Genomic DNA, 55,538 nt, shown 5'->3' with positions numbered 1-55,538 from the left:
AGTACGGTAGTCTTATCGAACAATTGTGACTGGTACCTCAACCCGTTTGACGACTATTTCTGCCGTGCTCCCAATTTGTGGGGCTGGTACTCCGCCTCGACCACGACTCCCGAGTACCACCTGGTCGATATCGTTGTCGTCGACGTAGGCGACAATCGACTGTGCAGGTGAGCCTACCGACGTCGCCGTCGCTACCGAGTGCGACTCGAGTGTATATTGTCGGTTCGCCGACGTACCGGTTGTCGATTCTTCACTCCCCTCGTTGCTCGATTCATCATCACCGAGCTCAGGGTCCGATTTCCGGACGACGTCCACAGGTAAATCCGCAATCGCCGCCTCGAAAAGATCGGCTGCGCGAGCGTGCTGGACCTCGAGCCACCTATCTGTTAGCGGCGTTCGTTCGTCGGTGGCGTGTGGCAAGTCAAACGGGTCGATAGCGTGAAAAAGGACGAGGTCGGCTCCGGGGAACGTCTCGATGGCGTACTCGAATGCCGCCTGCGCCGGATCCGATCCGTCGTGTGGGACAAGTATCGTCAACGTGCCTGTGTCGCGACTGGACATACGCGAGTATTCTCGAGGAACATACAAAGTGTTCCCCCACGAGCGTCGGTCCCCCGCGGAGATCACAAGAGTCGCTACTCGTTCGGACGAAAAATGCTCGAAACCGTTCGCTCGAGGGGAGCTTCACTGGGGAAATCAGGATGGCTACTGGGAAAATCGTCGTTCAATCGGCGTTTGCCATAGATGCCGCACTGGCCTGTTGACTTCGCCAGACCCCCTGCAGATACGCGCCAACGAACATCCCCGCGAGCGCCCAGAGGATGGTCAGGTTACCGATACCGAGACTGGCGTAGGCGGCCCCAGGGCAGATACCCGAGAGGCCCCACCCAACCCCGAAGATCGAGCCACCGATCAGGACGTTCTTGTCGAATGACTTGAGTCGACGACCGTACGTGTCGCCAGTGAGGGGCGCCCGGCCTCGAAGGCGCGGGACGATGGCGAACGCCAGTCCCGTGACGATGGCAGCCCCGAACATGACGAACAGCAGGCCGAAGTCCGTGAACTGCAGGAACTCGAGGACGACCTCGGGTCTGGCCATGTGGCTGAAACCGAGGCCGAACCCGAAGATCAGGCCGCCCACGAAGATAAGCGGCATGAACGCGGGATGGCGTCCCCCTGGCTCGCCGCTCATGGTGACACCCCCAGCGCCACGACGATCTGAGCCGTACCGATCGCGACGGCGAGGAACGTCATCACGCCGACGATCGATGTCTTTGAGGCCGAGCCAACGCCACACACGCCGTGTCCAGAGGTACAGCCCTTCCCGATTCGCGTGCCGATCCCGACGAGGATCCCGCCCAGGAACAGCCGCCAAGGCTGGACGTCGGTGAGCCAGAAGGTGAACCCACCGAGTTCGAACACTTCGCCAGTCGATCCAGGCTGGTAGAGCGAACTCGACAGCACACCCGACTGGAAGGTGAGTGCGTAGACCATCGCCCCCATGATGATGCCGAGAGTGAAGACGATCCGCCAGTCACGAGATGAGCGATAGCGCTGAAATCGGGACTGATCGGAGACGTACGAGAGCGTGGACTCGAGGAACGTGCTTGCCCCGGCGGCGATGCCCGTCCCGACGTAGATGACGACGGCCCCGAGACCGACCAGCAGTCCACCGACAGCATATCTGGAGATGCCGTTCGGGAACAGCTCGGCAGTCAGTAGCGGAATCGTTGATTCAGTAATCACGGTTACGTTGGTTAGTCATCAGCCAACGAGCCCTGACTTGCGGCACAGTTGTTCGGGCCGAGCTCGAGTTCGAATGCTTCGTCGTCGTCGGCCTCCTGCTGGCCGAGGTTGGTCTCGATGATGTCCACGTAGTTGGCCGGACGTGGTGGCATATCCGAGAGGATCAATTCGACGAAGTCGTCTTCTTCCATCGTGAGTGCAGCCATGTTCGAGCGGAGCTCACCAATCGTGGCCGTGTAGGTGCCGTCGTCGGCCGGCACGGCCGAGTCGCTGAAGTGTGCGCCGCCGATGAGGGTCTCTTCGGGCAACGTCAGCACTCGCTCCTGGAGCGATTCGTAGAGCTGGCTCGCGGCCTCGGGTGCGCCGTCGTCGCCTTCTTCGAGGTCCGGTCGGGCAACGCTCTCGATGAACAGCCCGTCACCGGTCGCGAGCAGCGAGTCGTCGATCAGGTACGAGGTCATCCCGGAGGTGTGCCCTGGGGTGTAGACCGTCTCGATGGTTGCGTCACCGACCGCGAACTCGTCTCCGTCTGCCGCCAGCGACATCTCGTCGGCGTAAGTGACACCACGGTCGACGGCGGCGTCAGGAATCACGCCCTCCACACCTTCCTCAGCGAGCGCGCGAACGCCCGAGATGTGATCGGCGTGGATGTGCGTGTCGATGGCGTACTGCAGTTCGACACCGAGGTCGTTGGCGTCCTCGAGGTACCGGTCCGTGAAGGCACGGAGCGGATCGATGACGGCAGCTTCGTCACCGTCGTAGACGAAGTAGCCGAGGCAGCCCGAGGAGGGCCGCTGGTACTGAATAAGCGTGCCCGCGCCGTCGTAGCGTTCGACCTCGACAGCTTCGTAGATTCGCGCCCAACCGTTCATGCCCTCCTCGAGGTGGTTGACGTCGTAGCCACGCTCTTTGAGTCGACCGGCGACGTACTCGCTTGCACCTCCCTTCGCACAGAGGACCGTCACTTCGCGGTCGTCCGGGATCGGCTCGATGATGTCATCGTCGAGTTCATCGTCGAGGAAGTGGAAGTACGGAACGTTGATCGATTCGACGCTGTCGCCCTCGATCTTCCATTCCTCGTAATCACTTCCCATCCGCGCATCGAGCAGGGTGACCGCGTTGCCGGCGTCGATGTCCGCTTTCAGGTCTGCAGGGGTGATTGATTCGATCGGCACATCAGGAGTTGGGAAATCCATCTCGTCCATTGTACATCAACCAGTATTGGCCCCGGATACATAAACATTTGCATAGTAGTTCCCCTAAAGCACAATACTACTCCCGGTAGATTTTCCCAGAGTATATTTCTTTACGCCTGTGGGCGCCAGTAGAGCGAAATATTCACTCGCTGTTGTTCGAGTCTGGTGCAATAATCGATATACTTTTATGTCCAGGGTCGGTATTGTGTTCCAAGTCCAATACGGACCAACTGATACCAATGAGTTCAGAATACAACGTGACCGAGACGCTCGACGTGAAAGGACTGTCATGCCCAATGCCCATCGTCAAAACGAAACAGGCGATTGACGATGTCGAGGCTGGCGGCGTGCTTGAAGTGGTTTCGACCGACTCCGGCTCGATGAGCGACATTCAGGGCTGGGCAGAAGGAACCGACGGCGTCGAACTCCTCGACCAGGTCGAAGGCGACGAACTGTACACCCACTACGTGAAAAAGACTGCATAAAATGAGTGCCGATAACGCCCCACAGCCAGGTGACGGAGAGTTCGACGCTGCCGAGTTAGCAGCGCTACGCGACCGCGTGAACGAACTCGAGGATACCGTCGCAGCGATGGAAACCGACCAGAAGAAGATGACCATCGTCGCTACGCAGGGGAGCTTCGACATGGCGTACCCGCCGTTAATCCTCGCGAGCACGGCCGCGGCCTTCGGCTGGGAGGTCGTCGTCTTCCACACGTTCTGGGGCCTCGATATTCTCCACGAGGAGAAATCCCAGGACCTCAAACTGAGTGCCGTTGGCAACCCGAACATGCCGATGCCGAACGCGCTCGCCGCGCTCCCCGGAATGGACGCGATGGCGACGAAGATGATGGAGAAGAAAATCGACGAGAACGGGACAGCAACCATCGAGGAACTGATCGACCTCTCGCTCGACCAGGGCGTCGACTTGCAGGCCTGCCAGATGACCATCGAACTGATGGGCTACGACGAAGGCGACTTCTACGACGGCGTGACGACCGGTGTCGGCGCGGCAACCGCGATTCAGCACATGGCCGAATCCGACGTCCAATTGCTCGTCTAGACGCGAATCGTGTGCCTCGAGCGATAACGGGTTCACACGAGTGATTCGACACACATCACACCCCCGGAATACACCCACACCAGTCGCTACTGACACAAAACCAGTCCATGCTGACGTTCTCGTTTAGTATACTGTACACCGAACGGTGAAAGCCGTATTTTTATCTCCAGGTCGTCGACATACCCATGCAGTCACTCCGCTGGGTGCAACTCCCTCGAGACGAGATCGACTCGGTCCTGGGGACGGGGGGCGTCGGCGTCCTCTCGTTCGCGACGGATGCAGGGAAGCCACCGTTTTCGATCCCGGTTTCCTACGGATTTTACCCCGAAGATGACAGTTTCTACTTCCACCTCGCCTTCCCACAGGACGACAGTACCAAAGCGGAATTGCTCACCAATCCAGTGACCTTCGTCGTGTACACCCACCCCGAGGAAGGATGGCGAAGCGTCGTCGCAAGCGGTACGCTCGAGGAAATCGACGAGGCTCCCTACGAGTCGATGGCAGTTCAGGCCATGTGGGGCGTCGAAATCCCCGAAGTCGAAGTGTTCGAACGACCTCGTGACGAAATCACATTCCGTGATTTCCGGCTGGTTCCCGATAGGCTAACCGGCCGGAAAGAAATCGAAACCGAAGGCTGAGTGGTTCCCCGCGCCTGAACGGGTGAGCCAACCCGATGGCTTCGGTTCCCTTCTCGACGTTTGAGAGAACTCTAAACGAGAGTGTTGATGTCACGTGCCGGCTCTCACCCCGAGTCGGCACTCGGCGGGAGAGTAGTGGACGATTCTTTCTGCGGACAGCACTGGACGGTACATCTCCGGGCTGAGAGTTGCACACTGACTGTCCAAAAGCGTATCACCCAGCCCGATGATATGAACGTATGTTCGAGACGATTTTACTTCCAACTGACGGCAGCGAGGATGCCGAATCGGCCGCCGACGCTGGCCTCGAGTTAGCGCAGATACACGACGCGGAGGTCCACGTCCTCTGTGTCGCCGAAACCGGCCTCCTCGGGCACGTCCGATTGCCCGGCGATGCCGACAGTGCCGAACACGCCATGCACAGACAGGCCGAAACCTTCGTTTCTCGAGTGGCCGACCGGGCCGGTGATCTGCCCGTCACGACTGCGGTCCGGACCGGGCCACCAGAAACCGAACTGCTCGAGTACGCAAACGAAATCGACGCCGACTTGATCGTGATGGGGACTCGAGGCCGAGGTGGCGTCCACAAACTCGCTATCGGGAGCGTCACCGACCACGTCATTCGGTTCGGCGATATCGACGTGTACGTCCCATCACTCGAGTGACGGTCCCCATAGTAGCCATTGAAAGTCATTTTTCACACTATTACAAGACGGCGTCGTGATAGGTGTGTAAATCGCACAATGGCTCGTGTCAACAACCTCGACCTCAAGGGTCGAGGTTCTCGTCCTGCACCGCCTATAGAACCCTCCCAAACCACGAGTACAGACTCCGAGTACGGACAGTGCCGAATCTCATACGGTCTACTGAAATCGCTTTCAGTGGTCTCCGAACCGGTATGGAATACCACTGACAAAATTATAACAGACCGTACCGAGCGCACCACATGAAGCTTTGCACGGACTTTGAAAACGATCAATACAGGTGGTACACGTATCACTCAGTGCATAATTCGTCTCACTACGACCTCTCCACGTCTCGAGTTGGGTTAACTAGACTGTGCTGGTTCCCACTGACTATCGGTTACGGGATGAGAGAGATGAGTGACTTTTTTACCAGCCTTCGTCCATCTTCCGTCAGTTCGCCCTTTGTTTTTCCGTTCATGATTGAGCCCGGCGCGATCGTGTAGAGTGCCCACGGCATCAGGTACGATGTATCGTTGAATGAGATGCCGGTGAGATGTTCGTCTTTGAGTTCAGGGGTCGTTTGTTGGTACTTTCCGGCACTTGTCCCGATACACATCACGGTACAATCAGTGGCACTAAACGGGTGTGTATCGTGAGGTGAACTACTCCTGCCTACTCAGCCGCTTTCACGGCTTCCTTGAGGCAGGAGCTTCCTGTTTCAACGACACGACTTGCAGACACAGAACGAGCGTCCACAGCGTCCACGAGAACTCCGTTCTCGTGTGGCCCATCAGAACCGACGGTTCTGAGGACAGTCGCAGTCTTCACAGGCGTACCTTTGGAGTGAACCACTCCTAGTTTCTCCAGACCACGCGATTTCACGTTCAATGCGGCGTTCCAATCTCTATCCAACTCGAACCCACACGATGGGCACGAGTGTTCGCGAACCCACAGCGGCTTCGCAGTCTCTACCCCACAACACGCACACTCTTTAGTCGTGCCGCGAGCAGTCACTTCCACGTAGTGTGTGCCGTGCTTGTCACAGTGGTGTTCAAGAATCGAACGGAAATCGCTCCATCCGACCTCGGATTTGTTCCGAGCGTTCCCCTCGGATTCGAGCATCGACTGCACGTCGAGGTTCTCAACGAACACAGCGTCGTACGCTGTCGCGTAGAAGTGCGCGAGCTTGTGCTTGTAATCGCGCTTTTTGTTCGACATCCGAGCGTGAACCTCGGCCACTCGACGGCGTTGTTTCTCCCAGTTGTTCGACTCATATTGCTTGCGAGAGAGCGAGCGTTGCTCGCGTTCGAGTCGCTCTCGCTCATCTGATAAGTCGAGTCGCCCAATGGAAAGCCCGTCAGAATCGTGAACGAAGTTGAGCACACCGAGGTCGAGACCAACCGTGTCCTCTGCATCGATGGCTTCTGGGTCTGGTTTCTCTGGTTCATCGGTGCTGATGCAGAACGAGGCATACCACGCTCCTGTCGGCTCTTTCTTCACCGTGACCTCTTTGATAGCGTCGTGCTCTGGCAGGTTTCGGTGGAGTCGGATTGGAATTTCGAGGGTTTCACCGCGAACCTTTTTGAGTCGCAGAATTGCTCGGTCTCTCGGGCCACTCTTCGTGTCGAGTTCGAAGCCCGATTGCCGATACGTGAAACTCCGGTACTCACGCGGTTTCTTCCAGTTCAACGAGCCAACGCTGTATCCCTTGGCTTTCAGTTTGCCGAGGTTGTTGATGTTGGTTCGGATGCGTTCGACGGCTTTCTGTAACACGGTGGAGTAGACTTGTTTCAGGTCGCTCCACTGTTGTTTGAGTCTGGGGAGGTCGTCTCGGACTTGCCAGACGCGCTGTCGAAGCGTGCCGTCGTCTTCTGGTAGCTTGTTGAATTCGTGGAGTGCGTGGTTGTACACTTGTCGCACGGTGTTACGAGTCCAGTCGAGTCTCTCCCGCTGTTCGCTCGTCGGGAAGAGTCGGTATTTTGGACTGTACACCATGTGACTTGCTTTCGTCTTTGGATTATAGTTAGTTAACTGCTCTGATTAGAGTGGTTGTGAGTCGGGCGGGCACTGTATCCCCTCCCTGCTCACTCGCCTTCGGCTCGTTCCCTGAGGAAGGGGGCTTAGCGCCCTCTACTTCAGCTAAGACAACAATTGGTCTCTGAGGATGAGCACCTGTTGGGTCTTGTGCCCAGCAAACATCACCTGCTGATAGTTTACTCATTTAACTCGTCTTCCAACTCTGCGAGTTCTGCATCGAGTTCCTCGTCAGTGCGACCCTCACCAATTTGTTTCTCGGGTTCTTCGGGAGTGGCGTCCGCATCGCGGTGGTGACCGAACATCATATCTACTTGGTTGAGACTAGAGACGTACCGTCGGATGTCTTCCCGTTCGCTCAGAGCGTAGTAGTAGCCGTCGTCCGTTTTCCCGATATAGCCGTCGTCGTAGAGACGTTTGAGTGTGGTTGTAGCGGTTCCTCGGGGGATGTCGAGGGCTTCCTTGAGATCCTGTGGGGAGTATCCCCACTCAGGATTTTGGTACAGGTACGCCACAATGTCTGACTTCGTGGTTCCTGGCCGAAGGGTAAGTTCGGAGTCGTGGTCTTTGAGGAGTACCGGCATAGTGTACCCAGATGTAGTCGGTTGTATCGTAAAGGTATTTCGGTCAGTTCGCAGCTCTATGGATCGTGGTGAACGATCCTAGGACACGCTAGACCGTATCAGGAATCCTCGCTCGAGGCAACGGCCCGATTTATCGCCACCGTTCGCTCACCGACAGACCAGCCGATGAGCGCCAAGCCCACGTAAACACCGACTGCGAACGGAAGATGTCCGACGGGGACGGCGGACAACGAAAATCCAAGCGTATCCAGAAAGAGGCTGCCGAGAATCGAGAGGACGAACAGCCCGGCACCGTAATCGGTCGCTCCCAGTCGAGGCATCGGATCGGGGTTCGAGAAGAGACGCCCGAGGCTATAGAAAACGAGCGTGAAGCCGATCCAGCCAGCAAAGAGGTACACAGAAGCGACGAACAGTTCCTCGGGGAACACTCGAGGAAGAAACACAAGATGGACGAGACCCGTTACCAGTATCGAACCGACCAGTACCACGAGCAGAACCGGGCTCCGCTGATCAGCGTTCATCGCTCGAGAATACACACACGGACGACATATACCTACTGTCGATTGACCGTTCAATTGGTCTGTTTTCAGTAGCAATTTAATATTGTTTTTGGATCAAGTGCTATTGAACTACAATCATCAGAGTGGAGCCAGGCGAACGTCCTTCCGAGCAATTCTTTGTGAGGACACGGCGCCTCGATCAGCTTTCGTCTCCGATTACCTCGAGTGACACCCGTCACAGACACTTCCACGAGTCTCCGTTCGACTAGCTGCCGTTTTACCGGGAATGGACTCAACGCTGTCCCGGCGGCACCAGCAACACGTTCCCGTTCGCACGGACGATGATGTCCTCGGAGACACTGCCGAGCAAAAGTCGGCGCAGGCGGCTATGCCCTCGAGAGCCGACCAGCGTCGTCGTCGGTTCGAACTCGGCTTCGGCGGCCAGGATTTCGTCCGACGGGTCACCCGACCGCACTTCGTATGTCGTTTCGATACCCCAGTCCTCGAGGGTACCAGCGAGGGTTGCGAGTTCCGCTTCGGGATCTTCATCCTCGGGCAGGCCGGGGTCTTTGGGCGTCTGGACGTGTACCAGGTGCGCCTCCTTGGTCGCATGCCGCAATTGTGTAAACCACTCGAAAGCCTGTTCGGCGTTGTCCGAAAAGTCCGTGGCAAAGAGCATTCGCTGGAACAGATGCTGTCGGAGAACGTCCGGATCCTCGGCTTCGCGTTCGATTCGGTTGACGAGTAACGGTTTCGTCGTCGACCGCGACAGGTTTCGCGCCGTCGAGCCGATCACACGGTTCTCGAGCGGACTCTTCCCGCGTGAGCCGATAATCGTGAGACTCGCTCCAATCGTTTCGGCGATGCCGTTGATTCGTCGGTGTGGGGTGCCGCGCACGACGTGGGTTTCGACGTCGAACCCGTGGTCGGTGATAACCTTCTTGTACCGTTTGAGTGCGCGCTTGCGACGTTTTTCGAAATCGATTCCGGGCATACCCGCATAGACGTTCGAGGGAATAACTGTCACGAGGTGTATCTCCTCGATGCCGATTCGACCGAGACACTGGAGGCAGGTCTCGCTCTCGATGGTCGCCTCACTCGCAGCCGACAGGTCAGTGGCACAGACCGCTTTCATAGTGCATCTACGAACTGGAGCTATAATATTGTTTGGTTTATCCAATACACACCCGTTGCCGTAGGTGCATCTTCTTCGGTTATCATCAGTGAATCACGCATGAGAGCACCTCCATGAGCGCGAAAATATACTAATGGGACGAAACTCATCTTCATCCTCGCTTGTGAAACGTTCTCACGACCAGTTGCGCGCCAGATATACTGTATTCGATGTACAGCACCTCTATATTCAAATAACGTATGGGAATATTTCTATAGGATACCAATCCCATACTCTGCAGTAATATTGTGCTCCAGTCCCAAAAGCGTTATACGTATGCTCGGAGTATCCAGTAGTGAGTAAGAAACCATGATCCGTACACTACTGCGAACCGTGGAGGTGGGATGTCGATGATCGATGTTATCTCAGTCCCTCCCGTCGTGCAAGCCGCACTCCTCGTCGTAATCGTCCTCGTAGAGGCCGTAGGCCTCTACGCTGGGTACGGTGCCCTCGAGCGAGTGGTCGGACCGTCGATTATCGAGACAGTGGAGAACGTCTAAGCAATGGTTGTACTCGGGCTCACGATCGAGCTACTGATCCTGTTCGTCGCCTTCGGCTTCATGGTCGGAGTCTTCTTCGGGTTCTTCGGGATGGGCGGGTCCTTTTTGGTCACGCCAGCCTTGCTCATTCTCGGATACCCTGCTCCCGTCGCTATCGGCAGTTCGATGGCATTCGTCTTCGGGACGGCCATTATCGCCACGATGAAACACCACGACGTCGGTCAAGTCGATTACAAACTCGGCGCGCTGATGTTCGTCGGGATCGCTCTCGGCATCGAAGCCGGAAAGATGGGCGTCTACTTCCTCGAGACACTCGGCCAGGCAGAAATCGTCGTCGGCACCGCGTACGTGTTGTTACTGGGTGCCATCGGTGCGCTGTTCCTTCGCAGTGCACTCGCCGCTGAAGATAACGACGATGACGAGCCAAAAGACGAGGACGATATCCCCGAAATCGCGAAAACGATTAAATCGTACAACATCCCGCCGATGGTGACGCTCACCGACGGCTCGAAGGCCTCGATGTGGACCATTTCCGGCGTCGGTGGCGGCGTCGGTGTCGTCTCAGGATTCCTCGGCGTTGGTGGCGGATTCCTTCGCATGCCCGCGATTTACTACCTGATCGGTGTGCCCCTCGCGGCAGCCGTCGGGACCAGTCTCTTCGGTGCACTCATGTCCGGTGCTGTCGGGTCGTTCACGTACGGTCTCGACGGTGTCGTCGACCTTGGCATCGTGACGGCATTACTCGCCGGGAGCGCACTCGGGGCACGAATTGGCTCCGCCTCGACAGCCTACGTCGATGAGGACGATGTGACGATCTACTTCGGTATCATGCTCATATTGGCCAGTATCGGTGTCGCGTTCGGCGAACTGTCGAACTGGCTCAACATGCCGGTGCTGAATCGAGTCAGCTTCGTCCTCCTTGTCGGCTCCTCAGCGTTCGTCACGGTCGTGATTTTCTACTACGCGATCAAGTCCGTTCGAACGAACGAACACCGTGCAGCCGCGCCTGCGGGAGGGGGCGAGTGACGACCTGCTCTCTCCACCCAGTGACCGAACGCCAGGGTGAGTATCGATGATGCTGATCGCCGTCGTTGCCCTCATCCTGGCGCTCGGTGTCGCTTCTCGAGTGATCGCTGACCGCGTTGGCATCCCCAGCGTGTTGTTCCTGATCATCGCCGGCATCGCAATCGGACCCGAAGTCCTCGGTATCGTCACTCGAGATACCTTCGGCGGCGGCCTCTCCGCGATGGTCGGTGTCAGCGTGGCGATCATCCTGTTCGAAGGTGGGTATCACCTCCACCGCCACAAGCTTCGAGATAGCCCAACAGCTCTCTTGCGGCTGACGACGATCGGGGCACTGATCACCTGGCTCGGAACAGCAGTCGCCGTCGTTTACTTCCTCGAGACCTCCCTCGAGGTCGGCTTGCTCGTTGGCGCACTTCTCATCGCGACGGGACCAACGGTGATCGGCCCAATCTTGCAGGTCGTAACCGTCCGCGATCACGTTGCAGCGGTTCTCGAGGGCGAAGGTGTGATCAACGACGTAACGGCTGCCATCCTCGTTGTCGTCGTGTTCGAGGTACTCATCGTCGGCAGTGGCGGTGTCTTCGCTCTATTTGGGGACTTCGCCATACGTCTAGCTATCGGCCTGGGTGTGGGACTCCTCGTCGCTGCCGCCGTCTGGCTAGTACTCACTCGCGGTCGACTCGCCCCCGGTGACGCACCACTTCACTCGCGACTCATCGTCCTTGCGGCAGTCGTCGTCGCCTACGGTGGCGCAGAACTCGTCGCGAGCGAAACGGGAATCGCCGCTGCCGCGATGGCCGGGTTCGCACTCGGTAACGTCGATCTGCCCCACCACGAGGACGTCATCGACTTCCTCGATGACCTGTCGGTCGTCGTCCTGTCGTTCGTCTTCGTCGCGCTCGCTGCCCTGATCGACTTTTCGGACATCCTCGCACTCGGTGTCGCCGGCGTCGCAATCGTGATCGCAATCACCCTCATCCTTCGGCCGGCGGTCATCTACCTCTCGACGACCCACGAACGATTCACGCGAAACGAGCGCCTCTTCCTGAGCGCGGTCGGCCCGCGGGGCATCATCCCCGCAAGCGTCGCCACGCTGTTTGCCGTCGAACTCCAGGCGCTCGGTCGCCAACAGGAAGCCCAGTTGCTGGCCGGAACCGTCTTCCTCATCATCTTCGCGACGGTTATCCTCCAGGCCGGCCTGGCACCACAGATTGCACGAGCCCTCAACGTTTCACCCATGCGCACACTCATCATTGGCGCGGGACGGGTTGGCCTGTCCCTCGCCGAACGACTCGAAGCAGATGGAGAGAACGTCCTGCTCGTCGATTCGGACCCCGACGCCGTTCACGCGGCTCGAAAGCGGGGTTTCAGAGTCGTCGAAGGGGACGGATCAACCGCCGCGACGCTCAAAGAAGCCGGTATCGAGAACACCAAAACGGTCATCGCCACGACGCCCGACGACGACGTCAACTTGCTCGTCTGTCAGCTCGCCCAAACCACGTTCGATACGGAAACGGTCGCCTCGAGGGTCAACCACCCGGATAATATGGACGCGTTCGAAGCGCTCGGTGTCCAGGCCATCGACCTCTCGATGGCGACCGCCTGGTCGCTCGAGAACGTCCTCGAGCGGCCCTCGCTGTCGGCCTGGATGAACGAACTGGGCCGAACCGGCGACGTTCAAGAAATCGAGGTAACGGCGACGGACCTCGTCGGCCACTCGATTGCCGAGGTCAATGCCGAAATTCCTGACGGCTGTATCGTCGGGTTGTTGACCCACAAGGAGGGCGATACGGAGGTCCCCACGGGCGATCACGAACTGCGCCCCGGCGACCGCGTTACCTTCCTGGGCCAGTCCGGGGCTGTCGACCAGGCTATCAAGCGCTTCCATCCCCACGACTAATCCGAGTATTTGACCCTTTCTCTAGCCAGTGTGTATTTGTATCCAGCCACAAAGCTCGAGAGGCATCTCTCGATTGAGATATTGGACGATGTGGCTCTGTTGAGATCCTCAATGGCTGATAGAATTCGGCTGCTGCATACAGAGCGTGTATGCAGCACGCGCCGATTTGAATCTCTCTACTGACTGCTTCTTAACATTCTCAAGGGCAAGTTTATTAAAACGAACAAGATAACACTACATAAGACAATATGACCTTTTCATTTGACACCACTTACAAAAATTTGGACGCAACCCTCTATTCGAGAGTAACGCCGAAAAGTATCGCTAACCCAGAAATTTTGATTCGTAATCACGGGCTCTGTGCTGACCTTGGATTGGATCCAGCGGAACTCAATGCTACCGTTCTAGCAGGCCAAGACCTCTTAGAAGAACCAATCGCCCAGGCATATGCAGGCCACCAGTATGGGAGTTTTACCGTCCTGGGCGACGGCAGAGCGATGATACTCGGCGAACATGTACACGAGGGTCGTAGATACGATATTCAACTGAAAGGTTCCGGTCGAACGCCGTACTCGGGGAGAGGCGACGGCAACGCAACTGTCAGCTCGATGCTTAGAGAGTATCTGTATTCGTATGCGATGCAGAATCTACAGATCAAAACATCGAGGAGTCTAGCGGTCGTCGAAACTGACGAAGCGATCCGACGACGACGGACGGAACCTGGAGCCATTCTCGTCCGGGTGATGAACAGCCACATTCGATACGGGACCTTCCAGTACGTTGCAGGCCGAGCAGCCGATGAGCTACAGCGATTCACTGACTACGTTATTGACAGACACTACCCACAGCTAACTGCAACGGATCGTCCGTACATCGATTTCTTTGATGCTGTCATGCAGTCGTCGATCGAGATGGTTGTCGACTGGCTGCGTGTCGGATTCGTCCATGGCGTAATGAATACGGACAACATGAGTATCGATGGAGAAACACTTGATTACGGACCCTGTGCGTTCATGAATTACTATGATGATGAGGCGGTCTTCAGCTCGATCGACAAGCACGGGCGATATGCGTTCGGCAATCAGCGACCCATTTTGCGGTGGAATCTCGAACGCCTCGCAGAGGCGCTCCAACCGCTGTGTACACGAACGGCGCTCACGTATGATGAGATCGAAGGTAAACTGGACGAATTTGACGATCGATTCGATGCCCAATACTACACGATGATGCGAAAGAAGCTGGGTATCACCTCGGATGACGGGGAAACGCTCGTCGATGAATTCCTGGAGTGGCTCCGCAAGTCGAACGCAGACTATACCAATACGTTCCTCGAATTAGAGACGCCCGGTACGTTTGATGACCCAGCGTTTGCAACTGCAGAATTCGAACAACTCAGGGATGAACTGGCTGCTGTCGGCCTAGATGAGGAGTTGATGCAGGAAGCCAATCCGCGGTACATTCCCCGCAACTACCTGGTTGAAGAGGCACTGGACGAGTATCTCGAAACTGGGACGCTATCAAAATTCGAACGGTTATTGACCGTGTTGGAAAATCCCTATACATCGAAGGATATCGGTTCACAATTCCAGCAACCACCGCCACGAGAATTCGATACGGAGTATACAACGTACTGTAATACGTGAGCCAATAGTACCAAAGTAGGTATACTCATCAACTCGCCATTGCTCAGACGAGGACCCTATCATCGGGCAAACAGTAGTTACTGTTGATGAACTGCTGGGCATCGCCAATCGAGAGAGCAGTATTCAAAATGCAAGACTCGCGCCTTGTATCTTGCACGCCTCGCTCAACCTATGCCCCAAGTGTCACAACTGGCGTGCAACATCCAGAGCATGTATGTATCACTGGTCTCCGCGCGAGCGAAGCGAGCGCGGTTCCCGGGCAGCGAGGCCGAAGGCCGAGCTGTCCGCCTTTTTCATCGAAGTTTTTGCACCGAGTGGTTCGCCTGTGGCGAACCCGAGGTGGAAAAAGTTCGCGCTGTGTATTCATCACGACTCCTAAAACCTATCACCAACAAAGGGTTTCAACGGAGCCGCCGATTTTAAATTCGACGGTTTCGCAAAAGTAGTCAATGGAACAACAGAGCTGAATGACATAGAGGGGAACCAATATATGATTTCGATATAAAACCTCGAGTATCCCGTGGAGACCGTCTTACTTCTGGCTGTCTGGTTGTTTATCCTAACCCATCTTGATGCGTTACTCGTTATGGGGGCATTTTGTGCGGACAACGATTACCAGATCTGGGAGGTGTTCATCGGGCACTACGTGAGTTTCAGTATCGGCCTGGTCGCTGCGGTCATCGGAGCTATCGTCGCTGCCGAATTCCTCAGGGAGTGGACGTTCATATTGGGAGTCATACCCCTCGGTATCGGCCTCTGGGGACTCATCCGTCGACCGCCAGAGACGAGTGTCGAGCACATCCAGGCCGTGCCGAACACCGTTGGGCGTATCAGTGTAGTGACCATCACCGGAATCGGTCTGACGGGTGAAAACCTCGCGGTGTTTATTCCGTTTTTCGCCGACCTCTCCTCGAGGGAGTTGCTGGCGGTCGTTGGCGTCTACTTGGTAGGTGGATTACTCCTGTTTCTCACCGCTGCCTTGCTCGTCTATCGCGTTGCATTCGACGGGATTTCTGACCGGGTCGACCGTTGGCTCGTTCCCACTGTGCTCGTCTGTGTTGGTGGGTATGTCGTCGTGAGTGGATTGTACATTACGTGAACCGCCTCGGGGTCAAGTGGTTCGAAAGGCCTCGGGCCTTTCGTCATCAAGCGAAACCATCGGTTTCGCGGACATCGCGAAGCTTTGCTTCGCTCAGTCACGGAAGATCGAAGATATTCCGAACGATCCCGAGGCACTCGGCCTGCTTTTTTGTAGAGTACGACGGATGAGGTGACCCGAAATATTTCGTTTTCGAACTTGGAGTCTCTGTCGAGGAGCGCAGTTATGGCCTATAACTCCTCAGTCGGGTCGTAGATCCCACTTTCATCGCTCTCCTCGCCGGTCCATCGGTAGTCGTGAGGTCCTCAACGATATTCGACGTCGCCGGCGATCACCGCCTCGACGTCCGACAGCCGTCGATAGATGTCCTCCTTACTCCCCGTCTTCGGACAGCTGAACCACGAGTACGGGAACGTCGCTCGTGCGCACGATCCGCTCCGTCACACTCCCGATGAGATAACGCGACAGACCGCTGCGCCCGTGTGTCCCCATCACGATCAGATCGGCGGCGGCGTCCTCGGCGTATTCCAGTATCTCCTCGTAGGGCGTTCCTTGGCGGACGACCGTGACGATGTCGACGCCCTCGCGTCGTGCCCGTTCTTCGATCGCCTCGACGGCGCGTTTCGCCTCGTCTTCGAGCGGTTCGATCGTCTCCTCGAAGTCTGCGCTGTCACCCCCGAGATACCCGATCTCGAGTAGTTCGGCGACGTCTATCACGTACAACGCGTGGACGGTCGCGTCGTACTTCCGGGCGATGTCGAGCCCGTTGCCGATCGCGGGGTCCGTCCCTTCGCTTCCATCCGTCGGAATGAGAATTGTTTCGTACATCGGTGCGCGCCCAAACGGCAAGACAGACGGTCCACGAGTGTATAGCTTTTCGCTCGATCCTCCGATCCGCTACGACGGACGAGACGACCACGTGGACGAAAGGATCACCACCGTCCGTATCAATAGTCGGATACCAAATCGTAATCGCGCCCGACGTAGACAGATAGTTGTTGCGCGAGCATCCGGACCTCTATTTCAGTCGCCAATCGGAGCTCGCCGTCCAGACTGAACGGGATGGGGTCGGATTGACGGGCGGCGATCGTAAGCGCCGATCCTTCGCGGCGGGTTATCGGGCCGTCGCCGAATATTCCAGCCATCGTCCGCGAGTCCAACAGATCGGCCCTCGGACGATCTTCGACGATCAAAACGTCGAACCGCCCATCCTCGGGATTCGTCGCCGCGAGCCCCCGAAAAGCCGGGAATCCAGCGGCGTTTCCGACAAACAACAGGAAGACGTCGCCGGACCACCGGTCGTCGGCTCTCCCCTCGTCGCGTATCGTCACTCGCAACGGCCGCCCCTCGTAGTCGGAGAGCAACCGGAGCGCCGTCCGAGCATATGCGAACACACCCAGCCGACGCTTTGCTTCGTCCGTCGTTGTCGTGTTCGCTTCCGCAGTCACCCCGACGAGACAGGTCCCGACGAACGGTTCGTCGTTCGCAACTCCGACGTCGATCCGCCGGGTCTTGCCCCGCTCGATCGTGCGAAATCCCTCCTCGATGTCGGCAATCCCGAGCCGTCTCGCAAAGACATTCGCGGTCCCAGCAGGGACGACCGCACAGTCTACCTCCGCAATAGCTCCGACGTCGTAGAGTCCGGCGACGACTTCGTGTACCGTGCCGTCGCCCCCCGCGACTGCGATCGCGGAAACGCCCGCGTTCGCAGCTCGACGCGCGATCTGTTCGGCGTCGCCGCGGCCTGTTGTCTCGTGAACCTGGAATCCGTGTTCTATTGCACGAGACTCGACAGCGAGGGCGTGATCTTCGTTCCCGCTCACCGGGTTCAAAACGAGGATTCGCTCGGAACCGAACGCATCCGAACCCTCTACCCGGCGGCTACGGCACGTCTCTCCCTTGCCGTCCCGCGATCGCTCCATCGACAGTATATCGTGTGGCGACGCAGATAAAACCGCGTAACGGGACCTCGGCACCAGTCAAAACAGGTTCGGAACCAGCACGTAGCTATAGCCCTGGTGGCGTTGCCTACCGGCACCATGGTGATGCAGATAATCGATTTCTACAGCTCGCTCGAGATGCCGCCGACGCGGTACGAAGAGATCTTTCGAATGCTCGATACCGGTAAGCTCCGCCCCGCCGATGCCATCTCTGGAACCATCGACCTCGAGAGCGTAAACGAAGAACTCGAGGCGATGGCAGACTTCGAGACGGTCAGCAACCGGTCATCGAAGCGTTCTAGAGTCTGAGGGCGCAATTGAGTAACGATTCCAACGGAGCCGAATTGGGAAACACAAGTTGCGATTGGTCCCTCGAGTGGTACTCGACCGAACACCAGTTTCGGAGTCTGCAAGTCGCCCTATCAGGACAAAAACCGCAGCTCATCGGGATTGTGCAATATTCACACAACCCTTATACCAGTGGGGTTCGTATCGCTACTCATGGCAAACTCGATGGCAGAACAACTGCAGCAGGATATGCAGTGTGAAGGCCTGCTGGAGTGTATCCACGGGCTCAAGCAACTCGATAAGGAGTGTTTTCAGGCGCTCGTCCAGAGCGATGACCCGCTGACGATCGACGAAGTCGCTGAGAAAGTGGACCGTGAACGCTCGACGGCTTATCGGGCAATTCAGCGATTGCTCCAGAGTGGCTTCATCCAGAAAGAACAGATCAACTACGAACAGGGTGGATACTACCACGTCTACCGGCCAACCGATCCAGAGCAGATCGCCAACGACATGCAGCGCATGCTCAACGACTGGTACGCCAAAATGGGCCAGTTGATCCAGGAGTTCGAGGACAAATACGACCAGAACATCGAACGACAGTTACAAGCGAACAGCTAGGGTCGTGGCCTTCGATCTGTCACCGGTTACTCGAGACGAACTCGTCACACGAACACTCGAGTTAGTCGGCCACGAGACGTCGAACCCGCCGGGTGACACCCGTGCGATCGTTCGCTCGCTCGAGGACACCGTTTCAGCGTCCGGTCTCGAGACCGAACGATTTGCAAGCGATCCAGCCAAGCCAAACCTGCTCGCGACGATACCCGGAACGCGCGAGGAAACCGTGTTGTATAGCGGCCACCTCGACACCGTCCCCTACGATCCTGACGGATGGTCGTACGACCCGCTCGGCGAACGCGTCGAGGACAGGGTGTACGGACGCGGGACGACGGATATGAAAGGAGCGGTTGCAGCGATGGTCGAACTCGCACGATACTACGCGACGAGCGACGAGAAGCCACCACTCACGCTCACCTTTGCGTTCGTGAGTGATGAAGAAGTCGGCGGCCCTGCCGGTGTGAAGGCACTGCTCGAAGCCGACAAACTCGAGGCGGACGCCTGCGTTATCGGAGAACCGACCTGTACCAGCGATGCGCACTCGGTGACGGTGGCTGACCGGGGCAGCATCTGGCTCACCCTCGAAGCCACGGGCGAGTCGGCACATGGCTCGCGACCAATGCTCGGGACCAACGCGATCGATCGCCTCTGGGGGGCGATTACGAAAGTGCGAACCGGGCTCGAGGATCAGCCGCTGTCGATTCCGCCCGAGGTAGAACCGATTCTCGAGGAGTCACTCGAGTACTACGCACCATCGATGGGGCGGGAGGTCGCGCGCGACCTGTTTCGGTATCCGACGATCAATCTGGGAACGATCGAGGGCGGTGATGCCGTCAACAGCGTTCCCCGGTTCGCTCGAGCGGAACTCGACGTGCGATTGAGCGCCGGTGTCGATACCGAGAGTCTCCTCGAACAAATCCGTTCGTGGGTGGCCGACGTCGAGGGTGTCACCATCGCCGACGTCAGCTGGAGTGTCGGTTCCTCCGAACGGCCGGATAGTCCGCTCGTGACAGCCCTCACTGAGGCGGCTGAAACCGTCCTCGAGACCCGTGTATTCAAACGAAGTGCGACCGGCGGCGGTGACGCAAAGCGATTACGACAGGCAGGCATTCCCACCGTGGAGTTCGCCGTGGCGACGGATACAGTGCATGCCTGTGATGAGTACATCACTGTCGATGCGCTCGCTCGGACGGCGGCAGTCTATCACTCGTTGCCTGCGGTACTTGCGGAGCAATTGGCGTGACACCTCAAGGAACGGTGACGTCCCGTGACTCCCCGAATTGCACATCTTGATCGACAAGCAATATAGCACTATTTGAGCAAAACACCAGAGATAGTCGATTCGTCGAAGCGAGCCACGTTCGACCGCAAACGAAGGGGGCGGCCAATTTCCCACCCAGTATAATGGCCAGAGCTTGATTTTGAGGCGTGTTTTCAACAGTAGAGGAAAAAACGGATTCGGAGGAGTGTATGAAAGGGAGGTGCTGTATTGCACAGTGAACACAAAACCTTTAAACACTGTGAGCTCATACGTGGATGTGATGACAACTGATTCAACTACGAACGATACGACGGCGACAGACCCGGCGTCGTCGCCAGTGTATATCGAAAGCGCAGACCACCTCTCCCAGGTCGTCGACGAGCACGACGTCGTCCTCGTCGACTTTTTCGCCACCTGGTGTGGTCCGTGTCAGATGCTCGAGCCAGTCCTCGAGACGCTAGCAGAAGAAACGGACGCGGTAATCGCCAAAGTCGACGTCGACCAGCTCCAGCAGCTGGCCGCCCACTACGGCGTCCGCGGCGTCCCAACGATCTTGCTCTTTGCGGACGGCCAGCAGGTCGAACAGCACGTCGGCGTCCTGCCAGAGGCACAGATGCGACAGCTGATCGATAACTACACCAACTAAACTCCGCGAAATGACAGAGACACCCCATCAGGACACCCCACGAGAACTCGTCATCGTCGGCTCGGGCGTTGCCGGCCTCTCCGCAGCCGTCTACGCGGCCCGCGCCGACCTCGAGCCGCTGGTTCTCGAGGGGCCGGAACCGGGCGGACAGCTGACGCTCACGACGGAGGTCGAGAACTATCTGGGCTTCCCCGATGGCATCGGCGGGATGGAACTCATCCAGCGCGGCAAACAGCAAGCCGAGCGATTCGGTGCCGAATTTACCCACGGCGAAGTCGAACAGGCCGACCTCGAGGGACGCCCATTCGCCCTCGAGTTGGCCACGGGCGACGTGATTCACACGAAGGCCCTGATCGTCGCCACGGGGGCGAGCGCCCGCTGGGTCGGTGCCGAAAACGAGAGCGAACTCATGGGGTATGGGCTTTCGACATGTGCAACATGTGACGGTGCGTTCCACCGCGGAGACGACGTGCTGGTGATCGGCGGCGGCGACAGCGCGATGGAAGAAGCGCTCTTCCTCACGAAGTTCGCCGACAGCGTGACAGTCGTCCACCGACGGGACGAACTTCGGGCCTCTGACATCATGGCCCGGCGTGCCCGCGAGAACGAGAATATTTCGTTCCGCTGGAACACTGAACTACTCGAGATCCACGGCTCGACCGAAACCGGCGTCACCGGCGCAAGGCTGGTGAGCCATCCGGACGGGCATCCGACGGCGAAAGACGACGGCGTCACCTTCGAGGACGTCGAGGTCGGGGGCATCTTCTACGGTGTCGGCCACGTCCCGAACACCGACTTCCTCGCCGAAACCGGGGTCGACCGAGACGAAACCGGATACATCGTCACGCTCGAGGGCATGACGACCGAAACTGCCGTCGAAGGCGTCTTCGCGGCAGGTGACGTCATGGACCCCGATTACAGACAGGCGATTACGGCCGCGGGGACCGGCAGCATGGCCGCCCTCGACGCCGAAGGCTGGCTCGACGAACAGCCCGAATCAGCTGCCGAGCCCGAAACGGAAGCAGCCAGCCCACAGCTCTAAACGGTTCATAGGGTTTGTTGTATTCGCTTGCTGGTCAGCGACGAACCGAGGTGGTCACTGACCGGGAAACGTTTTCAATTATCCCTATCACTCGCCCTGTCGAGCACGGACGTGGTCCGTTCTCCCCGCTCCACTCGTCACCCGCTATTCGGCGAGCCCCGTATCGCACACGCTCGTTGATCGAGGCAAACGATTACCACCCCCCACACAACTATTGACACAACGATGAACTTCGAGACACTCCGTGCCGATATCCCGGCACTCGAGCGAGGCATTTACCTCAACACCGGCGCAGGCGGCCCGAGCCCACGTCGAGTCGTCGACGCCGCAACGAAAGCACTCGAGGCCCACGAGTACAACGACCCGGTCGACACCGGTATGTACGCCGCCGCTGGCGAGCGAATCGATGGGGCGAAAACGGGTGTCGCCGAATTGCTCAACGCCAGCGAATCGGAAATCGCGCTCACCGAGAGCACCACCGACAGCATCAACCGCATCGCTGGGGCCTTCGATTGGCAAGAAGGTGACGTCGTCGTCCGCACCGACCTCGAGCACCCTGCCGGTATGCTCCCCTGGGCCAAACTCGAGCGGGCCCACGGTGTCGAGGTTCGCGTCCTCGAGACGGAACGCGGTCGGGTCGACATCGACGCGGTCAAAGATGCCGTCGAAGACGCCCGAGTGCTTTTCTTCAGCTCGATCACCTGGAGTCACGGCACGCGGTTGCCAGTCGCCGAACTCGTCGATATCGCCCACGACGCCGGGGCACTCGCCGTGGTCGATGCCGTCCAGTCGCCAGGCCAGACCACTGTCGACGTAACCGAGTGGAACGCCGATTTCGTCGTCGGTGCTGGCCACAAGTGGCTCCTCGGCCCGTTCGGGGCCGGCTTCCTCTATGTGAAACCCGGTGTCGAAGAAGGGTGTGTCCCATCGGCAATCGGATACAAAAGTGTGGTCACCCCCACCGACCCCGACTACGAGTACATCGACGGAGCTGGCCGCTTCGAATTCGGCACGACGACGCCAGCCCCGTATGCCGGCCTCGAGGCAGCTATCGATATTCACCAGTCACTCGGCACGGAGGCCATCGAATCGCGCATCGAAACGCTCACCGACCGACTCAAATCGGGTCTCGACGACGAGACACTGTTGAGCCCTCGTTCGTTCGAGTCCGGGCTGGTGACGCTCGACGTCGATGACCCGGAAGCGACTGTCTCGAGGCTCTCGGATGCCGACATCACCGTTCGCTCGTTGCCGTTCCCGGACGGTATCAGAGTGTCGGTCCACGCGTTCAACACCCGCGGAGATATCGACGCGCTACTCGAGGCGCTGTAGAACCCGAATATATACTTCCTTAAGCAATATCCCCACTGGGATATCCTATTATGGACGTATTTAACACCTGTCCCTCCTATTTGTCCAACAATCATGCAACAAACTACAACGAACAGACTCACTAGCGACGAATGGACGACCGTTCGTGATTTTACGGTCGGTGAACACGGTCAGCAATTCCCACGGTACGAAGCCAAGTTCGTCTCGAACGTCGACGCCGAGTACGTGGAAAACGAACTGGTGTTGGTGAGAGAAACCGACGTCATCACCGGCAGCGAACAGATCTACCAGCTTCCCAAAGGAGTGTTCGAGGGAGTCATTGAGCAGTTCCAGTAAGTCCGTTCGACCTCTATAGTACCCTCCCAAACGTCGACCCATGCGTGAAACCGGAACACAGCTATCGATTTCACGCATCCGTGCAGGTTTGGGAAGCCACTATAGTAGCCAGTGAAAGTCATTGCACACCCTACCGCAAGACTACGTCGGGATAGGTGTGTAAATCGTTTCACTGGCTACTATAGTATCAATCAGCAATCATTTAATTTGATGGGCTATTCATAAAATCCACATAATATACAGCAGCGATATTGGTCGATAGGTAGATAATATAGCACCCCCAACAGGTGTAAAATATGTCGAAAAAGTTTAATGTTCGGGTAATGACTTCATTCACATGGTGCAAGATAGCTGTGAACACGAAGGGGAAGGGAACGCCTCACGAACAGATCTAAGGGGAAGAATCAGCCGACGACGCGTACTGGGCTCGAGTGCGGCATTTGGTGCGATTACGATTGCCGGTTGTCTCGGCAACGGGGACGACGACGGAAACGGCGACGACGATGGGACCGGCGACGATGACGGGAACGGGAATGGAAACGGCAATGGTGAAGCTGACGGTGGACAGGTCGCCATCATTTCAAGTGACGCCGGATTCGGCGACAACGCGTTCAATGACAACGCCCTAGCCGGTCTCGAAGAGGCCGCCGAGGACTTCGGTCTCGAGGTCACACAGGTCGAGGAGACCGAAACCGCACAGTTCGCCGCGAGACAGGAAGATCTGGCCGCCGAAGGGGCTTACGACCTCATCGTGATGGTTGGCTACCAACATTGGGAAGGCTTGGCCGAAAATGCAGAGCAGTACCCCGACCAGTATTGGATGTTAATTAACGACCACGTCGAGGGTGCGGAAAACGTGTCCGGTTGGATCGAGATGAACAACGAGATGTCGTTCCTCGCTGGCGTTGCAGCAGCTACCCTCACGCAGGAGGATATTCAGCACGGAGATAGTTCGACTGACCCGGACGAATCAGTCGTTGGATTCGCTGGGGGGGAGGATATCGATCTCATCAACGCCTTCGAACAGTCCTATATCGAAGGTGTCGAGTGGATTGATGACAGTATCGACGTCCTCACAGGCTACGGCGGGAGTTTCTCCGACGTCGAGGCGCTCAACGAGGTAGCCAGTTCACAGTTCGACGACGGTGCGGATATCGTCTGGCACGCCGCGGCCGCCGCGGGCGCTGGCGCGTTCTCCGCAGCGCAGGATAACGATCGGTTCGCTCTCGGCGTCGACACCGACCAGTCTGTCGGCGACGAACAATACGCCGATGTAATCCTCGGTTCTGCAATCAAAGCGCTCAATGAGGCCACCTACATGGTGACCGAGGCGGTCGTCGAAGATAATTGGGAAGACGTCTCTGGTGAACAGAACCTGAGTATCGAAAACGAAGGAATCGATTTCATCGTCGGCCAGGAGTTCGTCGGAGAACTGCCAGACTCGCTCGACGAGAACATCGAAGCCGCCAGACAGGCGTTCATCGACGACGAAATCGAACTCACCTGCGGTCCGACTGGTTGTTAGCAAGCCACACACTTTTTGGTAGTCTATACGCATGCACACATTTACTGGAGCACCATGGCTGTAAGCGGTGAGCCGCCGACGGTCCGCCTCGAGGGTATCACGAAAACCTTCGGCGACGTGGTGGCTAACGACGATGTGACGTTCTCGCTCGAAAGCGGAAGCATCCACGCATTACTGGGCGAGAACGGGTCCGGAAAGACGACGCTGATGAGCGTCTTGTACGGGCTTTACGAACAGGACGAGGGGACGATCTACATCGACAGCGAACCCAGGACAATCAATTCGCCACAGGATGCGATGGATGCGGGAATCGGCATGATACACCAGCACTTCCAACTGGTCGAACCGATGACGGTGTTACAAAACGTCATCCTGGGGCACGAACCAACAAGTAGCGGCCTCGTCGATGAAGAGACCGCTCGAGTCGATATTCGGGAAATCTGTGACCGATACGGGTTCAACGTCGACAAGCATCTCGACACGCCGGTCGAAGAACTCGACCTGGGTACGCGACAACGGATCGAAATCGTAAAAAGCCTCTATCGAGGGGCAGAAATCCTGATTCTGGACGAGCCAACTGCAGTACTTACTCCGCAGGAGGTTGACGGGCTCATGAGACTGATGGAAGACCTCAAAGCGGCTGGGCGGTCGCTTATATTCATCTCACACAAACTCGACGAGGTGTTGGGTGTTGCTGACGAGATTAGCGTCTTACGCGACGGTGCCGCCGTTGGAACCGTTGACGCCGCCAACACCAACGAGCAGGAACTGGCTCGGATGATGGTCGGACGCGAGGTCCTATTTGACCGACTGGATCGCGACGCGACTGTTGGTGACCCAGTATTCCACGCCGAGTCGATCAGTGTCACTGGAGATAGGGGACTCGAACAGGTAACAAATATCGACCTCACACTTCACGAAAACGAGATCCTTGGTATCGCTGGGGTGCAAGGAAACGGCCAGAGCGAACTCGCGGAAGCGCTCACTGGCTTGCGCTCCGTTGCGTCCGGGACCATTCGCTTTCGGGGCACCGATATCACGGGGACCGGTCGTCGCGAACGGATCGAACTCGGTATCGGCTACATCCCCTCAGATAGGCAAGTAGAAGGGCTCGTCCAAAACTACGACCTGGTCAAAAACGCACTCCTCGGAAATCAGACTATCGAGCCGTATTCGAAAAGTGGGTGGCTCGACTGGGGCGAGGTCTCCAGACACGCAAACGAGATTATCGACGAGTTCGACGTTCAACCACAGAACCCGCGAGCGAGCGCAACCTCACTCTCCGGCGGCAATCAGCAGAAGTTCATCGTCGGACGTGAAATCGGACACGACCCAGACGTGATGGTAGCTTCCCAACCAACACGAGGAGTCGACATCGGATCGATCGAGTTTATCCACAATCGGTTGATCGAACTCCGGGATGCGGGACTCGGTATCATCGTTATTTCCTCAAAGCTGGATGAGATTCAGAAACTCGCCGACCGAATCGCAGTCATGTACGAGGGAGAATTTATTCACACCGTCGATCCTGAATCCGTGACCGAGGAAGAACTCGGGCTGTTGATGGCCGGGAAGACGCTCGAAGATGAGCTATCCGATAGCATCGCCGAAACAGTCGAAACCGATAGCGAGGTGAATTCATGAGCGATGCAGAACCCGGCCGATTTCGCGGTGTGCTAGATTGGGCAGCGAACCGAATGCTCAATGCGACTGTATTAGAACGCATCGGTATTGCGGTTGGGTCAACTCTGCTGGCGCTGGCTATCGGACTAATCATCGTGGCCGCGGTCGGTCACGACCCGTTCCAGTTTGCACGCGACCTGGCCGTTGGGGCCTTTGGCAGCCAGCGAGCGTTCTCTCGGACCCTCCAGTTTACGACCCTGTTTATTCTCGCTGGCGTCGCGGTCGCAGTCGCCTTTCGAGCCGGTGTGTTCAACATCGGTGTTCAGGGACAGTTGATTATCGGCGGTATTTCCTCGACCCTCGCGATGATCTGGGTCGCTCCGATCTTGCCAAACGGGACGGGAGGGGGCATCGTTTTGATTATCCTTGGATTGGTCGTTGCCGCTGTCACCGGTGGCCTCTATGGAGCGTTTCCGGGCGCATTGAAAGCCTACTACGGGGCAAATGAGATTATCACTACGATTATGCTGAATTTTATCGCCATCGGTATCGTCGGCTGGGCCGTCGACGGTCCGCTCCGTCCCGACGATGCCCGGTCCGTTCGGACGGCGTATCTCCCTGATAACGTCGGCTTTCCACAGCTCGTTTTCGAAAACCCGAACTTCTCTATCGTCGGGCTCGCTCTCGCCATCGCGGTCGTGGTCATCGTCTCTATCGTGATGACACGAACGAGTCTCGGATACGATATGGTGACCAGTGGCTATCAACAGCCTGCGGCCACCTTCTCTGGGGTCGCCTCAAAACGTATGATCGTCATGACGATGACCATTTCGGGGATGATTGCCGGCCTGGTCGGCGCAGTCTTCGCTATTATGGTCCAGGGCTACTTTATCGATCCCACTGGCATCGGTAACTACGGTTTCGACGCTATTGCCGTGAGCTTGCTCGCGGCGAACAACCCCCTGGGCGTCGTTCCTGCAGCACTGCTTTTCGGCGCACTCGATTCCTCGAGTTCGTACGTACAGATTCACAGCGGTGTTCCCGTGCAGTTAATCGACGGGATCGTCGGCCTGGTCGTGCTGTTCGTCGCTGCGCCGGAGCTATTCAGAATGATTGCCCAACGGACGGGGCTCGGGGGTGAGGACAAATGAGCGTTGCAGATTATACGGCCAAGCGGAGCGTTCGCCTGGGAGGATTGGCGCTCATAGCCCTCATTGCCCTCGCTGGAATCGCCGTGCTACTGTTCGACATTCCCCTCGATCGAATATTCACCGTGGGCTTCGTCAATCGAACACTCGTCGGCGCATCGCCAATCGCCCTCGCCGCAATCGGCGGTCTCTACGCCGAAAAAAGTGGTGTGTTCAACATCGGTCTCGAGGGGTTCATGATCTTTGGAGCGATCACCGCAGCAGCCGTCATGTACGGGATGGGCGGGACCTCGCCGAGTCAACCACATATCTGGCTCTCAATCGCGATCGCAGTGGCCTTCACACTCGCACTCACCGTGCTTTACGCGGTGCTTTTGATCCGGTACAAAGCTGACCAGATCGTCGCCGGACTCGCTATCTGGTTCATGGGTCTCGGATTTGCACCCTTTGCCGCCTCCTTGCTCTGGGACACGGTTCGGAGTCCAGGGCTGGCGAGCATCAACAACTATGCAGTCCCGTATCTCCAGGATATTCCGTACATCGGGACTATCGTGTTCAACCAATCACCCCTGGTTCTTTTTACCGTCATCGTGGTCGTTGTCTCCTGGGTGTTTCTGTACCGTACCCAGTACGGCTACTGGATACAAGCCGCCGGCGATAATCCGAAAGCACTCGATACGGCCGGTGTCGACGTCAATCGAGTGCGGTATGCGACCGTTATTTTTTCGGGGGCTATGGCCGGACTCGGTGGTGCAGTCTTGCTCGCACATGCGGGGGATTTCGTCGGGACCGGCGAGACGATGGTCGATGGTCGTGGATGGATTGCCATCGTCGCCTACCTGTTCGGAAACTACAACCCACTCGGTGCAGCAGGTGCCGCATTACTGTTCTCCGGGCTAGACATGCTGCAAGTGCAGTTCCAGACGACTGATATCACCTTTTTCGGCCGAGACATTTCTGCCCGACTCATCGGGTTAGCGCCGTACATTGGCGTCATTATTGTACTCACCGTCTGGGGGAAAACGCGAATGCCGTCATCGGTCGGCGAACCCTACGAAAAAGAAGAATGAACTGATCGTCAATTTCTCGTTCACTCGAGTCACCTACTCGCGTTGGGCCCAGTTATAGAATTTCAGATAGGGTGCAAGATAGAAACATAGAAATGACCGTCAAATGTCGCCATCAATCAAGAAATGTGTTATGCAGATTTGAGAGGTATGTAAGGTGAGGTTTTGACCTCGGCATTCCATAGTATTGGGCATCATACCCAATACTTATGTGCAACCCGCACAATACTCCAGATATGGCAACACAATCAACGAACCTGTTCGACTACGAATGGGGGTATAATTCGAGCGTGTCCACGCTGTTTGGCGTGTTCATGGGAGTTGCAATCGTCGGCTGGATGGTCAGCATGATGCTCACCGCTATCCACTTTTTCGCCCTCCCGGCAATACCGGCTGATGCACCAGTGCAAGGCTCAATCGAAGTGATCACGAGTCCATACGCGTACGTTTTCGGCGTTCCGCTGGCAACCCTCGGAGCGTTTTATTACCTGACGACCATCGGACTCACGCTCTGGTGGTTCGACACGCGCCACCCACTGATCATCAAAATCCTGACGCCAATCACAGCGACGGGTGTCCTCGCATCATCGTACTTCGTGTGGCTGCAACTGGTCCCGATCGGCGAGATCTGCCCGTTCTGCATGGTCTCGGCATCTGCGACCGTCATCCTGTTCGGCCTCGAGCTGGGCATCCTCAAACAAAGCTCCACCCCAAAGCTCTCGAGTATGACCGGTGATCTGGGCCGCGTCATCGGCTCGACCAACTTCGCCATCGTGATATTCCCGGTCCTTATCGGCGTCGTCACCGTGCTGGGACTGTTCGTCGTGACGATGCTCCCACTTCCCGAACCAGTTCCGTTCGCCTGAACTCGGAATCGGCTCGAGGACGGAAAAGCGTTTGACGGGTATACAGTTTTGTTGGTAGGTAAAGTCACTTTGTCACCGAACTGAGCTTTTTTAGGGTCGTTCCGGGTAGAGATGTACTGTGAAAAGACGAACATATCTTTCAGCTTTCGTCGCCGGCGGACTCGGTGGTTGTCTCTCGGAACGCACGGAGGGTGACGGACCGAACACGAGCAACGTAACAGGTTCGAAGCTGGTTCCGTCCGAGAACTGGACCGACGAGGAGATTGCCGATACCGCGTTCGACGAATCGGCGACGCCGATTTGCGTCGACGGTGAAGAGCGCGACGGGACCGTCGAGAACCAACCCGGAGCGACGATCACGGATCACCACTTCTTTTACGACGGCTCGACCGGCAGGTACGGCCTCGGCGGTCGCATAGAGTTCCACGGCGGCGGGTACTTCCAGCGTACGCGAGCGACATTCGTCGGCTCGTCAACCGAAATCACCGTTGCCGACCGCGAGTTCTACCAGGTTACTCCGGGAGCGTACCTGTTTACGATCGTCGCTCCGGAGGGTAATCATGCGGCTGTCGAACGATACGAACTGGACGCCCCGGACGGAGCCACGGCCGACCCCGGGCCGACCGTCGAGGACGGTACTGAACTGGTAAAAGAGGGATGGGGAAAACTTGGGGAGGCCGATGGGGTGTCCGTCTACGGGGCTGCCGTTACGATCCGAAATGCGTCGTCCGTCACGGGCGAAGGACAGGTCATCGTTGAAGCGGTCCTCAATGACGGAACCGTCGTCCATAACGAGCAGGGAAGCGTGGAACTTCGGCCGGGTGAGACAGAGACCTTCTACTTTCCGTACCACCGGTGTGACCCTGGATCTGTTACCGAAATCCAGGTTCAACACTCGCTCTTCGAGCTCTGAGTTTCGGTCGTGAATGGAATCCAGATTGAAGGGACACTTGTTCCACGCCCTGTTGAGGTGCGTCCAACCGAGGAAAATAAATGTTAATTAGCAGAACTTTTTTCTCGGAGGAGAGGTATTATCTACTATACTCTTATGAGGCACAAATCGCCCGTCGCTCTTTTTCAACGTTGTCAGTCTTCGATTGATGATATTCGGTTAGTTGGGGCTACACTCCTTGGTGCCATTAGCATCGGTGTTGGTATTTACCTTCCGTGGCTCCAATCGAATCCCGCGCGTGAGGTGATCCGCCTTGTATACCTGCCGGGAATGTCATCGGGGCTTGAAGTTGACGTAACACTTGTCCTTCTCTTGCTCATCGCCGTCTCGGTGGGTATGAGTATCCTTGTCGGATACACACAGTTCACAGCAATGATTTTAGTTCTTACAGGGTTGAGTGCGATAGCGCTCCCTTCGTACCTTCTACTCGATATTTATGCCGTGTATGGAGGCGAGTTTATTCCCCAGATTGGCAGTCTATTGACTATCCTCGGGGGTACCGTTGTTCTCGTTACTGGTATAGTAGTGTTTATTGACAGTAGATAGTAAGAGTTTCTTCGTCCGAGTTACCAGTTCCAACGGCCGAACGAGTCGTCATTTATCTGTTCAATCTACTCTAGCGAAATGGGATGCAACATTCGCGCCCTGTAGTTAGCACGCAGTTTGTACCAATTGCGTAAACGACCACGGGTCGGGTGACCCGTGGAACTCTCGCTGTTTTCTTTAGATCATCAACAGACCCGTCAGAAAGAATATTCGCCAGGGATTACTGTGCGAGTTCGAGTTCGATTCCCGCACCCGAATCGACGGAGACGCGAACGTCCGCGATCCGCTGACCGTATTCGCTCGTGTGTTTACCAGAGCGTTTGATTCGAAGCCGTTCCTCGAGCAGTGCTGCATCCGTCAGCATCTCGAGTTTGCGGTACATCGTCGAGAGCGGCACGTCACACCGGTCGGAGAGTTCTGCTGCCGAGAGCCGTTCGTCACTGTCACTCACCGTCTGTAAGATAGTTCGACAATCGTCGTCGTTCAGGGCTGTAAGGATGGCGTCAACGCCGTCGGAGTCAGCAATCGTCTGTCGTCCGTCAGCAAGCTCTTCGTGTCCAAATCGGCTCGTCCCTGCCGTCAGTGCCTGACTCATACTTCATTGTAGCCATCGTTTCGGTACCAGTGTACACCACTGATATCGTGGGTGTTTTATATAGGGGTAGCTATCCACCAGTAGTTCGGAACAAAATCGATGCACCCCATCCTCGAGAAAAGAGACTCAGTGTGTCCGGTCACGCACACAGACACTCGAAATCGTCTTCGGAGACGGCGCTACCACAGACGACACAGCCGTTGGCAACGAGTGCGTCGCGCATCGAAACGTTGACCGAAATCGACTGAGCGCAGTCAGGGCAAACGAACGTGTACTCCTCGCTGCTTCCCATTAGTACCTAATCCTTCGGCGTTCGGTATTAAATTACTCTTTCTCGTTCTAACGAAGTGAGAATACGGGAACGATCAGACCAGGGGAAGAGAATGGGGCTATCGAATTTTCCAGTAGATTCCACAGGGGGCCAAAAATCTAAAAACAGAGTACTCTCAAAATCAGACTGAATGAATTTTGAAACTGAAGCGTGTATCGGTGAGTACGTCATCGATGGAGAAAATACTGGAATCTTCGCCGGAGATGACACCAGCATCACGTACACCCCGGATAACCCCGAGATCTCCCAGTCGGTAACCATTCCAATCGATGAGATTACCAGCGTCACTTTCAAGCGCGACACCACGCTTCTCGGCAACAGGTTTCTCGGATGGTTTTTCGGCGGGATCACTATCGTACTCATCGTGACCGTCTACATGTTCTATTTCGCTGGGACAAACCCCTCAGGACTCGAAATCGAAGCAGTCTTTTTGCTGTTCCTGATCATAGGAGGAATCGCCACAACGTATAATTACCTCAACGGTGAAGAATGCGACGTCATCGTCGCTTCTGTTAGAACCAATGACGGCGAATCCCAGGTCTTCGCCGGGAGGATGAAAAACACAGAATTCGTTGGAGCATGCTGTGAACTCATCGAATCAGATATCGAAACCCGGAACCTGAACGAGAAACTCGGAAGCGAGCTTAGTGACTGACATAATCCAAACATGTTCTGTTTGCATCTTTTAGTCATCGGTGAAATTTAACAGTTTGTGGTTTCAGCAGAGTTTACCTCTCGAGCACTTGATGGACGGAACACTGAAGCAACTCCCTCGAAACACTCGAGTATGAAACGGGCGATTCTCGTTATTTGTGTCGCACTGATGATCGTGCTCGCCGGCTGTTCCGGGGGGACCGATAACGTCGGTGACGACGCCCTCGAGACAGACGGCAACGATGAGGAGGCGACAGACGAAGGCGACGACACAGACGATACCGACGATAGTGGAGGTGCAGATGAGAACGAAACCGGAGACACCGACGTTGCAATCGGTGACGCGCTCTCAGTGGCTGCGTTACAGGTCGAAGGCGTCTCCGCAGATGAAGAGTATATCGTTATCGAGAATACCGGCGACCAGGACATCGACCTCTCAGGGTACGAACTGCGCGATCACGACGGCGGACAGATCGATGGTGGACTATCTGCATTCGTGTTTCCCTCCGGGTTCGTACTCGAGGCCGGAGCTACCGTGACCGTTTGGACCGGCACCGGCGAGGATACTGATAGTGACCGCTACTGGGGCTACGGCGTCAATATCTGGAGTGGGAGTGGTGACGTGGTGACACTCACGAGTCCAGACGGTGAAGTCGTGTTCGAGTATGGCTACGGTGAGTTCGAGGGGGACGGCGAGACAGGCGAAGGAGACGAGGAAAGCGACGATTCGGACGAAGTGGACGAGACTGACGGCGGCGACGCTGAGCCAATCGACGTCGACGGCGAACTCGAGATTCATCACCTCGATGTCGGGCAAGCAGATTCGACGTTGATCATCACGCCCGAAGGCGAGACCATCCTGATCGACACCGGAGATTGGCGACAAGACGGATCAGAAGTGATTGCGTCTCTCGAGGATCTGGGTATTGATCGAATCGACCATCTCGTCGCCACACACGCACACGCAGACCACGTCGGCGGCCACGCTGGCGTAATCGAGCACTTCGAAACGCAGGGCGAAGGCATCGGTGCAGCCTACGATTCAGGCGTTCCGGCTACCTCGAATACGTATGAGAACTACCTCGATGCCGTCGATGAATACGACGTTGACCTGTTCATCGTCGAGGAGGGCGAAGAACTCCCGATAGATGGCGACCTTACGGCGACAGTAGTAAATCCGCCAGACGGTGATTCGGGGAGTGATCTACACTATAACAGTGTCAGTATCGTCTTCGAATTCGGTGACTTCCGATATTTGACGACCGGTGATGCTGAAACAGCCGCCGAACAGCGACTGGTCGATGCGTGGGCCAACCAGATCGACGCCGACGTGTATCACGCTGGCCATCACGGTTCAGCTACCTCTTCGACCGAGCCGTTCATGGATGCCGTGGACCCGGAGATCGCGATTATCTCGAGTGCCTACGATTCCCAGTACGGCCATCCCGCCGATGAAGTCCTCGAGCGATTTGCAGCGCACAATATCGACACGTACTGGACAGCTGTGCATGGCGATATCCTCGTTTCGACTGACGGGACAACGATCGAGGTGGCGACCGCCGAATCGTTCTCGAACGATGCCCAGGACATACTCGAGGAGAAACCCAGCGAAGACGATGGTGAGACGAGTTCGATCACTACAAGCCCCGTGATTCATACGGTGCAAGCGCCTGCCTTTGGCTGATCAAAATGGATGGGACCTATACCGGCGTGGTTGATCGAATCGTCGACGGCGAGACTGCGGTGATCTTGCTCGAAGAAGATGGCGAGACAATCGAACAACTCGATTTGCCCGTAGGACGGTTGCCTACGGACGCACAGAACGACGGCAGTGTGGTGTCAGTGACGCTCGAGTGCGGAGACGTGGAATCGATGGCGTACCAACCTGAGGAGACGAAGGAACGTCGTGAGTCTACTCGAGCGAAATTGGATCGATTATCGAAACGGTTGTCAGACAGAGACGACGAAGAAGAAGCCAGCTAGATACTGGTGTAGTACTACAACCACCGCTTTTCAGGAGCAGTTGTTTGTCAACGCTATCGGTTCGCTCAACGGCTGCTTGAGTTTTCGATAAACCGATAGTGATGATTCCGCCGAGGGCATCGACGCTGGTTTCGCGGTAGCACCTCGAGTGCATGCGGTATTGCACCTACAACGGGTATCCTAGTTGCTCTAGACGGCCTCGAACATCCGTATCTTCAAGAGGGCACAGGAGCAATCTCGGATGTATGTCGTCGGGTATACGTGCGACCGTAGCGGTGACGACACCGGAAAGCTGTCCACTCGTCGAGTTTTCTCGAGCGGTCGAAACGAGTATTACCCAGGTTTCGACCAGCAATGTACCCGCTGACGACGTCGGGAGTACGACCGAGTTTTTGGCCCCCTCCGTTCGGGCTACCGACGCACAACCCGCTTCGATTAGAGGACCGATATTTTCCTACGGAGACACCGCAATCTATCGTTTCGAACACGAAACCGACACAACGTGCCCCTGTACCTGTCTCGGTTCCTACGGCTGTCCGATTCACCGGTACGATGTCGAGGACGGTATCCTCACTGTCGTCTTCCACGCTGAAACCTTCGAACAGCTGCAGTCCATCATGGCCGACTTCCGCGAACACTTCGATGGTGTCGACGTCCAACAACTCCTGCGACCGCCACTCGAGGGAACGCCCGAAGAGCGGGTGTTCGTCAACCGCGGGAAACTCACAGATCGGCAGGAAGAGGTCCTCGAGACGGCGTTCGACATGGGCTATTTCGAACGCCCGAAAGGAGCGAACGCGACCGAAATCGCTGCAACGCTCGATATCGCGCCCTCGACAGTGACCGAACATCTGATCACTGCACAGCGGAAATTGCTCGGTGACGTTCTCGGACGCGATAGTTGAGTCGGCTAGTGTTGTCAATGGTGGTACTGAGAAACACCGGCAGGCTTTCCAGTCGGTGTCTCACTCGAGTGTCCCGAATGAATCAACACCCACTGTCAATGTTCCGTAATTTACCCTGGCGTTGGAGCCATCCCAGCCGACGCCAACAGAAATCGTTTAATGACTGATCATCCATCACTGCGTATACGACGATGCCACTAGCCGAGGAAACCGAAATGACGGAAGCCGAAATCGATGGCTTTCTCAGTCGGCACGAAACTGGCGTTCTAGCCCTTTCAGGCGCGCAAGCACCCTATGCGATACCCATCTCGTATGGCTATAATTCGAGTGCACAGACATTTTATATGCGGCTGGTATCGACGCCGGAAAGCGAGAAGCGAGCCTTCCTCGAATCCACGCCTGACGCCCGACTCGTCGTGTACGAGGAAGCCGGTGAAGGCCAAACCTACCGCAGTGTCGTTGCAGAAGGCACACTCGAGCACATCGATCCGGACGAACTCACCGTCGAACACATCGAACAGTACGGTGCCGCGAAAAAGCCTCTGTTCGAGATCTGGGGGAAATCCAAAGACCAACTCGACATCGAGCTCTACGCACTCGAGCCAACGGTGTTGAGCGGACGCCGAACCGAGATTGAACGCGACGACTCCTGATCCGGGCAGTGTTCTCAGGAAGTGTAAGCACTCGAGGAGTCGAAACCGACGTTCTCACTAGTCTTAATCCGAGATTTCAGTCTCGCCAAACAGCGTGACCCCGGTCACGATCAGATCTGGGGGTGAGTCGCTCCCCCGTCCAGCCGACCGCGGGCGTCGATCGATCGTCTCGCCGAAGACGTTCAGCGTCTCAACCCGCACCGTCCAGTCGTCCGGAACGCGGATTTCAGTGTCGCCGAACAGCGTCACTGTCTCGATGATTGCCGGACGAGATCGGATATCGCTATCGCGAAGGTCGACCATGGTATCGCCGAATATCGTTATGAGTTCGGCTCCGGTGAACGTATCCGTTACCAGTCGGCGGCTATCTCCACCAAAAATAGCTGCGGCGGCGATTTCGCCGCTGGCATCGCCCTCGAGTCTGCGTCGCTGTTGTCTACGTGACCGATTGATCACGAGCAACAGGCCAAACAGAACGATGAATAGCGGCCACCAGACGCTGATGACCTCGTCTGGAAGAATACCTACGTTTCGAAGGAAGAACGTGCCTGCGATGGCGATAACCATGACTGGACCGACGAGATTACGAAACTCGCTACGAATAAGGGTCCAGAGACCAACGAACACGAACAGCAGCGCCACCAGTCCCCACACCGACCGCAACTCCAGGGCCCCGGTCGTCGAAAGCAGCAATATGACGCCGATGAGGATGACGACGATTCCCATCGTGAGTCGCCCGGACAGGTTTCGAACCATTAGCGTCTCATCACGAGTGGCGGATAAAGGAAAGCGGTCGCTACATTGTCTAGCAAGCTGTGATAGTATCATATTGAAGGCCTTGTTGAAACCCCAAGTAGGTGATAGGTTTCAGCAACCTTGCTGAATACAGAGGACTAGTGCAGCACGATCACCTCATTTATTACGCGGTCTCAAAAAGAAACCAATCGATGGACACAGATGCGAACTGACCGCTGAAATATCTACCAGCTATGGATGTTGTTCGTAGCGTCGTGCAAGTCCAGGGCGCATAGTCAGCAGCGGAGCGCTTATAGGCGCATATCACTTGTCATGACCGTCAGCGATCTGGCCGAGAAATCGACGCATCTCGTCGAATTTCAGTCCCCGTCATCCCTCGTCTTGGAATCTATCGGACTCGACGAGTCTCATGTCCGCTAGTTTGGGAAGTAGAACGTAATGGAGTTCGCAACATATCGTGAGGTACTCCCCGGATTAAGAGTCTCTCACGAATCTGTTATCCGCGACGGCCGGTAACCCCCGTCGTCGGTCACTCCGAATGTTCGTTCTTTTCGACTTCCGTGACGATCACGTCCCAGTCAGGATGTTCGACCCCATTCCGACATTCGAATCCGCCTTCCACATCGACACCACTCTCGTAGGCCCTGCGAAGGAGGGCTTTCAGCTCCGCGTTCAATTCCTCCTTCGACGTAAGCGAGGTCTCCTCAGACGTCATCTTCCTGCGCCCCTTTCGTGTTTCTTTGCTGTAAGTTCGTGTGCTGGTGTGATGGTGATTACACCGTAGCTGTGTACGGTTATCGCGTGCCCCTCGTGCGTGAATGTGACGTGGGTATCCCCGTTGTGGGGATTTCCGTTCGTCCCGTTGCGAACGCGGACGAGCGCATCTAATTCGTCGGGGTCAACAGCGGAATGGAGCGGGTCGAGTTCAACCGGATCAGTCCCCATTAGATCCGCCAGTGTTGCGATAACAGCTATGCTCGCAGGCGTCTTCTCCTGATCGAACTGGGTACGAACAGCCCCAGGTTCCCGAGAGTACTCGACTGCTTCGACCCCAACCCCAGATACCGTTGTGTCCATCTTGGCTTGTCTAGCCGTCTGAGTCAGTTTAATAGAGGCACTGATTATACAATGGGTTTAAATAAGGGCATCTAACCGAGTGATCACACCGAACTACTGAGCGTCGCTCCAATGAGGCGTCGATGTCCGCGTCGAAGGCGTGATGAGAGTGACTGCTGGGTGATGCCGAGCTCGTCAGCGACCTCTTCAAGCGACACCTCGCGTGGGGTGTTGAAATATCCTCGCTCGTAGGCCAATATCAGTGCCTCGCGTTGGGTCTCGGTCAACTCGTAGCCCTCCCCCTGGATCGGAAGCATGGCGTGGACAGCGGTGATCGCTATCGGGATGTCGTTTTCCTGGCAGTACTCTCGAAACTCGGCGATTGTCTCCTGGCTCTCGCCACGCACCTCGAATCGCCACTCGTCTTTCGTACCGATTCCAGAGAGCACGACGACGTTGGCTTTGGCCAAAGCACTCAGAATGCCGAAGTACTCTTGTTCCCACTCGGCACGCATGAGATACTCGTCTTCGACGCTATCAACCACTCGGATATTGGTCACGCCGGCGTGTGGTTCGAACGCAGCTTCGATATCCTCCGTTTCTGCACCACGCACCCAGAAGTACGGGATAATGAGCGTCTCGTGTGGGATAAGGCGCTCCAGTTCGACCGTTACTCCGGGCAAGTCCTCGAACACACTCCCCAGCGGAAACTCCTCTGTCGGACTTGTAAACTCCATTACAGTCGCCATGCGGAACCCTTCGTCTAGCAGGCGGATAATCGACGGGGATGGTGTATCATGGCTTCGAGATGAACCAATGCACCGGTGCTGGTCGGCACCGCGTGCTCTGGGAACGAAGTGTCCGTTTGGCACCCAGGTGGCCATGATACACCATGTCGCCTCCTTTTGTACGACCGACCAATCTAGTCTCATAAGCGAGCATGAGTGTAATAACGGAGATTCGCATTCCATCCGACGACTTCGAACTCGGCCAAATTCTCAGTTTAGAGCGAGCGTCGGCGGTCGAACTCGAAACGCTCGTCCCGAGTGGGGGCGCTACCGTGCCACTTTTCTGGGTCTACGAACCGGTCGAAAACGGCTTTCTCGATTCCGTCGAGCGCTATCCAACGGTCAATAGCGTCACAGATGTGGACGTCTTCGACGACCGGACGCTGTTAAGACTCGACTGGGATGCGAGCCAGGATCACCTTTTTGAGTGCATTTTGGAACACGAAGGGCAAATACTGAGTGCAACTGGATCACCGGAAGGCTGGAATTTCGAGATTCGATTCGCAGACCGCGAAGCATTGAGTCAGTGCCAGACCTGTTGTGAGGATGCGCACATCTCTCTGGAGATAACCCGTATATATAATCCGACAGACCCCGATGCTGGCCCGTGGTACGGTTTGAGTGAGCCCCAACGAGAAGCGCTTACACTTGCCATCCGAATGGGATACTACGACATTCCACGAGGCTGTACGACTGCGAAGTTAGCTGACGAACTCGGAATTTCCGATCAGGCAGTGACGGAGCGACTGCGTCGGGCCATCGGTGCGTTCGGAAGACACGCGCTTCTCACGCCCGAGTCAGCGGCGAACATGGACTGACCGATTCCATTATACACCATGGGACAGAGCCAGGCAATTGGGCCTCCGTTATGAGAGTATGGATGAGAGTCGAGAGCTGGGGACACGTGATATCCAGTCAATTGATGCGGTTTCCGGTTCTTCAAGGCATGAGAGAGCGATCTCCCCCAATACGGTTCTGTCAGCAGTAGCGGACGAACATCGACGTGCCATCCTCGACGCGTTGGACACCGCCTCCGAGAAGACACTGGAATACGATGTGCTCGTAGATCGCGTTGCAGACCGGGTTCGGGACGATGACACGAAACGGGAGTCAGCCGAACACCGACAACGCGTCCGGATCACACTTCACCATACCCATCTTCCAAAACTGGACGAGGCTCGGATAATCGACTATGAGGCTGAAACGGGGCGCGTCCAGTTTATTGGCGGTGAACTGGAACGAGATCTCCTCACGTTGGTCGAGTCGTACGACGTCCACAAGTGAGAAACGGGTGTGGTTGAAAATGAGTAGCTCCAGTTTCAAACTTAGTTCACCTATTTAGCATCTGGTGTTCTTCGCCAAGTGAAGAAAGGTGGGCCTATTTGTCGAGTCGCTGCGATTCGGGAGGGGAGAATTGGGAGGGGTCGTGTTTCCCGGCATTGCAACAACGCGTGGATTTCGAAATTCTCTCGGATCTGACTATCGATTTCGATGGTTTCTGGACGATGAAAGATCGGAATCCGTTCGACGAACCACTAGAGTGTTCAAAGATCGATCGAATTAGTTTGAAACGATCGAAGCCAAAACGCTGAACCGATGCTCAAAGTCGGTCACGCAGATTCTGGCAACATTGTGGCAATTTCCACGAATTTTGCTGATCGGGGGCGCATATTCAGTAAACCTATCTTAGAAATTGTCTAATCCGAGTTCGACAAGATCCTACCTGAACCCATTCGTGCAGGGTGAGCCGTACCAGCCCGAGGGGGATAGGTAGGAACCGGTAGTAAAACAAATTTCTGAAAGCAATCGACGTACGTCGGTCGTCCCCCTGTCGTCTCGGCTCACGTTGTTCGGTAAGTGTGCCTAATACCGTCATCCACCGAGCCACCAGCCGTAGAGCTTCTCCTGTTCCTCGACGTCGGGTTGCTTCATCGATCTGTCGTAGGTCTTCCCCTTCAGGAGTTGTCGTTCGACGGCGTTCGCGGCGAGGCGGATCGCGTGTGTAGCGCCGTAGCCCTCGCCATCGGCGGTGAAGTAGCCCCGATCGGTGACCAGCCGGATCCGTGCCAGCACGAGCGGCACGCCCCGCCTCTGTTCCTTGTGCTCTTGTAGTTCGATGCTGGCCTTGATCACCTGCATTTCGCCGTACTTCGAGGTCACGCTCTCGATCAATGCCGAGACGCCGTCGTAGTCAATACTATCGAGCAAGTCGATACCGAATACTTGCACGGGGTGGCGTCCGTTGTCCCGCTCCCAGGTGAGCGCCTCAATGACGTCCGTCGTCGTAACGATGCCGATGGGCTTGTCCGTCTCACTGTCAGTGACGACGAGCGAGGAGATTTCCCACTCGAACATCGTCTCGACCACCTCGTCGAGCGTTGCGTCTCGCCCGATGGTCACGACCATATCGGACATCAGATTCCGAACCGGCAGATCGAGCATCCGATCGGAATCTCCCTCGCGCGCGCCGAAGCCCCCGTGGCTCCCACCGGTGGCTTTCCCACCGCCGCCGCCGAAGTTGCCGGATGAACCACCCTGGCTCCGACTCCCACCTCGCGTCGTGAACTCGATGACGTCGTAGAGACTTAGCATCCCCACTACTTCGTCGTCCTCGACAACCGGGAGATGGGCGATGCCCGATTCCCGTAGCGTGTTGAGTGCTTTCCCGATACCGGTCTCAGGGGGGACGCTGATCAACTCGCCCGAGTACGCCTCGGTGACGGTCGCCGCGTCGAGGAACGGGCGGACGGCCACGAGGACGGCATCTGCGGTTACGACGCCGTAGACGCGGCCGTCGTCAAGCACGGGAAGTGTCTTGGCGTCGCTCCCGATCATGAGCCGTGCGACCTCGCGGACGTCCTCGGTGCGTTCAACGGCCGGGACGTGTTTGACCTGGGAACCGACCTTCTTCGAAGGCTGATTAGACGAGGATGCCAGCTGTCTACGGCTGACGATGCCGCGATACTCGTCTCCGTCCGTAACGACAACGGCATCTAGTTCCTGATTCTCGAACGCTCCTGCAACTTTAGAGAGGGGTGTCCCGACGTCGAATTCGGTGAACGACGTGGAAACGATCTCGGTGATGTCCATCTTGACTCTCTCTTGGTAGAGGTTCGCCGTACGGTTATGACTGTCCCACCGACCGGGGGTGAGGAGCCGTGAGCTCAAACTCAATTCCAGTGGGATGATTCGATTACGGAACAGGGGTGGCAGAAATCGACTACATGATAGAGAGGGTGAGGGGATCGTAACAAGGGGTGAAATCGAAATTCCCTTGTAATTCGGCACCAGGGAATTTGGTACTCCTACTCCAATGTGAAATCAATATTGTTGCTGCGCCCTCAGCGGATATATCTTGTAAGGTAGGCAACTGCAATTTCGTTGGTGGTATTACCTGACAACGGTGACTGGAACGGTAGCATGCTCGACGACATCTCGTGCCACGCTCCCCAAGAATTCGATGGCTCGTTCCGACCGACCCCGGTGACCGACGTAGAGCGTCTCGAACGCTCCCTCCTCAGCGTAATCCGTTATAATCCTCGCTGGTTGTCCGTAGCGTAGTTCGCCCGATACGGTTTGTCCCCGCTCCGCTGCAAACTCGATTGCCTTGTCCAAGATCTCTTGACCGTCCACCTCCGCGGCGTCAAAGCTATCGATGATCAGCCTGTCCCGACGGTCAGATTCGGATATCGGCTCTCCACCGCCAGTATCATAGATATCCGGTTCAATCGCGTGGACTAGTGTGATTGATCCGTCGGTCGCGTTAGCAATATTTGTGGCGTACGCAAGCGCCCGATTGCTCTCCTCGGATCCATCAACAGCGACGAGCAGATCCATACCAAACCATTGGGGCCAGAACCGTTAAAACAGTCGTCTACTCTAACGATCTGGGAACGATTCTCCACCCCCTCGGGGCCCGACCGTCACATCGGCCAAGCGGAAAGATCATAGATACTTTCGAACACCCTGTCCCCGGCGAATCAGCTTCTATTTCAACTTTGGGTCTCTGTGAGATATCTCGCTGCTGCATTCGCGCTGTGTATTCAGCATGCCCCTCTTGTCAAGTAGTGAGGGGTTCAACAGAGCCATATTGAAAGAACTCCCTCGAGAATTATACGCCGAACAGGCGCAATACCACGCCCTTCAGGGAGTGGATACGCGACATCAATTGATTAAACTGCATCAGGCGAAGATGCAACCGCCCTCAGAGGGGCGTCGCATACTCCTGGGACACACTCGAGCCACACAGAGGACACCCGTGTGCCACCGTTGCCTCTAACACCGCACGGTCCACCGACAACTGTTGTCCGCAATCGGGACAGGTAAGTTCGTATTCAGGCATGGATACTAACCTCGCTCTAACTAGTAGGAGGGCTCTATCTCCCAAATGTGTACAACCCCCATATGAGGGGTCAGTTAAGTGCCCACCAGGATGGAGTCGGTTATCAGTTTGGCAATCCGCTAGGGAGAGATGAGACCTAGCTCGAGGAGATCAGATAGAGAAAAACTTGACTAGTTCCGGCCAGTAGTGTCATATATTACGCAATAGTTGAAAAGTGGCTGTAGCGTGTTACTATAGTACAGATGAGATAATATTAGCTACTTATTTGATTTATCTCCTCAATACAACCCGGATGCTCGGCTTTCACTGTATAAAACCACTCGATAGTCGATTTTCCAATGCATACGGCAAAAAGATAGTGTTTGGACCTCCAATAGTGCTCACCACACAGATAGTGGCCTTAGTACACTATATCGACTCCTAACGCCAATTAGTGTCTCGATCGGTTTTACTGAGCGGTCACGTAGATGAGTATAGGTAAAATAGCATTCATACAAATAAAGTTGATATTTTAGCGAGAGAATCCTCAATCTCTTTCAGTTCCCACCAGTCCCGACTCGAGGATCCCCGCCCGGAAATGATCTCGTCGCAAAAATTTGAGAGGCTATTCTGTCTTTGAGGCGCTCGTCAGCAACACTGGCAGATCAGTGTTCAGGAACACTTCCTGGGTGACGCTGCCAAAGAGTGCTTTTCCGGTGGGCGACCGTTTTCGACCAGCGATGGAGATTGCATCGACATCGTGTTCTTCCGCCGCTGCCAGAATTTCTTCTGCCGGCTCGCCGCTCTGTCCCTCGAGTGAAACGGCATACCCCGCGTTCTCGAGTATCTCTTTCGCACGGCGGACTGAACCGACCTGTGTTACCGACGCCCCAGACGGATTGTCGGTAAAGACGTGAAAGAGCCGGACGTGTGTCGATTCGGGGTCGAAATCCAGTCGTGTCAGCGACTCTGCCTGCGATTTCGCGCGCGATTCGTCGTTATCGACTGACAACAGTATTGTAGACATACCTGAGCGTTCGGTTGCCGTGACTATATAACTACGGCTGATTCCAACTAACTCAGAAGTCAACATTTTATTACCAACTCGAGCGTCTCTGTGCGCCTCCTAACACGGTCACTCCACTCGAGAGCCCTGACGAGAACGATTTCCTCCGACCTTTTTTCGCGACCAAAATAAGCTCGCGTGAGCAACTTACGAGAACTGTTCGATCAATGCCGGCACCACGTCGAACAGATCGTCGTGAATCGCGTAGTCGGCGATGTCCATGATCGGCGCGTTCGGGTCCGTGTTGATCGCCACGATCGTTTCCGACCCTTTCATCCCTGCAACGTGCTGCACAGCGCCGGAGATACCGATTGCAATGTACACCTCGGGCGTGACGACCTTGCCGGACTGGCCGACCTGCCGGTTCGCCGGCAACCACCCAGCGTCCACGATCGGCCGTGACGACGACATCGTCGCTCCCAGTGCCGCTGCCAACTCCTCGATCAACTCGAGGTTCTCCTCTTCGTCGATACCGCGGCCGACCGACACCAGCAGGTCCGCCTCGCTGATGTCCACGTCGCCGCCCGCGACTTCCTCGAACCCGTTCACGCTCGAGCCGATGGCGTCCTCGTCGATCTCCGCGTCGAAGGCCTCCACGGCGGCTGAACCCTCGCCTTCGGCGATGGGCCACTCCGCGCCTCGGATGGAGACGACCACCGGCGTTCCCTCGACATCGACGGTCGTTTCGACTTTCCCGCCGTACATCTCGCGCGTCGCCGTCAGCGTCTCCCCAGCCGTCTCGAGGGCGACCACGTCGGTCACCAGCGGCACGTCCAGCCGGGTCGCCACCGCAGGCAGGTAATCGAGGCCGTTCACGCTGTTCGCCCCAAGCACGTAACTCGCCTCGAGCGAGTCGACCAACTGGGTTACCGCCTGCGTATAGACGTCGTGGTTGAACTCCTCGCCGTAGGCGACCGTGTGAATCGCGTCTACGCCCTCGCGGTCGAGTCCCTCGGCGTACCTGTCTACGTCGCCGCTGATGACCGCCACGTGTAGATCGCCGCCGGTCTCTTCGGCCAGTTCCGCACCCGCCGTGAGCAACTCGAGGCTGACGTCACGGAGTTCGCCCTGGCGGTGTTCGGCGATAGTGAGGATATCGCTCATTGGCTTTCACCTCGGGTGATGATAATGACTCCATCGCCCACGGAGTTGGCGATGGAACTCATTGGGCCACCCCCTTCTCGCGCAGCAGTTCAGCCAACTGCCCAGCCGTATCGTCAGCGCTTCCTTCGAACACGGTCGTATCGCTCTCGCTCTCCGGTTCGTACATCGAGGTAAGTTCCAAATCACCAGCAACGTCGCCAGCGTCGACACCGAGATCAGCCAGCGTCTGGTGGTCCAGTTCCTTGCGCTGGGCCATCCGAATCCCCCGGAGACTGGCGTAGCGCGGCTCGTTGATACCTGTCTGGATCGATAGTACTGCCGGCAGGTCGACGTCGGTCAGTTCCTCGAGGCCGCCCTCGAGTTCACGGTGAACCGACGCTACGTCGGCGCCGTTATCCAGGTCGAGCTGGTTGACGACCGCCGCCCACTGCGTGCCGACGGCTTCCGCCAGCGCGACGCCCGTCGCCCCGAAGCTGTCGTCGCCCGACTGTACGCCAGTCAGCACGAGATCCGGCTCTTCGGCTGCGACCACGGCCTCGAGAATCGCGACCTTCGCACCGACGTCCAGCAGGTCGACCTCCTCGAGGGCGTCGTCCCACACCCGGATAGCGCGGTCGGCGCCTTTCGCCAGGGCTTGCCGAATCGTCTGTTCAGTGTCTTCGTCACCGATCGTGACGGTGACGACCTCGTCGACGATGCCGTCTTCGGACAGTTGGACGGCCTCCTCGATGGCGTAATCGTCCCACTCGTTGAGATCGGCGCTCAGATAGCGCTCGTCGATGGCGGTGCCGTCGATTTCGAACGCGTCGTCGACAGTTGCCACTTCCTTGACCGTGACCAGTATCTTCATCGTGTGTGGGTAGGAGATGCGCAGTGGAGGATTATAAGCCTATACAGTCGCCCGTCGTTTTGCCACAGACACCTGGCCTCGATGTCAACATTCACGTACCCGCGGCGTGAGAGTCGCGTATGGACGCGAGTGACATCGAGACGCTGTGCGTTCTCGGAGCGGGAAGCATGGGCCACGGCATCGCCGAAGTGGCTGCCATCGCTGGCTACACCGTCAGACTCCGGGACATCAACGACGAAATGGTACAGAACGGCTACGAGAAGATCGAGTGGAGCGTCGACAAACTCGTCGAAGGCGGCCACCTCGAGGCAGAAACCGGCGAAAAGACGCTCGAGCGAATTACTCCCATAGTCGATATCGAAAGCGCACTCGAAGACGTCGATCTGGTGATCGAAGCCGTCCCAGAACGGATGGATATCAAGCGATCGGTGTATGAGGAAGTCGACGAGTACGCGCCAGAGGACGCGATTTTGGCGTCCAATACCTCGAGTCTGTCTATCAGTGAACTGGGGGCCGTCACGAGTCGACCCGAGCAGGTGTGTGGGCTGCACTTTTTCAACCCGCCGGTACGGATGGAGCTGGTCGAGGTCGTCGCCGGGGACGAAACCGACGAGACGATCCTCGAGACCGCCCAGACGTTCGTCGAATCCATCGACAAGACGCCGGTGCTCGTCTCGAAGGACGTTCCCGGCTTCGTCGTCAACCGAATTCTGGTCCCCTTGCTCAACGAAGCCGCCTGGCTGGTGGCGACGGACGAGGCCACGATTGCGGAAGTCGACGCGAGCGCCAAGTTCGGACTCGGACTGCCGATGGGCTGTTTCGAACTCGCCGACCAGATCGGCGTCGACGTCATTCTCGACGTGGTCGAACACCTCCACGATACGCTCGGCGACGGGTACGAACCCGGCCCGACGCTGATCGAACAGGTCGAGACGGGCGATTACGGCAAAAAAACGGGAGCCGGTTTCTACGACTACGAGGACGGCGGGGTCGAGATATCGCCAACCGACAGTGTCAGCGCGGTCGAGGACCGACTCCTGGCCGTGATGGCCAACGAAACCGCCAAACTCGTCGGCGGTGACGTGACCGACGCCGCAACCGTCGACGAAGCTGTCGAACTCGGCGGTGGCTTCCCAAACGGCCCGGCCCGAATGGCCGACGACCGCGGCCTCGAGGCCCTGCTCGAAACGCTCGAGGACGCCGGCGAACAGACGGGGCACCCACGTTACGAGGTGGCCGATTACCTTGCCGAGCGCGCGACGGCGGGCGGCTTTTTCGACACCGATTCCTCGAGCGAGCAACTCGAGTTCGAGTCGCTCACCCTCGAGTGGCTGGGGAGTGACGGCGAAACGAGCGAGGAAGTGACCGACGAACGGGTCGCGGTCGTTACCATCGACCGACCCGCGAAGATGAACACGATCACGCCGACGCTACTCGAGGACCTCGACGCGGCCCTCGACGTCGCCATCGATTCGGGTGCCCGCTCGCTCTTGCTGACCGGAACCGGCGACCGGGCGTTCTCTGCAGGTGCGGAAGTCCAGACGGTCGTCGGCGACGGCGATCCACTGGCGGGAGCAGCACTGTCCCGCCGCGGCCAGGCGGTCTTCGGCCGTCTCGAGACGTGCCCGATGCCGGTCGTGGCTGCCATCGACGGCTACTGCTTCGGTGGCGGCATGGAACTCGCCACCTGTGTCGACCTACGGCTGGCGACCCCCGACTCGACGTTCGGCCAGCCCGAGCACAATCTGGGCTTGCTCCCGGGATGGGGTGGCACTCAGCGACTCCAGCGCCTGATCGGAGCGAGTCGAGCCAAAGAGATTATCTTCACCGCCGCTCACTTCGACGGCGAAACGATGAGCGAGTACGGATTCGTGAACGAACTGGTCGATGATGAGGACCTCGAAGACCGTGCCGGTGAGCTCGCACTCGAGCTGGCAGCCGGCCCGCCGATCGCCCAGGAACTGACCAAGCGCGCGATGGACGTCGGCTGGGACGATCTCGATGCCGGCCTCGAGGTCGAAGCCCAGGCGTTCGGTCACCTGATGAATACGGATGATCTAGCCGAGGGGTTAGCGGCGTTCTCGGGCAAACGGGACCCAACGTTCGAAGGGAAGTAGTCTGGGTACGGACTCGAGACGTTCAATTACCGTACGCGCCAGTATCCGCGTGGACCACGTTTTCAACTGCGGCGAACTTCCACTCACCGTCGACCCGCCGGTAGGTGTCCTCGTACGTCCCGGCGAGCCAACCGGGCTCGCCGTCGCCGGTCGAATAGAGCACCAGCAAGTACCATCGGCCGGTCGCACGGTCCCCTTCGACCTCGAGCAGCGGCATCAGGGCGAGGTGCATGCTGTACGTAAACAGATCGTCGATGACCTCGGTGGCAAAGGTCGCCAGTTCGTCGTGGCCCTCGAGTCGGTCGTACGCACCGTAGTCGACGACCGCATCCTCGGTGAAGCAGTCGACCCAGGCATCCCACTCGCCCCGGTCGATATGGTGGCCGTACGCCGCTCTGAGCCTTCGAATCTCGAGGTGATCGCTGGAGTCAGTAGGCATAGTCAGCACTCATAGCCGAGATCCATGAGCGTTTGGGCGGCGGGTGAAGATTGCCGCAATGACAAGGATAAGCATAACATGGCAGTAACTATCTTACATGCGGCAGTGTTCAGCATTCGCCCTCGAGAAAACGGACTACGTACCGGCCGACGCCCGGGTAAAAGATTACGACGAACTATCGGACGACGACCAGTCACTGGTCACAGCCTTGCTCACCGGTGAATCGAACGGGTATCCGTCGGCCAATGGATGTGGGCTCAGGTCCGGTGAGTACGTCAAATTCACCGGCTACTATCGCGTCGACTGCGCGTAAAATCAGCCACTATTCGTCGGTGCCTGACCACAGAGTTATCACGATGACCCGAGAGTCCGAACTATGAACGACGTCGAGCGCATCGCCATCCCCACACCGTTCCAGATCGGCCGCGTCAACTGTTATGCGATCACCCGCGGGAGCCTCACACTGATCGATCCGGGCCCGCTGACCGACGACGCGTACACAGAATTGACGGATAGCCTCGAGGGGCTCGGCTACGCCACCGAAGACGTCGACCGAGTCCTCATCACGCACCCCCACATCGATCACTTCGGTCTGGCAGATCGGATCCGAAACGAGTCCGAGGCAACGATATGTGCCCACCGCGATGCCGTCGACGTGCTCGCCGACCCGACGGCGAACTTCGAGCGCGAACAGGCGTTTTTCCGGCCGTATCTCGCCTCGGTCGGCGTCCCCGAACAGTTACTCGAGACCGTCGTCACCTTGCCCGAATCGTACAACCGATTCCGCGAGCCCGTGGCCGTCGACAGGGCGCTCGCCGAGGGCGACGAAATCGTCCTCGATGAGACGACGACCCTCGAAGCGATCCATACGCCAGGTCACGCACCCGCGTCGGTCTGTTTTCTCGACCGCGAGCGCCAGTCTGCCTTCACCGGCGACCACGTCATGGCCGACATCTCCCCGAACCCGTTGCTCACCCTCGAGCCGGGAACGACCGACCAGCGAACGCGGAGTCTGCCGGACTATCTGGCAGCCCTCGAGCGCATCGCGACCGAGGACGTGACGACCGGCTACGGCGGCCATCGGGATATCATTCCGGATATCCCGAATCGAGTCGAGGAGATCGTGGCTCATCACGACGAACGAAGCGACCGAGTGTCTGGATTGCTCGCCGATCACGGACCGATGACGCCCTACAAGCTGATGACTCTGGAATTCCCCGACCTCCCGGCGACCGAAACCTTTGCAGGGATGTCCGAAATTATCGGTCATCTGGACGTGCTTGAGGACGCAAGTCGTGTCGAAAAAGTCGAACGTGATGAGCAGAGTACGTACGAGCTCATCGACGCCTAAGACGGCGTACGCCCAGTCACTCACGACAGACTCATCCCACATTCGGAATTGCTTAGTACGTGGCGCGTGAGCGCATATCACATGACAGCTAGCAGAGAGTCCAGTGACCTCGTCGTCGTGGGGTCGGGCGTCGGCGGCGTCGCAACCGCCGCAACAGCAGCGGCGAAGGGTGCCTCGGTAACGATTCTCGAGAAGGGGGCCGTCATCGGCGGCTCGAGCGGGCTCTCGGGTGCACAGTTGTGGATACCCGGAAACGACCACATGCGCGATCTCGGTCACGAAGACTCGGTGACGGAAGCAGTTGACTACCTGACCCACCTCGCTGGCGACCACTACGCCGACGAGGGGGCAGCCCGGCGCTACGTCGAGCGAGCCCCCGAAGCCGTCGCCTACTTCGAGGCCGAACTCGGTCTCGAGGTGCAGTGCATTCGAAACATGCCGGATTACCACAGTGACGGTCCCGGCGGGAAAGACGAGGGGCGCTATCTCGAGCCACAGCCACTCGACAGGGACGAAATCCCCGCCGACTTACCGAACTCGCCACACCTCCCGGGCGGGGCGACGAACGACGAACTGTTGACCTGGGGTGGTGCGTTCACCGCACAGGAGTGGGACTGGGAGACGATCACCCGCCGACGCGAGGAGGGTATCGCCACGATGGGAACGGCGCTCATCGGCTACTTCCTCCGGTCGGCCGTCGAGAACGGGGCCGTCGTCCACACTGAAACACCGGTCACCGACCTCCTCGTCGAGGACGGCGAGGTCGTCGGCGTCGAATACGAACGCGACGGCGAGACACGGACGATGACCCCAACCGGGGGCGTCGTCCTCAACACCGGCGCGTACGACTGGAACGCCTCGCTCATCGAATCCTTCGAAGGTACCCCGGCGGAGTACGTCGCCTCCGCTGCCGTTCCCACCGCGACCGGTGACGGCCACACGATGGCCGCCCTCGAAGGCGCGAAACTCGGGGTCTATCCGCCCGTCGGGAGCGCGAAAGGCTTCTTCGTCGCCGTGCCCGGTCGCGAGTTTCTCGAGGCTCCGCTCTATCGCTACTGCTACAACGTCGGCCTGCCACACGCCATCGCCGTCAACGCCCACGGCGAGCGTTTCTGTGACGAATCGTTTTACCCTAAACAGGCCGCCTCGCTGTACGATCCGACCGGAGAGTACGAGGACTTCCCGCCGTACATGATCTTCGACGAACAGTACAGGCAGAAGTACCCGCTGGGGTCGACACTCCCCGGAAAAGAGTTCCCCGAAGAGTTCCTCGCCGCCGAAGCCGACGACCTCGAGGACCTGGCCCACCAACTCGAGATGGACGCCGAAACGCTCACCGCGACGGTCGAACGCTTCAACGGGCACGCCGAACGGGGCGAGGACCCGGACTTCGGCCGTGGCGAAAACGCCTGGGGACACGTCTGGGGTGGCGACCCGGGCCACGACCCGAATCCCAACCTCGGTCCGCTAACCGAACCGCCGTACTACGCCGTCAGACTGTACGTCGGCCTCTCGAGTATGGGCAACGTCGGCCTGATCACCGACCGGAACGCCCGCGTTCTCGACTGGAACGACGACCCCCTCGAGGGCCTCTACGCCGTGGGCTCGGTCTGTGCACCAGTCGAGTGGGGCGTCGGCTACCAGAGCGGTCTCCAGAACGGCCGTGCGATGACCGACGGCTATCTGGCAGCACTGGATATCGTCGACGACGAGTGAGGCATTGAACGAACGTTCAACCCTGATCAACGGGTCCCTGACTCGAGTGGTGCTTTGCTCAGCTTTCAATAGTAATTTAGTAGTAACTCCAGATTTATTTGGTAGCAAGACAATAGTAAATTGTTCGTGGTCAGTACCGTTCGTCGACCACCGCTGGGCCGTCCTCGAGGTCGTCGACGGCCGTCACTTCGTCGGGTCTGACGAGCAAGCGATCAGCCAGTGCGTCCTCGAGGGCCCGCTCGTCGACTTCGCCTTCGACCGTCACCGCCAGGTAGTCGCTGCCGCCGTCACTCGAGATGGTGAGTCGGTAGACGAACGGATTCAGCCCATCGAACGAACCGAGGACGAGTGGGATTCCCTGTGGGTACACTTTCACGCCCTTGATTTTGTGCATCTCGTCAGTCCGCCCGAAGACGCCCTGGGGCATCATCACGGTCGAGCCGTCGACGTGCGGACTCGAGCCTTCCTCGAGGACGCTTAAGTCGCCCGTCCGGTAGCGAAGCATGCCGCCCGCCTCACGGTCGAGGTGCGTGAGGACGACTTCGCCACGTTCACCCAGCGGCAACACGTCCCCAGTTTCGGGATCCACGATTTCGACGATCATGTAGTCGTCGACGACGTGCAACCCACACTCGGCGGCGCACTCGAGGGCGACCGGCCAGGCCTGTCGCAGGCCGAAACAGTCGACGGCACACTCGAGGTCGCCGAAGGCCTCGTGAACCTGTTCACGGCGGCCGTCGACGGAAGTGAACGGTTCGCCGCCGCCGATGAAGATGTCGAGAGACTTCCCGCCGTGTTCGGCGACCTCGAGGGCGAAACTCGGGTTCGCCCAGAGTACGTCGACGTCGAACTCGTCGATTCGGGCGGCTTTCGCCTCGGAGTCCCCGGGACCTGCAGGGATGACTTCGATGCCGTTGTACTCGAGCGCCCGGTGGAGTAGATACCCGGTCCCGAAGCCGTGGTAGCCGAAGGCGACCATCGCCCGCATACCCGGTTCCATGCCCAGCCGTTCGAAAATGCGTCCGTGGACCTCTGCATAGCGAGTAATGTCCCCCGGCGTTTCGAACACCGGCAGTTCACTGTCCTTCGCCGGCGTGAACGAAATCATCGCCCCTTCTTCGTGAAGCGACCCCGTCGGAGGGTTGGACTCGACGTCGGCGAGCAAGTCCTCGGTCGTCGTCAGCGGCAACGACCGAAAGTCCTCCCAGGAGGAGATCGCACCGGGCTCGAGCCCTGCCGTAGAGAAGACGTCTTCGTACAGCGCCACGTCAGCGTAGCGCTCGAGTTGGTCCTGTAGCTGTTCGAGTGTGTGCTGGCCGTAACAGTCGTAGAGTCTCATGGTTTCAACTGGCGTGGCTCGTTTTCCGAGCCGGTATGGTAAGGCGTTGCACCGTCACCATCAAATAGCTACCCCTCTCGAGGAACGCTTTGCCGACCGTTCCCGGTTCGCCACCAATCTATCGGCTTGGCCAGAAGATGATTTTATATAACTTGACTGTTCAACGAGTGAACATGGCATACGAGTTCGAAGGCAAGGCGGCCATCGTCACCGGCGGCGCGTCGGGGATCGGACGAGCAGCGGCGAAACGCCTCGCCAGCGATGGCGCGAGCGTCGTCGTGGCGGACGTCGACCGAGATGGAGGCGAGTCAGTCGTCGACGGAATCGAATCGAGCGGTGGCGAGGCGACGTTCGTCGAAACCGACGTCTCGAACGAGTCGTCAGTCAAAAATCTCGTCGACACGACCCTCGAGACGTACGGATCGCTCGATATGGCGTTCAACAACGCTGGCATCGAAGGCGACAACGAGCCGACCGTCGACCAAACCGTCGACAACTGGGACTGCGTCGTCGACGTGAACATGAAAGGCGTCTGGCTCTGTCTCAAACACGAAATCCGGGCGATGCTCGAGGGTGAGGGCGGTGCCATCGTCAACACCTCATCGATATCGGGGCAGACGGGCGCGGGTGCAGCCCCGTACGTCGCGACGAAACACGGGATTCTCGGACTGACCCGGACGGCAGCCGTCGAGACCGCACAGGACGACATCCGGGTCAACGCCGTGTGTCCGGGGACCATCGACACACCCCTCTCACAGCGATTTCAGGAGAAAACCCCCGAAGCGTTCGAACAGTTCGTCGAGATGCATCCCATGGGGCGGCTTGGCGAACCCGAGGAGATCGCCGACGCCGTAGCCTGGTTGCTCTCGGAAGAAGCGTCGTTCGCTACCGGTGATATGTTCCAGATCGACGGCGGCTACATGGCACTCTAGATTCCAGCAATCTGTTGCCCGTTCGTTTTCCGGTGGAAATATTTCTCGCTACGAGGCAGTCTCGAGGATCGTTCGCACGCGCCTCGAGTTCGAGGTGAGCATATAAGTCCCTCCTCGAGAATGCGTGAACATGGCTCGAGAGACCATCACCCACGAGGACCTACCGGATTCGTCCGGTCACAGTTACAGTCACGCCATCGTCGCCGATGGCCGTCTCTACATGTCGGGGCAGGTCGGGATGGACGCCGACCGGAACCTGGCCGGCGAAGAAATGACCGCACAGGCGAGACAGGCGTTCGCGAACGTCGAGAAGATTTGCGAGGCGGTCGACCGCGACCTCCAGGACGTCGTCAAAGTGACCGCACACATCGTCGACCCGCACAGTCGATTCGCCGAGTATCAGGCCGTCTGGGACGAGACCTTCGAGTCACCGTACCCGTGTCACACCGTCCTCGGCGTCGAGCAACTGGCCGGACCCGAGTACCTGATCGAACTCGAGGTCGAAGTCCCCCTGGGCGACGGGTAAACGTTTTGTCCGTCGGGTGTGACCACGTCGTATGGGACGTACTGACGCGGAGAGTCACCTATATGAGTTGCTGCAGACGACGTACTTCGACTCAATCGACGGCGGCGACGCCGAGACGGCAGTCGAAGCAATGCACGACGACGTCGAGTGGACGCACACGCAGGTGTGGGAACACGATGGCCACACCAGCCAGGCGACGGACACCCTCGAGGGCAAAGCCGCCGTCCACGACTTCCTCGCTGGCCGCATCGATGAGATGCAAGCCGAAGGCATCGAGCACAAAATCCGTGACGTGGTCGCGAGCGGCGACAAAGGAGCGTTTCGAGCCGCAGTCGTCGGCCCAAACGGCAACGCCCTGCCGTTTCTGGGCTGGGTCGAACTCGAGGACGACGTGATTCGGACGTACACGGTAACCCCCGAACGAATGCCCGAGTGAAATGGGTGAGTGAACCGTGTCTGAAACCCAACCGACTGCGAGTGACAGGGCGGCCGCACTCGAGGAAATCCGGGAGATTGAGTCCAGCCACGGATTCATCAAGGAACTCGAGATCGAGTTCGAGCAACCGACGCCCCCACACGACGACGCGCATCTCCAGGCGACCATGCCTTACCACGAGGAGTACGCGAATCCGGCATCAGGCGGCGTGTTACACGGCGGTATCGCTGCCGCCGTCCTCGATTCGGTAATGGGGCTCTCGTTGATCGTCGCCCTCGAGGGCGAAGAGCGAGCCCACGGCCCGACGATGTCGCTCACGACGAACTACCTCGCGCCAATCCGGGAACCGATCGTCGCCCACGCGACGGTTCGCTCGACGGCGTCGCGCTCGGCCGTCATCGAGGGCGAAATTTACGGACGCGAATCCGGAGAGTGTCTGGCCACCGCTCAAGGAGTCTGGCGGGTTTTCGCTCCGGACGAACGAGAGACGTAGCACATACGACGTACCGTCACCAAACGACAACCTGACCCATACCGAACGAGAAACGATGACACCGACGATTCCATCCATCGACACGCTTCGCCACCGCATCGCCATCAACGACTGCAAGGCACAGTACTGCTATCTGATCGACGACTGGGAGC

The 55,538-nt window shown here is 57.6% G+C and carries 62 protein-coding genes (1 of these 62 running past the window's edge); 38 read left to right on the top strand and 24 right to left on the bottom strand.

What is annotated here, in order from left to right:
* Positions 1 to 12: 12 nt before the first annotated feature.
* From NLK60_RS18420 to NLK60_RS18405, 4 genes are all read right to left on the bottom strand, one after another.
* A complete protein-coding gene (locus NLK60_RS18420) occupies positions 13 to 561 on the bottom strand; it encodes a universal stress protein (protein ID WP_254811049.1) in 549 nt (182 codons plus the stop codon).
* 163 nt (positions 562 to 724) lie between these two features.
* Entirely contained in the window at positions 725 to 1,156 is a 432-nt protein-coding gene (locus NLK60_RS18415) for a YeeE/YedE family protein (RefSeq protein ID WP_254811103.1), read from the bottom strand.
* Between the two features lie 32 nt (positions 1,157 to 1,188).
* Positions 1,189 to 1,746, bottom strand: a complete 558-nt coding sequence (locus NLK60_RS18410) for a YeeE/YedE family protein (protein WP_254811048.1) — start codon at positions 1,744 to 1,746, stop codon at positions 1,189 to 1,191.
* 11 nt (positions 1,747 to 1,757) lie between these two features.
* Positions 1,758 to 2,951 (bottom strand): MBL fold metallo-hydrolase, encoded by a 1,194-nt coding sequence (locus NLK60_RS18405; RefSeq protein WP_254811047.1) that lies wholly within the window; start codon positions 2,949 to 2,951, stop codon positions 1,758 to 1,760.
* Between the two features lie 230 nt (positions 2,952 to 3,181).
* Here NLK60_RS18405 and NLK60_RS18400 point away from each other — a divergent pair, with 230 nt between their 5' ends.
* The 4 genes from NLK60_RS18400 to NLK60_RS18385 all read left to right on the top strand — a co-directional run bounded on the left by NLK60_RS18400 (position 3,182) and on the right by NLK60_RS18385 (position 5,307).
* Positions 3,182 to 3,427, top strand: a complete 246-nt coding sequence (locus NLK60_RS18400) for a sulfurtransferase TusA family protein (protein WP_254811046.1) — start codon at positions 3,182 to 3,184, stop codon at positions 3,425 to 3,427.
* A 1-nt stretch (position 3,428) separates the two neighbouring features.
* A complete protein-coding gene (locus NLK60_RS18395) occupies positions 3,429 to 4,004 on the top strand; it encodes a DsrE/DsrF/DrsH-like family protein (protein ID WP_254811045.1) in 576 nt (191 codons plus the stop codon).
* A gap of 185 nt (positions 4,005 to 4,189) precedes the next feature.
* Complete coding sequence (locus NLK60_RS18390) at positions 4,190 to 4,642, top strand: pyridoxamine 5'-phosphate oxidase family protein (protein ID WP_254811044.1); 453 nt, start codon at positions 4,190 to 4,192, stop codon at positions 4,640 to 4,642.
* A 239-nt stretch (positions 4,643 to 4,881) separates the two neighbouring features.
* Positions 4,882 to 5,307, top strand: coding sequence for a universal stress protein (locus NLK60_RS18385; protein WP_254811043.1), 426 nt, complete (start codon positions 4,882 to 4,884; stop codon positions 5,305 to 5,307).
* Between the two features lie 693 nt (positions 5,308 to 6,000).
* Here the strand turns inward: NLK60_RS18385 and NLK60_RS18380 are convergent.
* The 4 genes from NLK60_RS18380 to NLK60_RS18365 all read right to left on the bottom strand — a co-directional run bounded on the left by NLK60_RS18380 (position 6,001) and on the right by NLK60_RS18365 (position 9,581).
* Positions 6,001 to 7,323 (bottom strand): RNA-guided endonuclease InsQ/TnpB family protein, encoded by a 1,323-nt coding sequence (locus NLK60_RS18380; protein ID WP_254811042.1) that lies wholly within the window; start codon positions 7,321 to 7,323, stop codon positions 6,001 to 6,003.
* 218 nt (positions 7,324 to 7,541) lie between these two features.
* Complete coding sequence (locus tag NLK60_RS18375; protein WP_254811041.1) at positions 7,542 to 7,946, bottom strand: winged helix-turn-helix domain-containing protein; 405 nt, start codon at positions 7,944 to 7,946, stop codon at positions 7,542 to 7,544.
* A gap of 98 nt (positions 7,947 to 8,044) precedes the next feature.
* A complete protein-coding gene (locus tag NLK60_RS18370) occupies positions 8,045 to 8,467 on the bottom strand; it encodes a hypothetical protein (RefSeq protein ID WP_254811040.1) in 423 nt (140 codons plus the stop codon).
* A gap of 271 nt (positions 8,468 to 8,738) precedes the next feature.
* A complete protein-coding gene (locus tag NLK60_RS18365) occupies positions 8,739 to 9,581 on the bottom strand; it encodes a universal stress protein (protein WP_254811039.1) in 843 nt (280 codons plus the stop codon).
* Positions 9,582 to 9,970: 389 nt separating this feature from the next.
* Between NLK60_RS18365 and NLK60_RS18360 the strand changes: the two genes are divergently transcribed.
* From NLK60_RS18360 to NLK60_RS18340, 5 genes are all read left to right on the top strand, one after another.
* Entirely contained in the window at positions 9,971 to 10,120 is a 150-nt protein-coding gene (locus NLK60_RS18360; RefSeq protein ID WP_254811038.1) for a DUF7512 family protein, read from the top strand.
* Between the two features lie 3 nt (positions 10,121 to 10,123).
* On the top strand, positions 10,124 to 11,146 hold the full coding sequence (locus NLK60_RS18355; RefSeq protein WP_254811037.1) for a sulfite exporter TauE/SafE family protein: 1,023 nt from the start codon (positions 10,124 to 10,126) through the stop codon (positions 11,144 to 11,146).
* Between the two features lie 49 nt (positions 11,147 to 11,195).
* Positions 11,196 to 13,046, top strand: a complete 1,851-nt coding sequence (locus tag NLK60_RS18350; protein WP_254811102.1) for a cation:proton antiporter domain-containing protein — start codon at positions 11,196 to 11,198, stop codon at positions 13,044 to 13,046.
* Positions 13,047 to 13,294: 248 nt separating this feature from the next.
* Entirely contained in the window at positions 13,295 to 14,689 is a 1,395-nt protein-coding gene (locus tag NLK60_RS18345) for a protein adenylyltransferase SelO (RefSeq protein ID WP_254811036.1), read from the top strand.
* Between the two features lie 520 nt (positions 14,690 to 15,209).
* A complete protein-coding gene (locus NLK60_RS18340; protein ID WP_254811035.1) occupies positions 15,210 to 15,788 on the top strand; it encodes a cadmium resistance transporter in 579 nt (192 codons plus the stop codon).
* A gap of 372 nt (positions 15,789 to 16,160) precedes the next feature.
* On the opposite strand, the gene NLK60_RS18335 is transcribed toward NLK60_RS18340, so the two are convergent.
* Complete coding sequence (locus NLK60_RS18335; RefSeq protein ID WP_254811034.1) at positions 16,161 to 16,616, bottom strand: universal stress protein; 456 nt, start codon at positions 16,614 to 16,616, stop codon at positions 16,161 to 16,163.
* Positions 16,617 to 16,735: 119 nt separating this feature from the next.
* Positions 16,736 to 17,710, bottom strand: a complete 975-nt coding sequence (locus tag NLK60_RS18330) for a diacylglycerol/lipid kinase family protein (protein ID WP_254811033.1) — start codon at positions 17,708 to 17,710, stop codon at positions 16,736 to 16,738.
* Positions 17,711 to 17,806: 96 nt separating this feature from the next.
* Between NLK60_RS18330 and NLK60_RS18325 the strand changes: the two genes are divergently transcribed.
* From NLK60_RS18325 to NLK60_RS18265, 13 genes are all read left to right on the top strand, one after another.
* Positions 17,807 to 18,037 (top strand): hypothetical protein, encoded by a 231-nt coding sequence (locus tag NLK60_RS18325; RefSeq protein ID WP_425461882.1) that lies wholly within the window; start codon positions 17,807 to 17,809, stop codon positions 18,035 to 18,037.
* Positions 18,038 to 18,229: 192 nt separating this feature from the next.
* A complete protein-coding gene (locus NLK60_RS18320) occupies positions 18,230 to 18,634 on the top strand; it encodes a helix-turn-helix domain-containing protein (protein WP_254811032.1) in 405 nt (134 codons plus the stop codon).
* Positions 18,635 to 18,638: 4 nt separating this feature from the next.
* Complete coding sequence (locus tag NLK60_RS18315; RefSeq protein WP_254811031.1) at positions 18,639 to 19,874, top strand: M20 family metallopeptidase; 1,236 nt, start codon at positions 18,639 to 18,641, stop codon at positions 19,872 to 19,874.
* Positions 19,875 to 20,172: 298 nt separating this feature from the next.
* Positions 20,173 to 20,538, top strand: a complete 366-nt coding sequence (gene trxA, locus NLK60_RS18310) for a thioredoxin (protein ID WP_254811030.1) — start codon at positions 20,173 to 20,175, stop codon at positions 20,536 to 20,538.
* Positions 20,539 to 20,548: 10 nt separating this feature from the next.
* Positions 20,549 to 21,580 carry an NAD(P)/FAD-dependent oxidoreductase gene (locus NLK60_RS18305; protein WP_254811029.1) on the top strand — a complete coding sequence of 344 codons (1,032 nt, stop codon included), beginning with the start codon at positions 20,549 to 20,551 and terminating at the stop codon, positions 21,578 to 21,580.
* Positions 21,581 to 21,805: 225 nt separating this feature from the next.
* The gene (locus NLK60_RS18300) at positions 21,806 to 22,912 is read left to right on the top strand and encodes an aminotransferase class V-fold PLP-dependent enzyme (protein ID WP_254811028.1); all 1,107 of its coding nucleotides are present in this window, start codon (positions 21,806 to 21,808) and stop codon (positions 22,910 to 22,912) included.
* A gap of 93 nt (positions 22,913 to 23,005) precedes the next feature.
* Complete coding sequence (locus NLK60_RS18295; protein WP_254811027.1) at positions 23,006 to 23,248, top strand: hypothetical protein; 243 nt, start codon at positions 23,006 to 23,008, stop codon at positions 23,246 to 23,248.
* 337 nt (positions 23,249 to 23,585) lie between these two features.
* On the top strand, positions 23,586 to 24,773 hold the full coding sequence (locus NLK60_RS18290) for a BMP family lipoprotein (RefSeq protein ID WP_254811026.1): 1,188 nt from the start codon (positions 23,586 to 23,588) through the stop codon (positions 24,771 to 24,773).
* 54 nt (positions 24,774 to 24,827) lie between these two features.
* A complete protein-coding gene (locus NLK60_RS18285; protein WP_254811025.1) occupies positions 24,828 to 26,417 on the top strand; it encodes an ABC transporter ATP-binding protein in 1,590 nt (529 codons plus the stop codon).
* Positions 26,414 to 27,547, top strand: a complete 1,134-nt coding sequence (locus NLK60_RS18280; protein WP_254811024.1) for an ABC transporter permease — start codon at positions 26,414 to 26,416, stop codon at positions 27,545 to 27,547. Before NLK60_RS18285 ends, NLK60_RS18280 begins: the two co-directional genes overlap by 4 nt.
* The gene (locus tag NLK60_RS18275) at positions 27,544 to 28,614 is read left to right on the top strand and encodes an ABC transporter permease (RefSeq protein ID WP_254811023.1); all 1,071 of its coding nucleotides are present in this window, start codon (positions 27,544 to 27,546) and stop codon (positions 28,612 to 28,614) included. The genes NLK60_RS18280 and NLK60_RS18275 overlap by 4 nt, the downstream gene beginning before the upstream one ends.
* Positions 28,615 to 28,847: 233 nt before the next feature.
* Positions 28,848 to 29,477: a vitamin K epoxide reductase family protein gene (locus NLK60_RS18270; protein WP_254811022.1), complete on the top strand. Its 630-nt coding sequence runs from the start codon at positions 28,848 to 28,850 to the stop codon at positions 29,475 to 29,477.
* A 118-nt stretch (positions 29,478 to 29,595) separates the two neighbouring features.
* Positions 29,596 to 30,390, top strand: a complete 795-nt coding sequence (locus NLK60_RS18265) for a hypothetical protein (RefSeq protein ID WP_254811021.1) — start codon at positions 29,596 to 29,598, stop codon at positions 30,388 to 30,390.
* An 805-nt stretch (positions 30,391 to 31,195) separates the two neighbouring features.
* Here NLK60_RS18265 and NLK60_RS18260 read toward each other — a convergent pair.
* Together NLK60_RS18260 and NLK60_RS18255 are read right to left on the bottom strand one after the other, a co-directional pair.
* The gene (locus NLK60_RS18260; protein ID WP_254811020.1) at positions 31,196 to 31,570 is read right to left on the bottom strand and encodes a winged helix-turn-helix domain-containing protein; all 375 of its coding nucleotides are present in this window, start codon (positions 31,568 to 31,570) and stop codon (positions 31,196 to 31,198) included.
* Positions 31,571 to 31,709: 139 nt separating this feature from the next.
* Positions 31,710 to 31,862, bottom strand: coding sequence for a DUF7560 family zinc ribbon protein (locus NLK60_RS18255; protein WP_254811019.1), 153 nt, complete (start codon positions 31,860 to 31,862; stop codon positions 31,710 to 31,712).
* Positions 31,863 to 32,031: 169 nt separating this feature from the next.
* On the opposite strand from NLK60_RS18255, the gene NLK60_RS18250 reads away from it, so the two are divergent.
* The 5 genes from NLK60_RS18250 to NLK60_RS18225 all read left to right on the top strand — a co-directional run bounded on the left by NLK60_RS18250 (position 32,032) and on the right by NLK60_RS18225 (position 36,096).
* A complete protein-coding gene (locus NLK60_RS18250; protein WP_254811018.1) occupies positions 32,032 to 32,556 on the top strand; it encodes a FixH family protein in 525 nt (174 codons plus the stop codon).
* Positions 32,557 to 32,688: 132 nt separating this feature from the next.
* Positions 32,689 to 34,239, top strand: a complete 1,551-nt coding sequence (locus NLK60_RS19745) for a lamin tail domain-containing protein (RefSeq protein WP_425499103.1) — start codon at positions 32,689 to 32,691, stop codon at positions 34,237 to 34,239.
* Positions 34,240 to 34,244: 5 nt separating this feature from the next.
* Positions 34,245 to 34,538 (top strand): DUF3006 domain-containing protein, encoded by a 294-nt coding sequence (locus NLK60_RS18235; RefSeq protein WP_254811017.1) that lies wholly within the window; start codon positions 34,245 to 34,247, stop codon positions 34,536 to 34,538.
* A 245-nt stretch (positions 34,539 to 34,783) separates the two neighbouring features.
* Positions 34,784 to 35,443, top strand: a complete 660-nt coding sequence (locus tag NLK60_RS18230) for a helix-turn-helix domain-containing protein (protein WP_254811016.1) — start codon at positions 34,784 to 34,786, stop codon at positions 35,441 to 35,443.
* A gap of 191 nt (positions 35,444 to 35,634) precedes the next feature.
* On the top strand, positions 35,635 to 36,096 hold the full coding sequence (locus tag NLK60_RS18225; protein WP_254811015.1) for a pyridoxamine 5'-phosphate oxidase family protein: 462 nt from the start codon (positions 35,635 to 35,637) through the stop codon (positions 36,094 to 36,096).
* Positions 36,097 to 36,159: 63 nt separating this feature from the next.
* On the opposite strand, the gene NLK60_RS18220 is transcribed toward NLK60_RS18225, so the two are convergent.
* The 4 genes from NLK60_RS18220 to NLK60_RS18205 form a co-directional block, all read right to left on the bottom strand.
* Positions 36,160 to 36,852, bottom strand: a complete 693-nt coding sequence (locus tag NLK60_RS18220; RefSeq protein WP_254811014.1) for a LiaF transmembrane domain-containing protein — start codon at positions 36,850 to 36,852, stop codon at positions 36,160 to 36,162.
* A 529-nt stretch (positions 36,853 to 37,381) separates the two neighbouring features.
* Complete coding sequence (locus NLK60_RS18215) at positions 37,382 to 37,567, bottom strand: hypothetical protein (protein ID WP_254811013.1); 186 nt, start codon at positions 37,565 to 37,567, stop codon at positions 37,382 to 37,384.
* Positions 37,564 to 37,929 (bottom strand): HalOD1 output domain-containing protein, encoded by a 366-nt coding sequence (locus tag NLK60_RS18210; RefSeq protein WP_254811012.1) that lies wholly within the window; start codon positions 37,927 to 37,929, stop codon positions 37,564 to 37,566. The genes NLK60_RS18215 and NLK60_RS18210 overlap by 4 nt, the downstream gene beginning before the upstream one ends.
* An 83-nt stretch (positions 37,930 to 38,012) precedes the next feature.
* Entirely contained in the window at positions 38,013 to 38,657 is a 645-nt protein-coding gene (locus NLK60_RS18205) for a helix-turn-helix domain-containing protein (protein ID WP_254811011.1), read from the bottom strand.
* A gap of 191 nt (positions 38,658 to 38,848) precedes the next feature.
* Between NLK60_RS18205 and NLK60_RS18200 the strand changes: the two genes are divergently transcribed.
* A complete protein-coding gene (locus NLK60_RS18200) occupies positions 38,849 to 39,514 on the top strand; it encodes a helix-turn-helix domain-containing protein (RefSeq protein WP_254811010.1) in 666 nt (221 codons plus the stop codon).
* Positions 39,515 to 39,572: 58 nt separating this feature from the next.
* Complete coding sequence (locus NLK60_RS18195; RefSeq protein ID WP_254811009.1) at positions 39,573 to 39,980, top strand: DUF7344 domain-containing protein; 408 nt, start codon at positions 39,573 to 39,575, stop codon at positions 39,978 to 39,980.
* Positions 39,981 to 40,568: 588 nt separating this feature from the next.
* Here NLK60_RS18195 and NLK60_RS18190 read toward each other — a convergent pair.
* The 6 genes from NLK60_RS18190 to NLK60_RS18165 form a co-directional block, all read right to left on the bottom strand.
* Positions 40,569 to 41,786: a CBS domain-containing protein gene (locus tag NLK60_RS18190; RefSeq protein WP_254811008.1), complete on the bottom strand. Its 1,218-nt coding sequence runs from the start codon at positions 41,784 to 41,786 to the stop codon at positions 40,569 to 40,571.
* Positions 41,787 to 42,086: 300 nt separating this feature from the next.
* Positions 42,087 to 42,533, bottom strand: coding sequence for a universal stress protein (locus NLK60_RS18185; protein ID WP_254811007.1), 447 nt, complete (start codon positions 42,531 to 42,533; stop codon positions 42,087 to 42,089).
* Positions 42,534 to 42,900: 367 nt separating this feature from the next.
* The gene (locus NLK60_RS18180) at positions 42,901 to 43,038 is read right to left on the bottom strand and encodes a DUF7560 family zinc ribbon protein (protein ID WP_254811006.1); all 138 of its coding nucleotides are present in this window, start codon (positions 43,036 to 43,038) and stop codon (positions 42,901 to 42,903) included.
* A gap of 604 nt (positions 43,039 to 43,642) precedes the next feature.
* On the bottom strand, positions 43,643 to 44,044 hold the full coding sequence (locus NLK60_RS18175) for a universal stress protein (RefSeq protein WP_254811005.1): 402 nt from the start codon (positions 44,042 to 44,044) through the stop codon (positions 43,643 to 43,645).
* Positions 44,045 to 44,230: 186 nt separating this feature from the next.
* Positions 44,231 to 45,187, bottom strand: a complete 957-nt coding sequence (locus NLK60_RS18170; protein WP_254811004.1) for an electron transfer flavoprotein subunit alpha/FixB family protein — start codon at positions 45,185 to 45,187, stop codon at positions 44,231 to 44,233.
* Positions 45,188 to 45,245: 58 nt separating this feature from the next.
* Positions 45,246 to 46,037 (bottom strand): electron transfer flavoprotein subunit beta/FixA family protein, encoded by a 792-nt coding sequence (locus NLK60_RS18165; protein ID WP_254811003.1) that lies wholly within the window; start codon positions 46,035 to 46,037, stop codon positions 45,246 to 45,248.
* A 119-nt stretch (positions 46,038 to 46,156) separates the two neighbouring features.
* Here NLK60_RS18165 and NLK60_RS18160 point away from each other — a divergent pair, with 119 nt between their 5' ends.
* Complete coding sequence (locus NLK60_RS18160; RefSeq protein WP_254811002.1) at positions 46,157 to 48,154, top strand: 3-hydroxyacyl-CoA dehydrogenase/enoyl-CoA hydratase family protein; 1,998 nt, start codon at positions 46,157 to 46,159, stop codon at positions 48,152 to 48,154.
* 22 nt (positions 48,155 to 48,176) lie between these two features.
* Here the strand turns inward: NLK60_RS18160 and NLK60_RS18155 are convergent, their stop codons facing one another.
* Complete coding sequence (locus NLK60_RS18155) at positions 48,177 to 48,593, bottom strand: nuclear transport factor 2 family protein (RefSeq protein WP_254811001.1); 417 nt, start codon at positions 48,591 to 48,593, stop codon at positions 48,177 to 48,179.
* A 97-nt stretch (positions 48,594 to 48,690) separates the two neighbouring features.
* Between NLK60_RS18155 and NLK60_RS18150 the strand changes: the two genes are divergently transcribed.
* The 3 genes from NLK60_RS18150 (at position 48,691) to NLK60_RS18140 (ending at position 51,660) form a co-directional block, all read left to right on the top strand.
* Positions 48,691 to 48,906, top strand: a complete 216-nt coding sequence (locus NLK60_RS18150) for a DUF7979 domain-containing protein (protein ID WP_254811000.1) — start codon at positions 48,691 to 48,693, stop codon at positions 48,904 to 48,906.
* 63 nt (positions 48,907 to 48,969) lie between these two features.
* On the top strand, positions 48,970 to 49,944 hold the full coding sequence (locus NLK60_RS18145) for an MBL fold metallo-hydrolase (RefSeq protein WP_254810999.1): 975 nt from the start codon (positions 48,970 to 48,972) through the stop codon (positions 49,942 to 49,944).
* Positions 49,945 to 50,025: 81 nt separating this feature from the next.
* The gene (locus NLK60_RS18140) at positions 50,026 to 51,660 is read left to right on the top strand and encodes an FAD-dependent oxidoreductase (protein ID WP_254810998.1); all 1,635 of its coding nucleotides are present in this window, start codon (positions 50,026 to 50,028) and stop codon (positions 51,658 to 51,660) included.
* A gap of 130 nt (positions 51,661 to 51,790) precedes the next feature.
* Here NLK60_RS18140 and NLK60_RS18135 read toward each other — a convergent pair whose 3' ends face one another.
* The gene (locus NLK60_RS18135; protein ID WP_254810997.1) at positions 51,791 to 52,999 is read right to left on the bottom strand and encodes a phenylacetate--CoA ligase family protein; all 1,209 of its coding nucleotides are present in this window, start codon (positions 52,997 to 52,999) and stop codon (positions 51,791 to 51,793) included.
* Between the two features lie 173 nt (positions 53,000 to 53,172).
* Here NLK60_RS18135 and NLK60_RS18130 point away from each other — a divergent pair, with 173 nt between their 5' ends.
* The 5 genes from NLK60_RS18130 to NLK60_RS18110 form a co-directional block, all read left to right on the top strand.
* On the top strand, positions 53,173 to 53,931 hold the full coding sequence (locus NLK60_RS18130; protein ID WP_254810996.1) for a glucose 1-dehydrogenase: 759 nt from the start codon (positions 53,173 to 53,175) through the stop codon (positions 53,929 to 53,931).
* 130 nt (positions 53,932 to 54,061) lie between these two features.
* On the top strand, positions 54,062 to 54,457 hold the full coding sequence (locus NLK60_RS18125; protein WP_254810995.1) for a RidA family protein: 396 nt from the start codon (positions 54,062 to 54,064) through the stop codon (positions 54,455 to 54,457).
* 31 nt (positions 54,458 to 54,488) lie between these two features.
* Positions 54,489 to 54,893 carry a nuclear transport factor 2 family protein gene (locus tag NLK60_RS18120; protein WP_254810994.1) on the top strand — a complete coding sequence of 135 codons (405 nt, stop codon included), beginning with the start codon at positions 54,489 to 54,491 and terminating at the stop codon, positions 54,891 to 54,893.
* A 16-nt stretch (positions 54,894 to 54,909) separates the two neighbouring features.
* Positions 54,910 to 55,386, top strand: a complete 477-nt coding sequence (locus NLK60_RS18115) for a PaaI family thioesterase (RefSeq protein WP_254810993.1) — start codon at positions 54,910 to 54,912, stop codon at positions 55,384 to 55,386.
* Between the two features lie 55 nt (positions 55,387 to 55,441).
* Positions 55,442 to 55,538: the 5' portion of a nuclear transport factor 2 family protein gene (locus NLK60_RS18110; protein WP_254810992.1), read on the top strand. Its footprint extends 455 nt past the window's final position; the window shows 97 of its 552 coding nt (coding positions 1-97); the start codon lies at positions 55,442 to 55,444; its stop codon lies off the right edge, out of view.

Source organism: Natronosalvus amylolyticus (assembly GCF_024298845.1).
In the GTDB taxonomy this organism is placed as follows: Archaea; Halobacteriota; Halobacteria; order Halobacteriales; family Natrialbaceae; genus Natronosalvus; species Natronosalvus amylolyticus.
The sequence above is the reverse complement of the archived record's forward strand: the minus strand, read 5'-3'. Positions and strand labels throughout refer to the sequence as shown.

Bases quoted from the DNA above. Each gene is read 5' to 3' on its own strand.
- NLK60_RS18120 (WP_254810994.1), top strand. From the start codon at position 54,489: ATGGGACGTACTGACGCGGAGAGTCACCTATATGAGTTGCTGCAGACG.
- NLK60_RS18320 (WP_254811032.1), top strand. From the start codon at position 18,230: ATGGCAAACTCGATGGCAGAACAACTGCAGCAGGATATGCAGTGTGAA.
- NLK60_RS18230 (WP_254811016.1), top strand. From the start codon at position 34,784: ATGTCGTCGGGTATACGTGCGACCGTAGCGGTGACGACACCGGAAAGC.
- NLK60_RS18390 (WP_254811044.1), top strand. From the start codon at position 4,190: ATGCAGTCACTCCGCTGGGTGCAACTCCCTCGAGACGAGATCGACTCG.
- NLK60_RS18375 (WP_254811041.1), bottom strand. From the start codon at position 7,946: ATGCCGGTACTCCTCAAAGACCACGACTCCGAACTTACCCTTCGGCCA.
- NLK60_RS18210 (WP_254811012.1), bottom strand. From the start codon at position 37,929: ATGGACACAACGGTATCTGGGGTTGGGGTCGAAGCAGTCGAGTACTCT.
- NLK60_RS18140 (WP_254810998.1), top strand. From the start codon at position 50,026: ATGACAGCTAGCAGAGAGTCCAGTGACCTCGTCGTCGTGGGGTCGGGC.
- NLK60_RS18130 (WP_254810996.1), top strand. From the start codon at position 53,173: ATGGCATACGAGTTCGAAGGCAAGGCGGCCATCGTCACCGGCGGCGCG.
- trxA (WP_254811030.1), top strand. From the start codon at position 20,173: ATGACAACTGATTCAACTACGAACGATACGACGGCGACAGACCCGGCG.
- NLK60_RS18385 (WP_254811043.1), top strand. From the start codon at position 4,882: ATGTTCGAGACGATTTTACTTCCAACTGACGGCAGCGAGGATGCCGAA.
- NLK60_RS18260 (WP_254811020.1), bottom strand. From the start codon at position 31,570: ATGAGTCAGGCACTGACGGCAGGGACGAGCCGATTTGGACACGAAGAG.
- NLK60_RS18155 (WP_254811001.1), bottom strand. From the start codon at position 48,593: ATGCCTACTGACTCCAGCGATCACCTCGAGATTCGAAGGCTCAGAGCG.
- NLK60_RS18150 (WP_254811000.1), top strand. From the start codon at position 48,691: ATGCGGCAGTGTTCAGCATTCGCCCTCGAGAAAACGGACTACGTACCG.
- NLK60_RS18205 (WP_254811011.1), bottom strand. From the start codon at position 38,657: ATGGCGACTGTAATGGAGTTTACAAGTCCGACAGAGGAGTTTCCGCTG.
- NLK60_RS18345 (WP_254811036.1), top strand. From the start codon at position 13,295: ATGACCTTTTCATTTGACACCACTTACAAAAATTTGGACGCAACCCTC.
- NLK60_RS18190 (WP_254811008.1), bottom strand. From the start codon at position 41,786: ATGGACATCACCGAGATCGTTTCCACGTCGTTCACCGAATTCGACGTC.
- NLK60_RS18355 (WP_254811037.1), top strand. From the start codon at position 10,124: ATGGTTGTACTCGGGCTCACGATCGAGCTACTGATCCTGTTCGTCGCC.
- NLK60_RS18270 (WP_254811022.1), top strand. From the start codon at position 28,848: ATGGCAACACAATCAACGAACCTGTTCGACTACGAATGGGGGTATAAT.
- NLK60_RS18185 (WP_254811007.1), bottom strand. From the start codon at position 42,533: ATGGATCTGCTCGTCGCTGTTGATGGATCCGAGGAGAGCAATCGGGCG.
- NLK60_RS18360 (WP_254811038.1), top strand. From the start codon at position 9,971: ATGATCGATGTTATCTCAGTCCCTCCCGTCGTGCAAGCCGCACTCCTC.
- NLK60_RS18180 (WP_254811006.1), bottom strand. From the start codon at position 43,038: ATGCCTGAATACGAACTTACCTGTCCCGATTGCGGACAACAGTTGTCG.
- NLK60_RS18275 (WP_254811023.1), top strand. From the start codon at position 27,544: ATGAGCGTTGCAGATTATACGGCCAAGCGGAGCGTTCGCCTGGGAGGA.
- NLK60_RS18235 (WP_254811017.1), top strand. From the start codon at position 34,245: ATGGATGGGACCTATACCGGCGTGGTTGATCGAATCGTCGACGGCGAG.
- NLK60_RS18280 (WP_254811024.1), top strand. From the start codon at position 26,414: ATGAGCGATGCAGAACCCGGCCGATTTCGCGGTGTGCTAGATTGGGCA.
- NLK60_RS18330 (WP_254811033.1), bottom strand. From the start codon at position 17,710: ATGGAGCGATCGCGGGACGGCAAGGGAGAGACGTGCCGTAGCCGCCGG.
- NLK60_RS18295 (WP_254811027.1), top strand. From the start codon at position 23,006: ATGCAACAAACTACAACGAACAGACTCACTAGCGACGAATGGACGACC.
- NLK60_RS18125 (WP_254810995.1), top strand. From the start codon at position 54,062: ATGGCTCGAGAGACCATCACCCACGAGGACCTACCGGATTCGTCCGGT.
- NLK60_RS19745 (WP_425499103.1), top strand. From the start codon at position 32,689: ATGAAACGGGCGATTCTCGTTATTTGTGTCGCACTGATGATCGTGCTC.
- NLK60_RS18300 (WP_254811028.1), top strand. From the start codon at position 21,806: ATGAACTTCGAGACACTCCGTGCCGATATCCCGGCACTCGAGCGAGGC.
- NLK60_RS18165 (WP_254811003.1), bottom strand. From the start codon at position 46,037: ATGAAGATACTGGTCACGGTCAAGGAAGTGGCAACTGTCGACGACGCG.
- NLK60_RS18335 (WP_254811034.1), bottom strand. From the start codon at position 16,616: ATGTACGAAACAATTCTCATTCCGACGGATGGAAGCGAAGGGACGGAC.
- NLK60_RS18405 (WP_254811047.1), bottom strand. From the start codon at position 2,951: ATGGACGAGATGGATTTCCCAACTCCTGATGTGCCGATCGAATCAATC.
- NLK60_RS18350 (WP_254811102.1), top strand. From the start codon at position 11,196: ATGCTGATCGCCGTCGTTGCCCTCATCCTGGCGCTCGGTGTCGCTTCT.
- NLK60_RS18135 (WP_254810997.1), bottom strand. From the start codon at position 52,999: ATGAGACTCTACGACTGTTACGGCCAGCACACACTCGAACAGCTACAG.
- NLK60_RS18195 (WP_254811009.1), top strand. From the start codon at position 39,573: ATGGATGAGAGTCGAGAGCTGGGGACACGTGATATCCAGTCAATTGAT.
- NLK60_RS18380 (WP_254811042.1), bottom strand. From the start codon at position 7,323: ATGGTGTACAGTCCAAAATACCGACTCTTCCCGACGAGCGAACAGCGG.
- NLK60_RS18220 (WP_254811014.1), bottom strand. From the start codon at position 36,852: ATGGTTCGAAACCTGTCCGGGCGACTCACGATGGGAATCGTCGTCATC.
- NLK60_RS18365 (WP_254811039.1), bottom strand. From the start codon at position 9,581: ATGAAAGCGGTCTGTGCCACTGACCTGTCGGCTGCGAGTGAGGCGACC.
- NLK60_RS18255 (WP_254811019.1), bottom strand. From the start codon at position 31,862: ATGGGAAGCAGCGAGGAGTACACGTTCGTTTGCCCTGACTGCGCTCAG.
- NLK60_RS18290 (WP_254811026.1), top strand. From the start codon at position 23,586: ATGGTGCAAGATAGCTGTGAACACGAAGGGGAAGGGAACGCCTCACGA.
- NLK60_RS18400 (WP_254811046.1), top strand. From the start codon at position 3,182: ATGAGTTCAGAATACAACGTGACCGAGACGCTCGACGTGAAAGGACTG.
- NLK60_RS18285 (WP_254811025.1), top strand. From the start codon at position 24,828: ATGGCTGTAAGCGGTGAGCCGCCGACGGTCCGCCTCGAGGGTATCACG.
- NLK60_RS18160 (WP_254811002.1), top strand. From the start codon at position 46,157: ATGGACGCGAGTGACATCGAGACGCTGTGCGTTCTCGGAGCGGGAAGC.
- NLK60_RS18415 (WP_254811103.1), bottom strand. From the start codon at position 1,156: ATGCCGCTTATCTTCGTGGGCGGCCTGATCTTCGGGTTCGGCCTCGGT.
- NLK60_RS18215 (WP_254811013.1), bottom strand. From the start codon at position 37,567: ATGACGTCTGAGGAGACCTCGCTTACGTCGAAGGAGGAATTGAACGCG.
- NLK60_RS18225 (WP_254811015.1), top strand. From the start codon at position 35,635: ATGCCACTAGCCGAGGAAACCGAAATGACGGAAGCCGAAATCGATGGC.
- NLK60_RS18305 (WP_254811029.1), top strand. From the start codon at position 20,549: ATGACAGAGACACCCCATCAGGACACCCCACGAGAACTCGTCATCGTC.
- NLK60_RS18370 (WP_254811040.1), bottom strand. From the start codon at position 8,467: ATGAACGCTGATCAGCGGAGCCCGGTTCTGCTCGTGGTACTGGTCGGT.
- NLK60_RS18145 (WP_254810999.1), top strand. From the start codon at position 48,970: ATGAACGACGTCGAGCGCATCGCCATCCCCACACCGTTCCAGATCGGC.
- NLK60_RS18170 (WP_254811004.1), bottom strand. From the start codon at position 45,187: ATGAGCGATATCCTCACTATCGCCGAACACCGCCAGGGCGAACTCCGT.
- NLK60_RS18200 (WP_254811010.1), top strand. From the start codon at position 38,849: ATGAGTGTAATAACGGAGATTCGCATTCCATCCGACGACTTCGAACTC.
- NLK60_RS18420 (WP_254811049.1), bottom strand. From the start codon at position 561: ATGTCCAGTCGCGACACAGGCACGTTGACGATACTTGTCCCACACGAC.
- NLK60_RS18175 (WP_254811005.1), bottom strand. From the start codon at position 44,044: ATGTCTACAATACTGTTGTCAGTCGATAACGACGAATCGCGCGCGAAA.
- NLK60_RS18395 (WP_254811045.1), top strand. From the start codon at position 3,429: ATGAGTGCCGATAACGCCCCACAGCCAGGTGACGGAGAGTTCGACGCT.
- NLK60_RS18250 (WP_254811018.1), top strand. From the start codon at position 32,032: ATGAATTTTGAAACTGAAGCGTGTATCGGTGAGTACGTCATCGATGGA.